This is a genomic window from Actinoplanes sp. NPDC000266 (assembly GCF_042899005.1).
GTDB lineage: Bacteria > Actinomycetota > Actinomycetes > Mycobacteriales > Micromonosporaceae > Actinoplanes.
The window spans coordinates 1-57671 of sequence record NZ_JBIAZI010000008.1; the positions used below are offsets into that span (position 1 = coordinate 1).

The window sequence follows — 57671 nt, forward strand, 5'->3', positions numbered from 1 at the left end:
GGCGGCGGGCGGCGGGCGGCGGGCGGCGGGCGGCGGGCGGCGGGCGGCGGGCGGCGGGCGGCGGGCGGCGGGCGGCGGGCGGCGGGCGGCGGGCGGCGGGCGCGGGTCAGCGCAGGACTTCGCCCTCGACGATTTCGCCCTCGATGGCGGCGGCGGGGGTGCGGGTGGCCGGCGGCTGCTGGTCGTCGATGACGACGATGGGGTCGCCGGGGCGTACGCGGACCTTGCGCGGGCCGAACGCGTCGAAGCCGACGAAACGGCTGGCGTAGCGCTCGACGCCGCGGCGGGCCAGCTGGCGGCCCGGCGGGAGCAGGAGCAGCAGGCCGGCCACGGCCGTGATGAAGCCGGGGATGGCCAGCAGCAGGGCGCCGCCCAGGCCGACCAGGGAGCGGATCACCTCGTCGCCCGGCGGGCGGCCCTCGACGGACGCGGCCTGGAAACGGCGCCAGCCCTTCATGCCCTCACGGCGCAGCAGGGCCATGCCGGTCAGGCTCGCCGCCGCGGCCAGCAGGATCGCCCAGCCGCCGCCGATGGCGTGCGCGACCAGGATGAACACGACGATCTCGGCGATCGCCAGCAGTGACAGGCCCGCGGGAAGCAAAGCCAGGCCTCGACGGCGCATAGGGACCTCCGGTGTCAGGCCTCAAGCATGCCACGCCGATGCCCGGTCACGGCCAGGTCGAACCCTCGCGGCGGCTCTTGCCGAACCGGGCCCGCAGCGACTCCCGGCGGGCCTGCACGCCCCACAGGGTGACCCTGAGCAGCTGTTCCTTGAAGATGTTGCCGCTCATCTTGCTGACGCCGTGTTCGCGCTCGGTGAACGTGATCGGCACCTCGGCCATCCGGAAGCCCGCCTTGTACGTGCGCCAGGCCAGCTCGACCTGGAACGAGTAGCCGGTGGAGGCCACCGTCTCGACGTTGATGGCGTCCAGCACCGGCATCCGGTAGGCACGGTAGCCGCCGGTGGCGTCCTTGAACGGCATGCCCAGCGCCATCTTGATGTAGATGTTGCCGCCGCGGGAGAGCAGCAGCCGGTGCAGCGGCCAGTTGTGCACGCTGCCGCCGGGGATGTAGCGGGTGCCCAGCACCGCGTCGGTCTCGCGCAGCGCGTCGAGCAGCTTCGGCAGCTCCTCGGGCGCGTGTGAGCCGTCGGCGTCCATCTCGACGACCGCGTCGTAGCCTTTGTTCTTGGCCCAGGCGAAACCGGCCTTGTAGGCGGCGCCCAGGCCTTCCTTGCCCGCCCGGTGCAGCACGAAGATGTGGTCGTCGGCGGCGGAGATCTCGTCGGCGATCGCGCCGGTGCCGTCGGGCGAGTTGTCGTCGGCGACGAGGATGTCCACCGACGGGACCGCGCGGCGGGTCCGTTCGGTGATCAGGCGGATGTTGTCCGCCTCGTTGTAGGTCGGGATCACCACGAGGACCCGCCCCACCCCCGGGTAGCCTTCCGCCTCGCTCACCGTGCCTCCGCATCGTCGCTGGTCGTGCGCCGGCGGCGTCGTAGGAGAAGCGCGCCGGCCAAGGCCACGATCGCCAGTGCGACCATGACCATCTCGGGCCAATGGCCCAAACGAGTCGCCAGCGTAGTCGTATCGCCCACGTGCATGTCACGCACCATCACCGCGCCGACGTTGAAACCGCTGGAGTCGTACACCTGACCGGCCGTGCCGGCGAAGGCCGACACCCCGACGGTGGACACCATCAGCGCCTCACGGCCGTGCTCGACGGCCCGCAACCGCACCATGGCCAGCTGCTGGCGGGCCTCGGCCTCGTTGAAGGTCGCGTTGTTGGTCTGCACGGCCAGCACCTGCGCGCCGCCCACCACAGTGTCGCGGACGACGTCGTCGTACGCCACTTCGAAGCAGATGACGTCGCCGATGGTCAGGGCACCCGAACGGATGACACCGGGGTGGTCACCGGCGAGCATGTTCTTGACCAGGTCGACCTTGTCGGAGACGAACCGGGCGACCGAGCGCAGCGGCATGTACTCGGCGAACGGCACCGGGTGCCGTTTGACGTACACCTGGGCCAGGTCGGGGCCGGTGCCCGGGTTCCACAGGATGCCGGCGTTCTTGATGTCGGCCGGCTTGTCGGTGCGCAGGACCGTGCCGACCAGGATCGGGGCGCCGATCGCGTCGGCCGCGTCGGAGATCTGCTGGGCGGCGTCGGCGTTGCGCAGCGGGTCGATGTCGCTGGAGTTCTCCGGCCAGACCACCAGGTCGGGTTTGGCGGCCTTGCCGGCGGCGACGTCGAGGGCGAGCTGTTTGGTGGCCGTCACGTGGTTGTCGAGCACGGCGCGGCGCTGGGCGTTGAAGTCGAGGCCGAGACGGGGCACGTTGCCCTGCACGACGGCGACGGTCTGGGTGGGGCCATCGGCCTTCGCGACGGGCACGAGCAACGGCCCGGCGATCAGGGCGGCCAGGGCCGCGAGATAACCGATTGCGGCGTACGACCATCGGCGGCGCCACAGCAGGGCCACAAGCGCCCCTCCGGCGGCGGCCACGGCGAAGGTCACCAGCGGGGCACCACCCCACGCGGCGAGCCGCAGCGCGGGCGCCTCGTCCTGGCTGAAGGCGAGCCGCCCCCACGGGAAACCGCCGAACGGGGCCCGGTCACGGGCGGCCTCCTGGGCCACCCACAGCAGGCCCAGCACGGGCGGCCACAGGGCCCGCCACTTCTCGAGCAGCGGCGACAGCCAGGCGACGGCGGCACCGGTCAGGCCGACGAAGCAGGCCTCGGCCAGCGACAGCAGCATCCACGGCAGCCAGCCGGCCGCGATGCGGGTCCAGTCGAGCAGCGGCACGAACAGCACCGCCCCGGCCAGGAAACCCATGCCGAAGGCGCCGCCGAGACGGCGGCGGTGGGTGGCGACGGCCAGCAGGGCCACACCGGCGGGCGCGAGCCACCACAGGCCGTACGGGGGGAGCGCGACGAGCAGCGCGAGACCCGCGAGCACGGTGAGCGCGTACGCGTACCGCCGCCGGACGGGGCGTGGCGGGTCGGTGTGCGCCGTGACCAGCGGCGCAGCGGGGGGCTGCAACGTCATCTCCACCCGCGAGAGGCTACCCGCAGCCGATAACGGCACGGACGCGAAGAGGCGCGGCCGTTGGAGCGGCCGCGCCTCACAACTGGTTCCGTCTCCTGGACACGGCCGGTGGGGACAGCCGGAGGTCGTGGACACCTTCGGACCGGCCCGCGCCGGGCTGGCTGCCCGCCGGCGTGCCGTTGTCTACTGGCGCCGCTCACTCCCCCTGCCCCACCGCGGTCGCGACCGGTCCGCCGCCGCCCCGCCGACCCCCACCCCCTGGACCTGGCTGAACGCGCGACCCCTGCGAGGACTGCGGGCCAGTGGGCGGAGGAACGGAGCGAACAGAGTCGCTGCCGTGCTCAGGATTCGACGACGGTACGTCGCTCCCCCGCCCCTCTGTCAACCGCCACCCCCGGGCTCGGGCGTGTCGCGTTCCCCGGCGTGTCATGTCCCGTACCCGATCGAGCTACAGGCTGTTCACCAGGGTCGCCGCGACGTGAGGGTGATCATTCGCGAGCAGCCCGGCCGCGGCCAGAACGTACTGCTCGTCGACGACCGTGCGGGCCCCGGACGGGGCGGCCCATCCCCCGGCCGTGTCGGACAGGACCGCGTCCAGCACATATGCGCCGCCGCCGTGCCGCAGCACACCGCCCGAGCCGACCACGAGGCGTACGTCGCGCAGGTCGCGCCCGCCGGTGCGGGGCTGACCGGGACCGGACGAGTGCCCGCGCGCGTGCCGCCGCAGGGCGATCGTGGCGGCCGCCGCGGCTAACCCACGGTCACCGTCTTTGATTCGTGCCAATTTCTCGGTGGCGGCCGCGGCGATCGTGCCGGGGGCGCCGACGGCGACCCCCAGATCGCCCTCCACGGTCCGGGAACGCCAGAGGGTGCCCGCGACGTCCCGGCGGGGGCCGGACTCGCTCTCCGCGTCCGGCAGCAGGGCCGAATACACGTCCGTGGTGGCGCCGCCGACATCCACGACGAGAACGCCGGCGCCGGTGACGTCGGCGAGCAGCTCGACGCCGGCGAGCACGGCGTCGGGGGTGGCGGCCCGGACCAGAGAAGTGAACCGCTTGCCCTTGGACAGCCGCTTGCCGCCGATCACGTGCTGGAGGAACACGTCGCGGATGGCGGCGCGGGCCGGCCCGGGGTCGAGCACGCCGATCTTCGGGAGCACGTTGGAGGCGACGATCACCGGGCCGTGGAGCAGAGCCGCCGCTTCCGCGCGCACGTCGGCGTTGCCGGCCACGACCACCGGTACCTTGATCCGGGCGTTTCCGAGCCGGCGGGCGTTGTGCAGCAGCACGTCGCCGTCGCCGCCGTCGGTCCCGCCGACGAGCAGGATCACGTCGGGACGCGAGGCCCGCAAGCCGGAAATGTCCGGACCGGACAAGGGCCCGGCCGCCACGTGGACGACCTGCGCGCCCGCCGACAGGCCGACCCGGTGCCCGGCCTCGGCGGTCACGAGCGACTCGTAGCCGACGACCGCGAGCCGCAGGCCGCCCCCGGCCGACGAACACACGTACAACGGCGAACCGAGCCCATCGACCGCCGCGACCGCCTCATCCAGCCCGGCCAGAACGTCGCTCGCGGTCGTTGTCGGCACTTCGGCCCGGCGCACCAGGCGCCCGGAGGACAAAGAGATCAGAGCGGCTTTGGTGTACGTCGACCCGACGTCGACGCACGTGACGGTGTCGCTCAATTCTTCGGCGGCACGACGACCGTCCCGGTGGCCGACACGGCGACGATCGGCGTCGCGAGGACCATCGCGCCCGATCCGCCGGTGCCCCGGCACACGACCCGCGACTCGAACTCGATCTTCCGCGACCGGGTGCCCATCTTCACCACGGTGGCCGTGATCTCCAGGACGTCACCGGCCTGCACGGGCGCCTTGAACTGCACGTCGTCGTACGAGGCGAACAGCCCCTCGTCCCCGTCGAGCTGAATGCACACCTCGGTCGCCACATCGCCGAACAGCCCCAGCGAGTACGCGCCGTCGACCAGGTTCCCGGCGTAGTGGGCGTGCGAGTAGGGCACATACCGCCGGTGCGTCACAGTGATCAATTCTGGCTCCCGATAAGCGCGTGAACGAGATAGGAAGCGACCTCGCGCGGGGTCGTACCCCGCCCGAAGATCCGGTCGACGCCGAGCTCGGCCGCCATCAGCTCGTCGAAGCGCGGCCCGCCCACGATCAGCAGCGGCCGCCGGCCCGCCGGCAGCGCCTCCCGGAACGCCGCCGACATGGCCCGGGTGTTCTGCAGATGCGCGTCGCGCTGGGTGACGACCTGCGACACCAGCACCGCGTCGGCCTTCTGCGCGCGGGCCGTCTCGACCAGATCGGGCACGGACACCTGCGCACCCATGTTGGTCACCGACAGCTCCCGGTAGTACTCCAGGCCCTTCTCCCCCGCGATCCCCTTGAGGTTGAGGATCGCGTCGATGCCGACGGTGTGCGCGTCGGTGCCGATGCAGGCCCCGACCACGTTGAGCCGCCGCCGCATCCGCCGCTTGATGACGGCGTTGACCTCCTTGGCGCTCAGCAGCGGATAGTCCCGCTCGACCACCTGCACCTGCTCGGTGTCGACGAGATGACTGACCCGCCCGTAGACGACGAAGAACGTGAACCCGTCCCCCATCGGCTTGGCGTGCACCAGCAGAGCCGGATCCATCCCCATCTTGTTGGCCAGCTGCACGGCCGCACCCTCGGCCCGCTTGTCATGCGGCACAGGCAGCGTGAACGACAGCTGCACCATCCCGTCCCCGGTCGTGTCCCCGTAGGGCCGAACGATGGTCATTCCTTCTCCAAGAGAACACCGACCAGGCGCCAGACGCTGGTCGAGGGGTTGAGCGCGTGATCGGTTCCGGCGGGTTCGAGCTCCTTCGCGCGGGCGACGGCGTCATCCAGCCCGTCCGCGAAGTCCTCGAACCGCAACCGCGTCTTGTCGTACGCCGGCAGGCTCCGCTTGAGTTTCTTCTCCACCGCGCCACAGTTGGCGCAGTAGCCGGAACACGCCGCGTGGTGCAGCAGCAACCAGAGCTCGAAGCACGGGTTGGACACCGCGACATCGATTCCCGACTTCGCGGCGATCGCGACGGCAGCAGTGACCTTGCCACCCTCACGTTCGTAATGATCCACGTCCGTGACGCACCAGACCTGGCCATAACCCTCGGAGCCGTAGACGTCCCGGGCGTAGGTGACGAGTTGGTCCGGCGCACCCGGCTTCTCGACGACATCCATCGTCACCGCGCTCAGCCGGAACCGGCGGGCGAGCCCCTTGAGATACGCGGTCTCGGTCTTCTCAGCGCCGACCACGACAAGAACCGAGCGCCGTGCGGGCCGGATCGACGAGCGGCGGGCGCCCGAGGGACTACGCCGCGGCATCGGGTCGTCCCTCACGGGCGGCCAGCACCGAGTCGACCGCCGAACCGGTGAAGGTGATCGGGACCGCGCCGTAGCTGCCGGCCAGATAGCGCCGCTCCCAGTTCTCGCCCTTGCGCGGATGGAAGTCGGACAGCGGGTAGAGGCGGGAGGCGTTGTCCTCCTTCTCGACGAACCAGATCTCGTCGCGTTTGAGGATTTCGCCACCCAGGCCCGTTCCGAGCAGAGTGGCGTCGTGCGAGGTGAAGATGAGCTGGGCGCCGCGCGGGTTGACCTCGGCACTGCGGAACAGCTCGATCAGCCGGGCGGTCAGTCTCGGATGCAGACTCGCGTCGATCTCGTCGATGGCCAGGACCGCGCCCGCTTCGAGGGCCGAGAGGGCGGCGATCACCAGGTCGGCCCAGGCCAGCGTTCCGTCGGACTGGTCGTCCATGCCCAGACGGGCCTCGCCGCCCCCGTGGGCGAAACTGACCTCCTGTTGCAGGGTGCCCTCCTGCAAGCGGTCCTTCAACAACCTTGCCGGGTCGCCGTCGGCCAGGAGCCGCGCCATGGCGTCGGCGCGGACGATCTCGGCTCGCGCCGGTACCGCCTCGACACCCGAGATGCCCACATCGGCGACCTTGATAAGCTCGACGAACTCCGGGTAGCGCCGCATCGCGTCGAGGAACCGGTCGGTCATGACGCCGGCTGTGCGGGCCCACGACCGGCGGCTGTCCAGCACGCGCAGACCGTCGCGGAACCACCGGTAGACCGGCAGCACCTCCTCCTGGTTCGCCTGCACGGCGGTGCTGAGCAGCAGGGCGTTCGCACGCAGGAGGCTCTTCAGGGCATCCGCCCGGCCCCGGCGTTCGGGCAGTGTCGAACCGAGCTTGACCGACTGCCCCTCCCGCTCGAAGATCACCCGCTCCCGGCCGCGCGGATAGGCGTGCAGCCACTCCTCGGTGACTGCCTCGTCGGTCACCGAGAAGCCGTACACGAACTGGACGCCGTCGAGGATCAGATCGACCGCGAAACCGGATGGCTGCCGTTCGGCATCGGGGTCGAGCTTGAAGGGTGTGCGCGGCACTCCCGACTCGGGCTCCCATGACCGGTACGAATGGTTGACGGCGTTCTGCATCCAGCGCAGGGAGTCCAGGAGGTTGGACTTGCCGGACGCGTTCGACCCGAACGCGGCCGCCACCGGCACCACCGGACCCGGCCCGGTGTACGTCGGCATCAGCAGCAGTTCCTGCTCAGCCTTCAGGGACCGGTGATTACCCACCTGGAAGCTACGCAGCATGACTGACCTCTGCGACATTCAACTGCGGCATTCTGCAAGTAAATCGCAAGATCCGGGCTCTGTGTGGACTCACTGTGCGCTCTCGAGCGCCTCGGTGACCGGGTTGTAGTAGTCCTCGGCGTGCTTGGCGACGCCGTCCAGGCCCTTGCCCCGGTCGGCGGGGCGCTTCATGATGCCGAACGTGCCGTCGGCGATCGCGTCGAGCAGCGTGTTGCTCTCGATGCGCTTGAGCAGGTCGATGGCCTCGGCCAGGACGCCGTGAGCCCGCTGCTGGATGAAACCGCCCGGAGCCGGCACGAAGTCCTCGTGCAGGTTGCCGGCGCCCTGCAGCACGTAGCGCACGTTCTGCAGCGCGATGTCGCGGTCGGACAGCCACGGCGTCACCACAGCCTCGGTCATCATGCCGACCAGCAGGATGCCCTGGCCGGTCAGGGCGCCGACCAGGTTGAAGAAACCGTCGAGCAGGTTGCCGCGGAACACGTCGCCGGTCATGTGCTTGGTCGGCGGCATCCACTTCAGCGGGGCGTCCGGGAACAGCTCGCGGGCCAGCAGCGCGTGCGCCAGCTCGAGCCGGAACGACTCCGGCAGCTCCGGGTTGATCTCGAAGGCGTGGCCGAGGCCGAGCTGCCAGTCGGCCAGGCCCGCCTCGTGGGCGAAGAACTCGTTGAGCAGCTGCGACACCGTCACCGTGTGGGCCGCCTCGACCGCGTCGGCCGTGGTCAGATAGTTGTCCTCGCCGGTGTTGATGATGATGCCGGCGCGGGCGTGGACCTGACGGCTGAACCGCTGGTCGACGAACGTGCGGATCGGGTTGATGTCGCGGAACAGGATCCCGTACATCGAGTCGTTGAGCATCATGTCGAGACGTTCCAGGCCGGCCAGCGCGGCGATCTCCGGCATGCACAGCCCGGACGCGTAGTTCGTCAGCCGCACGTAGCGGCCCAGCTCCTTCGACGTCTCGTCCAGCGCCGCCCGCATGAGCCGGAAGTTCTCCTGCGTCGCGTACGTGCCGGCGAAACCCTCCCGGGTGGCGCCCTCGGGCACGTAGTCGAGCAGCGACTGCCCGGTCGAGCGGATCACCGCGATCACGTCGGCGCCGGCCCGCGCGGCCGCCTGCGCCTGCGGGATGTCCTCCAGGATGTCCCCGGTGGCCACGATCAGATAGATCCACGGCCGCTGCTTCGGATCCCCGTAGCGTTTGATCAGGCGGTCCCGCTCGGCCCGGCGCCGGTCGACGACCTTCAGGCCGTCGTTGGTCGCCCTTCTGGCCAGCCTGCGGGCCGCGGTGGCTTCCGCCTTCTTCGGTGGTACGTCGAATCGTACGGCCCCGGCCGCCGCCTTCTGGGCCAGCACCGTGACGTCGTCGACGCCGGTGGCGCGCATGGCGTGGAACACGGGCACCGCCACCCCGTGCTCGAGCCCCACGTCCGCGCGCACCGCGTCGACGAGGCGGTTCACCCAGGGGATGCCGTCCGAGTCGGCCCCGCGCACCCCGGCCAGGCGCAGCACCGCCCGCTCCACCGACACCGTCGTGTGTGAGCGCGCGAGGTCGACCACGGGCTGCCCCGCCCGCGCCGCGAGAGCGCGCGCCTCGCGCACCACCCGCGGATCCAGATCAAGCTTCCCCGCCATCCTCTTATCCCTTTTCGTAGATCGTCTCGCCGTGCAGAACAGTCCGCCGGCACACCGGGTCAAGATCGCCGGTCAAGGCCGGCAGGCCTTCCCGTACGCCGTCAGGGGTGTCCCAGACCGCGAACGTGGCCGACGCGCCCGGCGCCAGCACACCCACCCCGTCCACGCCGGCCGCCCGCCAGCCGCCCCGCGACGACGCGGCGAACGCGGCCCGCACACTCATCCGGTACACCGGGTTCTGCGGGGCCACCGCCGCCCGCACCATCGCCCACGGGTCGAGCGCGGTCACCGGCGAGTCGGAACCGAACGCCAGCAGCACCCCGGTCGCGTGCATCGCACCGATCGGGTTCGACGCCATCGCCCTTTCCACGCCCAGCCGCTGCGCGTACATCCGGTCCGGGCCGCCCCACAGCGCGTCGAACACCGGCTGCACCGAGGCGATCACCCCGAACTCCACCATCCGCGCGATCATCGCCTTGTCGATCAGCTCGACGTGCTCGATGCGGTGCCGGCCCTCGCGCAACTCGTCCACCCCGATCCGCTTGGCGGCCAGGGCGAAACCCTCCAGAACGGTCTCGATGGCGGCGTCACCGATCGCGTGGAAACCGCCCTGCACGCCGGCCCGCACACAGTCGAGCAGATGCTCGGCCGCCTGCTCGGCGGTCACGAACGCCTCACCGTGCCCGTGGTCGCCGTCCACGAACGGCTCGCGCACCGACGCCGTCCGCGACCCGAGAGCCCCGTCCGCGTACAGGTCACCGGCCGCGCCGACCGCGCCCAGGTCGCGGGCCTTCTCAGCCGCGCCCAGCTCACCCCAGTAGCCGAACACCTTGGGCAGCCCACGCGCCGAGAGCGCCAGGACCGACTGGAAATCGTCCTCGCTGGACGTGCCGGGCCCGCCGCACTCGTGCACGGCGGCGATGCCCTTCGACGCGGCCATCTCCAGGGCGGCCCGCTGGGCCCGCGTCCGCTGTTGCGGGGTCAACGAGCCGAGCGCCACCGCCCGTACGGCGTGATGGGCCTGCTCCCGCACCCAGCCCGAAGCGTCGAACCCGGGCCCTTTCTCCGCCGCCGCCAGAAGCGACGTGCTCGCCAAGGCGGAATGCACCGAGGCCTGCGACAGGTAGACGCGGCGGCCCCCGGCGGCCCGCTCGAGCTCGTCCGCGGTCGGCGGCGTCTGCTCGGCCCCCCACGTCGACTCGTCCCAGCCGTGACCGTGCACCACGGCGCCGGCCGGGCGGGTCTTCGCGAACGCCCGCACCGCGCCGAGAACCTCGCCGGCGGAACGTGTCGCGCTCAGGTCGAGCCCTTCGAGAGCCAGGCCCGTGTCGGTGGCGTGCAGGTGCGCGTCCACGAAAGCGGGCGTGACCACGGCGTTGCCGAGATCCACGGTCTGGTCGGCGCTGGGCGCGTCGTCGCCGGCGCCCAGCCAGGCGATCTTGCCGTCGCGGACCAGCAAGGCGGTGGCCTTCGGGTCGGCGGGAGAGTAGAGGCGGCCGTTTGAGTAGAGGACCTCAGTCATGGGGCTCAGTCTCCCGCGACACGGGCCTCGAAGAGAGACCGGACCGCCGGGACGCGGCGCAGCAGATCGACCGCGAACGCGGCGTGCCCGGGGACATAACCGTTGCCGATCAGCATCGTCACGTCCGCGGCCAGGCCTTCCGCGCCCAGGGCGGCCGCCGGGAAGCTCGTCGCCATCGAGAAGAAGATCACCGTGCCGCCCTCGGCCGTGGCGAGGATCGCACCGTGCTCGCAGCCCGGGACGTCCACGCAGACGACCGTGACCGTCGCTTCCGCGCCCAGCGCCCGCTTGACGGCGGCCGCCACCTCGACCGGGTTGCGCGCGTCGGCGATCACCGCGGCGTCGGCGATGTCCCGCAGGCTCGCCCGCTCTCGGTCGTCGCGGACGATTCCGACAGTACGGGCTCCGGCGAGCCGGGCCGCGGTGAGCGCGAGAGAACCGCTCTTGCCGGCGCCACCGAGCACCGCCACCGTCGGTGTGCCCGGATATTTACGGATGACGCGGTCGGTCAGCGCGGGAGCGCCGCACACGTCGTACACCGCCAGGGCCAGCTCCGGCGCGAGGTCATCGGGCAGAACGCCGACGATCGAGCGGCCGAACAGGATCGCGGTCCCCTCGGCCGGCACCTGCTCGCTGCGGCCGTCCCAGTTCACGAGCCCGTCGGTGATCATCAGGGGGGTCAGCGTGAGACTCACCAGCGTCGCCACCCGGTCCCCCGGCTTCACGCCCAGCGGCGACTCCGGGCCCACCGCGTCGACCACGCCGATCAGCATGCCGCCCGAACCGGTCACCGGGTTGTGCATCTTCCCGCGCGTCCCGACGATCTGAAGAACCTCGGCCCGCACCTTCGCGCCGTCCCCGCCGTGCTTCTCCGACAACTGCCGGAAGCTCGCGGCGTCGAGATTGAGCCGCTCCACACGCACCCGGACCTCGTCCGCGCCGATCTCCGGCCGGGCGTCCAGGCGCCACGCCGCCTGCGGCAGCACCCCCTCGGGCTCCACCACCCGATCGAGTCCCACAGACCCCATCACACCCACCCATCGTAAAAATCAAGGAACCCGGCACGTATCCATACCGTAAATCCTCCGGCCAGACCTTCACTAGACCGAAAATCATCCAGTACGTTGAACTCGGCCCGAACGATCGATCAGGAGGCACCGTTGGACGTCCAGCCTTATCTCTATGAGCGCCGCCCCCTGATCGAGCCGGACTGGACCCGGTTCCCCGGCTGGCGCGACGTCACCACCGCCCAGTGGGAGTCCGCCCAATGGCAGCGGGTCAACTGCGTCAAGAACATCAAGCAACTGCGCGCCGTCATGGGCGACCTGCTCGACGAGCGCTTCTACACCGACCTCGAAACCGACCAGCAGCGCCTGGCCACCATGTCCATGCTGGTGCCGCCCCAGATGCTCAACACCATGGTGCCCACCGGCGAGGTCACCACGGACGCGTTCTACGCCGACCCGATCCGCCGATACATGATCCCGGTCGCCACCGACCGCCACCTCGACTGGCCGTCACACCCGCACGCCACCCGCGACAGCCTCCACGAGCACGACATGTGGGTCGCCGAGGGCCTCACCCACCGCTACCCGACCAAAGTCCTGGCCGAGCTGCTCTCCACCTGCCCGCAATACTGCGGCCACTGCACCCGCATGGACCTCGTCGGCAACAGCACCCCCACCGTCGACAAACTCCGCCTGACGCTGAAGCCGGTCGACCGCTACCAGGCCCACCTCGACTACCTCAAAGCCCACCCAGGCGTCCGCGACGTGGTCGTCAGCGGCGGCGACGTCGCCAACGTGCCCTGGAAGCAGCTCGAGACGTACCTCATGGGCCTGCTCTCCGTGCCCACCGTCCGCGACATCCGCCTGGCCACCAAAGCCCTGATGGGCCTGCCCCAGCACTGGCTGCAGGACGACGTCGTCGAGGGCCTGCAGCGCGTCGCCATCACCGCCCAGCGCCGCGGCGTCAACCTGGCCGTGCACACCCACGTCAACCACGTGAACTCGCTGACCCCGCTCGTCGCCAAGGCGGCACACACGCTCCTGGAGGTCGGCGTCCGCGACGTGCGCAACCAGGGCGTCCTGATGCGCGGGGTGAACGCCACCACGGCCGACCTGCTCGACCTCTGCTTCGCCCTGCAAGGAGAAGCCGGCATCCTGCCGTACTACTTCTACATGTGCGACATGATCCCCAACGCCGAACACTGGCGCGTCCCCGTCTGGCACGCCCAGCAACTCCAGCACGACATGATGGGCTACCTGCCCGGCTACGCGACACCGCGCATCGTCTGCGACGTCCCGTTCGTCGGCAAGCGCTGGGTGCACATGATCTCCGAGTACGACCGCGAGCACGGCATCTCGTACTGGACGAAGAACTACCGCACGTCCATCGAACAGGACGACGCCGAGGCCCTGTCGAAGCTCTACGCCTACTACGACCCGATCGACACCCTGCCCGAGTCCGGCCAGGACTGGTGGCGCAAACAGCAGGCCAACGAGACGGCATGACAGCAGCGGCCCCGGGGAGTGATCCCCGGGGCCGCTTTCCTTCGGAACCCCACAGCGAACTGTGGTCGTCTCGGCCTAGCTGAAGGCGTCGCGAACGTCCTTGCCGGCATCCTTCACGTGCTCGCCCGCCTTCTTCGCGCGCGCCGCCGTCTCCTGAGCCTGGCCCTCGGCCTCGAGCCGCTCGTTGTCGGTCGCCCGCCCCACGGCCTGCTTGGCCTTGCCGGTCAGCTCCTCGGCCTCGTTCTTGACCTTATCGGTGAAACTCATCGTCCCAACCTCCGTGGATGTGCGGTTCTGCCACCAAAAGTGCCCAGGCCCACCGTTCCCCAAACACACGCCCCGGACCTGGCAAGGCCGGCAAGCAGACGCGGCCCGGCAGCAGCGTCAACGTGGTCCGGCTCTCCACCGGGCTCACCCTTCCTCGCCCGACGCTCCCCGCTCGCGCGGTCGAGCCGGCGAGGCCGGTCCACGATGGCCTTCGCCCGCCGAACGAGGCGCGACTTCGAAGTGGACAGGGATGTCGTTGATTCCTTTTTGGGGTGGGCGTGAGCTGTGCTCCTGTGACGAGGCGCACCGCGCGTAGAGCGTCCTAGGATACTGTGATTGTAAGATCGGGTCGTGACTGATCGCGCGGCTCATGCTCAATCGTTCGGACCGGTTGCCGAGGTGTACGAGAGGGGACGGCCGCAATATCCGGCGGCCGCGCTCGACTGGCTGCTGCCGGCCGGGTCGCCCCGGGTGGTCGATCTGGGTGCGGGTACGGGGAAGCTGACCCGTCAGGTGCGGGAGCGCGGGCTGCCCGTCACGGCCGTCGACCCGTCCGAGGGGATGCTGGAGCAGCTGCGCAAGTCCGTGCCGGGGGTGCCGGCCCTGGTGGGCAGCGGCGAGCGGATCCCGCTGCCCGACGGCGCGGCCGATGTCGTGCTGGTCGCGCAGGCCTGGCACTGGGTCGATCCGGTCAAGGCCGTGCCCGAAGTGGCCCGGGTCCTCTCCCCCGGCGGGCGGCTCGGTCTGCTGTGGAACCTGCGCGACGAGCGGGCCGACTGGGTCCGCCGCCTCGGCGAGATCATCAACAGCCCCGAGAACGACCGCGACGCCACCATCGGGGCGCCCTTCGGGCCGGTCGAGATCGAGCGGTTCGAGTGGACCGAGCTGATCGGCCCCGAACGGCTCATCGACATGGTGGCCTCCCGCAGCTATGTGATCCTGCTGGCCCCGGACGAGCGCGCCGCCCTGCTGACCGAGGTCCGCAAGCTGATCGCCACCCACCCCGACCTGGTCGGGCGCACGGAGTTCCAGCTTCCGTACGTGACCGAGTGCGCCCGCGCCCTCCTGCCCTCGTGAGGCTGCGGCACGGGGTCCGGGCCATCCTGCTCAGCCGCGACGACCGGATCCTGCTGTGCCGGCATCTGCTCGCGGACGGCACCGGCGTGTGGACGATGCCCGGCGGTGGGATCGAAGCGGGCGAGACGAAACTCGAGGCGCTCCGGCGGGAGCTGATCGAGGAGGTCGGCTTCGTGGTCGACGGCGAACCGCCGCACGTGTGGCATCGCGAGGTCATCGGCACGCCCTACTACCCGGGCTACGACGGGGCGGTTCAGGACTATTACCTCGTACGGACGGACGAGTTCACGCCCCGGGGTGAGCTCGCCGCGGCCGAAGGCATCACCGCGATCCGCTGGTGGAGCCTGCCCGAGATCACCGGTCATCCCGGCCCCGACCTGTTCGGGCCGCGCACGCTGGGCGGGCTGCTGGGCGACCTCCTGACGGGTGGGGTGCCGCCGGAGCCGGTGAGGCTGTGACGGCGTACACACCAAAGGTCTTGACTGTCACCAAATGACCGGCCGGCTCGTCCGTCAGGCGTGACTCTTCGAAGCAAGCGCATCGCGGCGGGCGTGCTCGCCTTCCTGGCCGCCGTCCTCGGCGTGTGGGCCGGCGGATTCCCTCTGTCCTTCTACAACGACTTCCCGATCAGCGGCTGGCAGTGGGTGTCGTTGCTCGGGCCGTACAACGAGCATCTGACCCGTGACTTCGGGGCGACCATGCTGGCCCTGCTCGTCTTCACCGTCTGGGCCTGGCGCACCCCGACCGTCGAGAAGCTGCGCGTCACCGGATGGGCGTGGCTGCTGTTCTCCGTCGTGCACATGCTCTGGCACCTGCTGCACCTCGGCGTCTTCACGACCGCGCACAAGATCGGCAACGTGGTGGCGCTGGCGCTCATCCTGCTGCCGGCCGCCCTGCTCGTTCTCCCGGACAAGAACATTAAGGGGCATTCCTGATCCGTACGCCCACAGGCCCGGCAAACATCGAGGCATGTACACACTTCTCGCCCTCCTGATGGTGGCCGCCGGGCCGATCCCGGCGGCCCCCGCCTCCGCAGTGGACTGGCGCGCCTGCGGCACCGAACCGCGCGCCGAGTGCGCCACCCTGACCGTCCCGGTCGACTGGTCACGGCCGCGGGCGGGCACGTTCGGCCTCGCCCTCGGCCGGCTGCCGGCCACCGATCAGGCCCATAAGCTGGGCACGCTCGTCTTCGGGCCGGGCGGGCCGGGCGACTCCGGCGTCCACCGGGTCACCGAGGACGCCGACCGGTTCAGCAAGGAGATCCGCGCGAGGTTCGACATCGTCAGCTTCGACCCGCGCGGGGTGGGCGGCAGCGCGCCGATGACCTGCGATCCGGCGCTGATCGACGCGGCGCCCGACCCGGTGCTGACGTCGCAGGCCGACTTCGACGCGACGGTGCGCTACAACCGGGAGCTGTGGGCCGGCTGCGCGCGGCGGACCGGGCCGGTGTGGGACCACGCGGACACCCTCAGCACGGTCCGGGACCTCGAGGCGCTGCGCCAGGCGCTCGGGGAACGGCAGCTGACCTTCCACGGCAGCTCGTACGGGACGCTGCTCGGGCAGCAGTACGCCTCGGAATACCCCGGACGCGTACGGGCAATGGTCCTGGAAAGCGTGACCGACCACAGCAGCCGCACCACGACGTCGTTCCTCGCCGCGCAGGCGTGGGCCTTCGAGGACGCGTTCGACGACTTCCTCGCGTCCTGCCCGGAGTGTTCCGAGCCGTGGCAACGGCTGTTCGCCGATCCAGCCCGAGGCGGAATGACGCGGTTCGACCTGGTCGCGATAACCCACAAGATGATCAAGGACGGGGGGTACGAGAGGCTGGCCGGCCTGATCAAATCGGGGCAGGGGCAGCACGTGGGCAATCTCGGGGTGGCGATTCCGGCGTTCTGCGCGGACTGGTCACTGCCGGTGCGCTCGTACGCCGATTACCGGCGCGTCCTGAGCACGGTGTCGAAGGTCGCGCCGGACACGCACTTCCCGGCGCAGACGTTCGCGCTGACCATGTGCCTGGGCTGGCCGCACGTGACGAACCCGCAGCACGACCTCACCGTGCGCACGGAACGGCCGATCCTGCTGCTCAACTCCCGGCACGACCCGGCCACCGGCCTCAACTGGGCCCGGAGCGTGGAACGGCAGCTCGGCCGGCACGGCGTGCTGGTCACCTACGAGGGGACGGGCCACGGGTCGTACTCGCTCAGCGACTGTGTGAAGGGCATCGCCGACGACTATCTGATCAACCTGAGGGTGCCGGCGCGCGGGGTCAGCTGTCCACGCTGACGTCGGGCATGCGGGGCGGGCGGTTCTCGTACGGCGTGGAGAGCACCACCGTGGTCCGCGTGGTGACGTTCGCGGCGGTGCGGATCTCCTGGAGCAGGCGCTCCAGGTCGGCGGGGCTGCCCACCCGTACGAGAAGCATGTAGAAGTCCTCCCCCGCCACCGAGTAGCAGGAGTCGATCTCGGGCAGGTGCGCCAGCCGCTCCGGCGCGTCGTCGGGCTGCGACGGGTCGAACGGCCGGATGGCCACGAACGCGGTCAGGGGCAGTTGCAGGGCCTCGTAGGACACCTTGGCCGTATATCCCGAGATCACTCCGCGCTGTTCGAGGCGCCGCACCCGCTGGTGCACCGCCGACACGCTGAGCCCGACCCGCTCGGCCAGATCGGTGTAGGACAGCCGCCCGTCGACGGTCAGGGCGCTCACGATGGCCCGGTCGATCTCTTCCACGGCCGCCACCCTACCGAACGGCCAGGCCGCCCCGGCTCGATCCGAGCCGTCAGCCCGCCATGGTCCCGGCCCAGCGGCGCAGCCCCGAGTCCGGGGCGGTGGCGCTGTAGCGGCGGAACTGGTCCCGGGCCTCCGAGCGGCGGATGCCGGCGATGATCGTGGGCGGGCGGTACCAGGGCAGCTCCGGGCTGACCGGCCACCCGGCGGCGACCGCGGCGCCGCCGTCGGCGGGCGACTCGAGCGCGTAGTAGACGTCGTCGACCTTGAGAGCCATGGCGGCGCCCATCTCGACCACGGCGCCGATCGGCAGCTCACCTCGCGCGAGCCCGTCCTCGGCCACATCCAGCGCGGCCTTGACCAGATCGTCCGGCGTCATGGCCGGGACACTATTGCATCCGGTACCGGCTACGACATGGTCGATTCCGGCACGCTGGGCTCTGTCCCCGATCACGGCGGCGCACCGGATATCGAGGCGGCGCGGCGGGGGACGGGCCGATACGCTGCCGCGGTGAGCTTCGAGGTGGGGCGGGTCATCACGCGGAGCTATGTGCGCGGGTGCTGGCACACGTGGGCCCAGGCCATGCGGGTCGTCGCGGATGACGGCGACGGGCTGCTGCTGTGGCAGCCGGTCGGCGGGGATCTCGCCACCATCGTGGACGCCGACGGGAAGACCGGGCACGACCTCAGCCCGGCCCGGATGCGGGAGCCGCGGCTGACCACGCGGACGTGGCAGCACGCCGACGTGCTCATGCTGATGCGGCCGGGGGTGGCGCACTCGGTGTGGTGGATGTTCGCCGGCGGGGTCTTCGACGGGTGGTACGTCAACCTGGAGGCGCCCTTCACCCGCACCGGCGACGGGGTGCGGACCACCGACTCCGTGCTCGACATCGTGGTCACGGCCGGGCGGGCGTGGGAGTGGAAGGACGAGGACGAGTTCGAGGGGCACGTCGGTGATCCGCTCTACTACGACCGCGCCGGAGCCGACGCGATCCGGGCCGAAGGGGATCGCGTGATCAAGCTGATCGAGGCCGGGGACTTTCCGTTCGACGGCACCCACACCGCGTTCCGGGCCGGGGCCGGCTGGGCCATCCCGCGCCTGACCGGGGAGGTCTCGTGACGGGCTTGGCCGAGGGCAACCGCACGAGCTGGAACCTCATCGCGGGCCGGCGGGACGGGATCGCCGTGGAGCGGCTGCGCGACGGGGCCGTCACGCTCGCCGATTTCGAGGTCGAGCTCGCCGGTGACGTTGCCGGGCGGCGGGTGGTTCAGCTTGCTTGTTCGTACGGGGACGAGGTGCTCTCCTGGAGCAATCTCGGGGCGCACGCCGCCGGGGTGGACATCTCCGACGTGGCGATCGGCCGGGCCCGGGCCCGCGCGGCCGCGGCCGGGATCGCGGCCGAATTCCGGCGGGCCGACATGCTCGATCCGCCGGCCGACCTGGCCGAACTGGATCTGATCCACCTGAGCTGGGGCGCGATCTGCTGGGTTCCCGACCTCGCCGCCTTCGCCCGCATGATCGCGGGCCGCCTGACGAAGGGCGGCGCGGTGCTGCTCTGTGACCACCACCCGGCCTGGGAGGTCCTCGCGGTGCGGGAGCCGGGGCGGCTGGCCGTGGCCGGCGACTACTTCGGGCGCGGGCGCCCCAACCGGGCCCAGGACGACGCCAAGAAGCCGCAGGGGGCGCGCGGGCACGCCGGCGCGCCCGAGTTCTCGATGTTCGTGTGGCCGGTCAGCGACGTCGTCATGGCCCTGATCGGCGCCGGGCTGCGGCTGGACGCTTTCCGGGAAGGCCCCGAGCCGTCGCTCTACGCGGGACTCGGGGAGGCCGCCGGGGCGCTGCCCGCCATCTACGTGATCAAGGCGAGCAAGCCCCTTTCGTGAGGGCGCGGCTGATCACCATGCGCTGGATCTGGTTGGTGCCCTCGACGATCTGCAGCACCTTCGCCTCGCGGAACCAGCGCTCGGCCGGGTGGTCGGCGACGTAGCCGGCGCCGCCCAGCACCTGGACCGCGTCGGTCGTCACGCGCATGGCGGTGTCGGTGGCGAACAGCTTCGCCTTGGCCGCCTCGATCGAGAAGGGACGGCCGGCGTCCTTGAGCCGGGCCGCGTGCAGTAGCAGGGCGCGGGCGGCCGAGATCTGCGTCGCCATGTCGGCCAGCATGAAGCCGATGCCCTGGAACTCGCCGATCGGGCGGCCGAACTGGACGCGCTCCCGCGCGTACGACGTCGCGTAGTCGAGGGCGGCCTGGGCGAGGCCGACGGCGCAGGCCGCGATGCCGAGCCGGCCCGCGTCGAGGGCCTCCATGGCGATGGTGAAGCCGGTGCCCTCGGCGCCGACCAGGCGGTCGGCATCGGCCCGGCAGTCCTCGAGGACGATCTGGGCCGGAGCCGAGGAGCGCAGGCCCATCGTGCGCTCGGGCTTCTGCGGCTGCAGGCCGGGAGTGCCGGCGTCGACGAGCACGCAGGAGATGCCACGGGGGCCGGGGCCGCCGGTACGGCAGAAGACGTTGTAGAAGTCGGCCTGCCCGGCGTGGGTGATCCAGGCCTTGGTGCCGTCCAGGCGCCAGCTCTCGCCGTCACGCGCCGCCTTGGTGGTCAGGTTGGCGGCGTCGGAGCCGCCGGCCGGCTCGGAGAGGCAGTACGCGCCCAGGAGCTCGCCGCCGAGCATGTCGGGCAGCATCTTGCGCTGGCGCTCGCTGCCATGGGCGTACACCGGATAGCAGGAAAGGGTGTGCACGCTGACCGACTCGGCGATGGCCAGCCACTCGCCGGCCAAGATCTCCAGGACCTGGACATAGACCTCGTACGGCTGAGCGGCGCCACCCACCTCCTCGGGATAGGGCAGCCCGAGCAGGCCGGAGCGGCCGAGCGTGCGCAGCACCTCGCGGGGGAACTCGCCGCGGGCCTCGAAACCGGCCGCCTTTCCGGCCAGCTCGCGGGTGGCGAGCTCGCGGGTCAGGTCGAGCAGGTCGTGGGCCTCGGGCGTGGGCAGGAGCCGGTCTACCGTCACATCCGCCAGCTTAACTAACGTTAACTAAGGTTCGCGATACCCTATTGTGGCCTCGTGAAGCCTCTGCTCGCGGTCGACGCTCCCAGCCTCTACTTTCGCGCCTTCCACGGCATTCCGGAGAAAGCCGCGCAGACCAGCGCCGGCGAGCCGGTGAACGCGATCCGCGGGTTCCTCGACATGCTGGCGCAGCTGATCCGCACGAGGCACCCCGATCGGGTGGTCTGCGCGCTCGACGCGAGCTGGCGGCCCGCGTGGCGGGTGGCGCTCGTGCCCTCGTACAAGAAGCACCGGGTCGCCCACGGCGACGTCGAGGAGGTCCCGGCCTCGCTCGAACGGCAGATCCCGGTCCTGCTCGAGACCCTGGCCGCGGTGGGCATCCCCGCCTTCGGCGTCGAGGGGTACGAGGCGGACGACGTGCTGGGCACTCTCGCGGCCACCCAGCCGGCCCCGGTCGAGGTCGTCTCGGGCGACCGCGACCTGTTCCAACTGGTTGACGATTCACGTGAAACGCGGCTTTTGTACTGCGGGCGGGGCGTGGCCAAGCTCGAGGACGCCGACAACGCGCTGGTGGAGAAGAAGTACGGCGTGCCCGCCCGCTGGTACGCCGACTTCGCGGCCATGCGCGGCGACCCGAGCGACGGCCTGCCGGGCGTGCCCGGCGTCGGCGAGAAGACGGCGGCCCGGCTGATCGCCCGCTACGGCGGGGTCGCCGAGATCCTGGCCGCCCTCGACGACCCCGAGGCCGGCTTCGCCCCGGGCCTCAAGACCAAGCTGGCCTCGGCCCGCGACTACCTCGACAAGGCGCTGCCGGTCTGCAAGGTGGCCCTCGACGTGAAGCTGCCGGAGTTCGACGCGCGGATGCCGCGCGCGCCCAAGGACCCGGACGCGCTGCTGGCGCTGGCCGAGCGCTGGAACCTGGCCGGCTCGGCCCGGCGGCTGGTCGACGCCCTAGCCGCCGGCTGACAGCTGCCCGGAGACCGTGAGGCCGGCGTCGGTCGTCAGGTCGTTGTCGGAGAGCACGGTGACGTCCGGGAACCGGCGGTGCAGCGCCTCGCGGACGGCCTCGCGGCACGACTCCCGGGTGAGGACCACCGGCCGCGGTCCGGGCCGCACGCGGTCCAGGGCCCGGCGCAGCTCGGCGGCGCCCTCGGGCGTGCCCGCGGCCTCCTCCAGGCCGGGGTCGATCAGGTGGACCGCGAGGGTGGCGGCGCCGCCCTGCGCCCCGGCGGTGATCTGCCGGGACAGGCCGGCCCGGATCCGCGACATCCACTGCTCGCGGGGCACCTCCTCGGTGATGCAGCGCAGTGTCAGCTCCAGGATCAGCCGCATGTTCAGGATCGACACCCGGTCGCGCAGCAGATCCTGGAGCACGGCGATCAGGTCGTCGACCGCGAGGAACTCGTCCGCGGCCCGGATCAGCGCCGCCCAGGCGTTGCCCAGCGAGTGCATGATCTCGCCGGCCGACCGCGCGGTGAGCAGGCGGTGGGCGTTCGCACGCAGCGCCTCGGCCAGGCACGCCACCAGATAGCCGAGCGGATCCCACGTGGTCAGGCCGGCCGCCTCGAGCATCTCGGCGTGCCCGGCGGCCACGATGGAGGCCGGCCGGCGGGTCTCCGGGTGGATCGTGGCCGTGGCCGCGACGTTCAGCCTCGTCAGCTCGTCCGGGGTCCCGTTGACCAGCACGGTGCCCTCGGGCAGGCCGAGACGGGGCGCGAGCATCACGCCGGCGACGCTGAACATGAATCCCCCGGGGCGTAACTCCCCGGCCCGGAGGAGCTCAAAGGGCGGCGGGGGCAGGCCCAGCTCGGGGAAGAGGGCCTCCCGGGCCGGCGCGAACCGGCCGTCCGGTGTGACCCCGGCGGAGAGCACTCGCAGATAGCGCGGCTCGACCAGGACATACACGCCGTCGAGGAGGGAGGGTTCCGCACCGAACGCGGCGCGGTGCACGTGCCCGAGCCACTCGGCGAGCGCCTCCTCCGGCACGGGCCGCGGGCCGAGCCATCGATCGAGCACGCCGGCCGGGTCGGCGCCCGGCGGCACGGCCGGCTCGCCGAGCACGTATCCGAGCGTCTCCAGCGCCTCGGCGGCGGCCACCGGCACCTCGGCGCCGCCGGCCGTGATCTCGATGAGCGGGCCGGGCCCGGCCGCGGCCGGTGCCAGGCGTACGCCCTCGCCCAGCCGGGCGGCGGCGCCCGGGCCGGCCGCGGCGAACAGCCGGGGCGTGAGGCGGATCAGCACGCCGGTCACGGCCGCTCCCCCTCGGTCCGGGTGACCACGAAGCCGTACCGGGCCCGCAGGACGTCGGACAGAGCCTGACGGGCGGTCTCCCCGAGGGTGATGATCCCGAGCACCGGCCCGTTCCCGTCCAGCGCGGCGTCGATCCAGTGCTCCAGGTCGGCCCGCTCCTGGTAGTGGTCCTCGACCGGGCCCGGCCAGGACACCGACTCCAGGACCTCCTCCAGCTCGGCCGGCAGCCGGTGCCAGCGCCCGTCGAGGTGGCGGCCCGGCAACGACCCGGCCAGCGCCTCCCGCACCGTCCGGCGCATGTCGGGGAGCGGGGCCGTGAGATCGGCCGCGGCCAGGATCGCGGGCCCGTCGCTGATCGGGAGACCGTCGTCCAGCATGGCCTGCAGCAGCCAGGTCAGCCGCAGCCGGTCCCGGGTGTCCAGTGTGCCGCCGCCGGCGTCCCAGGACGGGAGCAGGAGCTCGGTGACCTCCTCGGGGCCGACGAAGCCGCTGAGGCGCGCCCGCAGCACCAGCTCCAGCCGGTGGATCAGCATCTGCTGCACGTCGAGGGAGTCGCCGGGGAGGATCGTCCACACGCCGGGCTCGCCGGTCAGCGGATGCACCGGCGAGTGGGTCTCGCCCGGACCGGGCGGTTCGAAGCCGGCCGGCACGGCGTCGAAGCGCTCGTCCGGGTCGGCGTACCCGGAGAAGGCCCGCAGCTCGTCGATGAGGACGGCGACCTCGCCCGGCACGAAACCGGTGTTGCCGCGCAGCCGGACGCCGGGCACGGTCACCCCGGTGCTCACCCGGATCCGCTCACGCATGGCCGGGATGAGGGTGTGCAGGAAGACGCCGCCGTCCTGCTGCGAGTCGACGTACGGCACCAGGTTGTCGGCCACCTCCAGGACGATCGGGGTGACCACCGGGATCAGCTCGGTCTCGCCGTCGGGCACGAAGGTCAGCCCGATCAGCTGCTCCAGCCGGGTGTCCAGGTCGCGGCGCAGCGCGTCCGCCTCGAGCCGGACGGCGGCGTCACCGGCCGCGGCCTCGGTCAGGGCGTCGTCGAGCAGCCAGAAGTCGGCCACCGTGCCGATCCGGCTGGCCAGCCCCTCGCGCAACGGCCGGTGCCCGTCGGCGACGGCCAGGGCCTCGCGCAGTACCCGGGCGGCGCCGGAGGCGTCCTCGCCGAGCTGCCGGACGGCGAGCCGGGCCCGGGCGTCCTGCCGCGACCGGATCACCCGGGCCGCGAACGTCTGCTCCTCGGCGATGTCGGAGGGCGCCTGCCCGATCTCGGCCAGCGCGTGCTGCCGGCGCAGGTCCACGATGGACCGGGCCTCGGCCCGCCGGCGCCGCGGCGGCCCGGACCGCAGCACCACGAAGTCGGCCTCGCGCGACGGCGGCCGGTCGCCGCGCGGCCGCGGCGGGCCGGCGGTGAAGACGTGGTCGAGCACGGCGCCGCCGGCCGCGCCCGCCACCGACACGGCGACGTCGCTGGTGCCGACCAGGATCTCCAGGCGGTCGAGGACGGCGGCGGCGACGGCGGTGGAGCCCTCCGGATCGCGCGGATAGTCGAGGGCGCCGCAGAGCTGGTCGATCGACTCGGTGATCTGGCTGACCCGGGCCCGGCGTCGCATCCGCAGCAGGGCGACACCGGCCCAGAGGGGGGCGGCGCCGGTCGGCACCGGCAGGTCGGCCGCGGCGAGCCCGGCCACCCCCGGGGTGCTGCGGGCCCGCAGCTGCTGAGGGCCGAGCACCGCCAGCCGCAGCCCGGCCCCGGGACCGCCGGCCAGGACCGCGCAGAGCAGATCGAGGTCGCGGCGCTCGGCCGGGTCGGCCGCCCGCGCGAACAGCTCGGTGATCTCCAGCTGGGACGGCTCGGGCCCAGGCTCCGGGGGCCACGACGCCGGGTCGGGGACGGCACCGGTCACTCCGAACAGCTCCGCCCACCGCGCGAGCAACTCGTCAGCGCTCACCGGGCGCCTCCCCCAGGGCCGCCAGCTGCTCGCGCACCTCGGCCCCGGTCGCCTCGAGGTCGTCGGCGAGGGCGGCGAAGACCTCGCGCAGCACCGGATGGGGCTCGGCCCGTTCGGCCGGGCCCAGCACCCCGGGCAGCAGAGCCAGCAGCGCCTCCCCGGCGTTCACGGCGCGGCGGAACGACGGCGCCGCCGCCTCGTGCCGCAGGCGGGCGCAGCGCTCGGCGAGCGCCCGCTCCTCGGCGAGGAAGGAGCGCAGCGCGCCGTCGGCCCGCCGCGCCTCCGCCTCGCCGGCCGACGGGGTCAGCCGGGCCCGCCACAGGTCGCGCAGCTGGATGGGGCGCAGCCCGTCGCCGCGGTCGGCGCCGTCGCGCACCGGGAACTCCTCCGGCTCGATCTCGACCGGCGCCTGGCGCCCGGCGTCCACCCAGGACGTCAGCTGCTCGCGCAGCCGGCCGAGGGCGGCCAGCCGCAATCCGACGGTGCTGCCCGGCCCGGACAGGTCGTCCAGCCCGGCCGGCTCGTCGGTCTCCCGCTCGATCCGGGCCCCCAGATCGCCCCAGAGCGCGCTCGCCTCGCCGGGCCAGGCCGATCCGCCGGGCACGCCGGCCAGCCCGCCGAGCCGCGACCGGACCCGGTCGTGCAGCGGCCCGGTGGCCCCCTGGGCCATCCGGTTGCCGTAGATCGCCGCGTCCGGGCCGAGCGCGCCGGACGCGGCATCGGTCAGCAGGCGGTCCACCGCCCGGTCGGCGAACTCCTCGCCCTCGGCCGCGCCGAGCCAGGCCCCGCACTGCAGGACCACCGCCGCCTCGGCGTGCGAGAGCCGGCGGCCGTCCTCGAGGGCCCGCTCGTCGCGCAGCAGGGCCCGGGCCTGACCGAGCTGCCCGTAATGGAACAGCTCCCGCGCGATCTGCAGCCGCTCCGAGGTGTCGCGGGCCTCGGCCGACGCCCGCGTCAGGCACCGCAGGCCCTCCTCGTGACTCAGCGCGGTCATCGGCGAGCCCCGGCGGACCACCGCGACGGCGACCAGCTCGGACACCCCCTCGGCCTGCTTGGCCAGGCGCTGCAGCAGCTGCTCGGCCTCGTCCAGCTGGTCGTCGCGGCGCAGCAGGCCGTACGCCAGGACGGCGTTGCGGAAACCCAGCTCGCTGAGCTCGAGCACCCGGGCCCGCACGGCCTCGGCGACGCGGGCCAGCTCCGTCTCGGGACCGTCCGGCCCGTCCGCGCCGGCCGGGGCGCCGATGTCCTGCAGGGCCTCGGCCAGCTCGAACAGCGGCCCGAACTCGTCGTCCGACTCGCGGGCGGCGATCGCCGCCAGCCGGACGGCGGCGCGGGGCAGGCCCTGCCGGCGCAGGTGCCGCATGAGCTGGAAGACCGCCCGCGGGACGTATTCGCCGCGCAGCGCCTCGATCCAGGCGTCCAGGGCGGACGGGATCTCCCCCACGGCGGACAGGGCGTTGCCCCGCGGGTACGGCTCCCATCCGGACAGGCCGGCCGGGATGAGTGCGAGGTCGCCGGTCTCGCTCGCGATCCACACCCGGATGTCGGTGGTGTCGTCGTCCGGCCCGGCCTGGTCCAGCGCGGCCCGGCCGGCGGTGACCGCCTCGGGCGTCATCCGCAGGACGATGTGCGGATCGCCGCCGGTGAGCCAGGTGAAGGCGTAGAACCGCAGCCGGCTGATCAGGAAGCGGGCCCGTTCCGGGGCGGTGTCCAGGGCCCGGCGCAGGTGCGTGTCGGCCTCGGCGTACCGGCGCCGGCGGAAGTCGAGCTTGCCCAGCTCGACCTCGACGACCCAGTTGCGCACCGGCTGCCACTGGAAGGCGTCGACGAGCGCGAGGAACCGGGCCAGCTCGGTCTCGTCCAGCTCGCCGCCCAGCTCGCCGGCCCACCGCAGCGCCGCCTCGTCGAGGACGGCGCCGGGCTTCGGGGCCGGCCCGCCGCCGATCGCGGCGACCATCTCGGCCCGGTACGCGTGCGCCGGCCACGGCGAGCGGCGGTAGAGCTCCTCGGCCCGCGGCCACTGGCCGAGCCGTTCGGCGACCGTGCCCAGCAGGTCGATCGAGAGCGGGTGGGCGGCGCCGGGATCGCGGGACAGGACCAGCTCGCGGGCCTCGTCCACCGCGCCCAGGTCGGCCAGGGCCATGGCGTGGAAGTGGGTCAGGGGCAGGAACGGCGGCCGGCCCGGGTCGGTGGCCCGCAGCATCGCGGCCGCGCGGACCGGCGAGCGGGGCAGCACGACGAGCGCGTGCTCGGGTGGGAGGGGGCCGTCCCGCTCCAGGATCTCCGCGCCCCGGCGGCGATAGCCGTCGAAGGCGAGGAAGACGCCCCACGCCCGGTCCGTCGCGCCGGGCCGCAGCCCCTTGTAGATCCGCTGAGCCTCCTGCTCGATCTCGGTCGCGCCGCTGACCCGGCCGAGCCACCACGTGTACGCGGCCACGCACACAGCCTCGGCCGTGACCTCGGGCGCCCGGGCCAGCTCGCGGGCGCTGGCCAGCCACCGCCCGGCGTCGGCCGTGGCCAGGAAGTCGCCGTACGGGCCGGTCACCGCCCGCCCCCGGCGCGCGGCAGGGCGAGGTTGACCAGGCCGCCCGCCACCGGGAACAGGGCACCGAGGTCGAGTTCGGTGTAGCCGAGCACGGGCAGCCGCGTGTCGAACTGCCACAGCAGGCGGGCCAGCGCGTAGCGCAGGGCCGGATCGGTGACCAGCACGACCGGCCGGGCGCTCTCGTTCTCGGCCTTCTCGCGGGCCCGCACCACCTCGTTGTTGAGGGCGGTGGCCTCACCGCGGCTGACCGCGAGCGCGGTGTCGCGTTCCTGGGGCACGACCCGGTCGGCCAGGGTCTGCTCCAGCTGCTCCTCCAGCAGCAGCGTCGTCACCTGCCCGGCGTCGTCGGCCACCTGGGCGCAGATCTCCGTGCTGAGCAGCTCGCGCACCTTCTGGGTGAGACGCCGGCCGGGCTGCTTGTCGGCGAGCCAGACGAGATGCTCGATCACCGCCGACAGCCGGGCCGCGTCCAGCGGCACCTCCTCCTCGACCAGGTCGACCAGCACCTGGGCCAGCGCGGACGGGTTGACCGGGCGGACCCGGGCCGAACCGGTCGCGGCGGCCGCGTCGAGGCGTACCCGGTTGAGCATGTCGTCGGTCAGCAGCATCCCGAACGAGCGGCGGCAGCACTCCTCGAGCCAGTCGACCACCGCCTCGTCGAAGGCGCGCACCCGGTACGGATATCCGGCCCGGGCCACGTCCTCGGGGGCCAGCCAGAGCACCCCGCCGCGGCCGGTGAGGTCGGACGAGTCGAGCGCGGTGTGCCCGCCGCGGGAGGTGAACTGGCGCCAGCGGCGCTGGTCGACGCAGACCTGGCCGGGGCGGAACAGGTTGGTCGCCATCCGGAAGCGCGGTGAGCGCAGCTCCATCTCGCCCGGCCGGCACTCGCCGGCGATCAGCCGCAGGCGCGGCACCCGGATGCCGAGCCGCGCCCGCAGGCCCCGCGTCCAGTCGGCGAGCCGGTCCTCGCCGGTCTGCGCCCGCAGGTCGCCGGCCACGACCAGGGCCAGGACGGCGCCGGCCGGGAGGGCGGCCCGCTCGACGACCCGCCGCCCGGCGAGCCGGGTCTCGGGCGCGGCGTCGCGCAGCCAGCCCTCGGCCAGCTCCGGGCGGCGCAGGTCGGGGGCGCCGCGGCGGACCTGCTGGTCGGTGTCGCCGGACAGCGTCTCGGCGGCCCGGTCGAGGAGCCGGGTGAGCACGCCCCGCTCGCTGCCGCAGGCCGTGAGCACGAAGTCGACGGCCCGGCCGGGCAGCCGGCCGGTGTCGCCCTGCGCGCGCACCAGCGCCTCCCGCAGGACCGCCTCGACCAGCCCGCCGCGGTACTCGGCCGCGTACAGCGGCTCCGCCGCGAGCGCGGCCACCTGCTGGCGGATCGTGGCCGCGCCGGCGTCCTGCCCGTCGAGCACCAGCCCGGTCAGCACGGACCGGGCCTTCGGGGTGACCGTCTCGACCAGATAGGCCAGGACGGCGGGCCGGGTCTCCGAGCTGGCCCGGTCCATCCACTGCACGCACAGCTCGACCCGGCGGCCGACGTCCTTGAACAGCTCGCGGAACGTCTGCCGGCCCAGGTCCTCGTGCACCAGCGCGGAGAGCACGAAGCACTCCATGGCGGCGTGGCAGAGCCGCTCGCGGGAGTCGTTGTCGGCCTCGCGCAGGAACAGCAGATGGAAGTAGGGCGCCGTCTTCGGGTCCCAGCGGGTGGTGCGCTCGAGGACCTGCTCACGGCTTTCCATCAGGACGCGGACATCCTCGGCCGGGAGCAGCTGGTGCGTCTGGTCCCATTCACGGGCGTACGCGGCGAGCCGGTCCAGCGCCCGCCAGGCCGGCGGCGTGCCGGTGCGCCGGCGGCGGATCTCCGGGTCGGCCCCGATCCGGGCCATGACGTTGCGCAGCAGGTGGTCGCGCAGGTTGGCGTGGAAGAACTCGACGAACCGGGCCGGGTGGCCCGCGTACGGCCGCACGTGCAGGGTCCGCCCGACGAAGCCGAACAGCCACAGCCGCTCCAGCACGCCGTCCGGGCCGAGCTCGTCGGCGCGGCGGGTCAGCTGCGCGTCGACCATCCGCAGCCGCCACCACACCTCCTCGATCCGGACGATCTCGGTGCGGGCGTGCGCCATCGCCAGCAGCACGTGCCAGTCGAGGTCGTCGCGGGCGGCGGCCCGCAGGTCGAGCGCGAACAGGTTCTCCCAGGGGCGCAGCTCGTCGAGCTCGGCCGGGCCGATCTCGCCGTGCGGCCGGGCCGAGAGCAGCTGGATCAGCGACAGCATGGTGTTGAGCGGATGGCCGTCGGCGAGCAGGGCGAGCCGCTCGGCCGCGTCCCGGTCGAGCGTCAGGCCGGAGGAGACCAGCTGCTCGTCGCGGCACCAGGTGACGACCCGGTCGACGAAGTCGATCCGCTCGTCGCGGTCCTTGATGCTCTGGAGCACGTTGAACTCGAGGCCGCAGGCCCCGGCGGTGCGCGAGGAGCCGAGGAAGTCGGGCAGATATTGCTTGCGGGAGGCCACGAAGACCCGTACGCCCTCACCGGTGCCGACCGTGCGCAGCAGCTGGATCAGGTCGCGGGAGATGGTCGCGAGCCGGGCCGGCTGGGGCCGGTCGCCGGACTCGAAGGTGCGCTCGAGCTGGTCGATGAAGACGGCGATCTCGTCGAAGCCCGGATCGGCGGCGCGCAGCACGGTCACCGCGCCGGCCAGGAACGCGCCCAGCTTCACCGCGGCCGGGATGGCGGCCAGCTCGGCCGCGGCGGCCGTCCCGAACCGGGCGGCCACGGCCGACACGGTCTCCTCACGGACCCGGTCCTCGATGTTGTCCCAGGACGAGCTGGGGGCGTCGACGCGGTACCAGACGGCGATGCGGTGCGGTTGCAGGGCGATCTGGTCGTGCACGTAGCGCAGGAAGCAGCTCTTGCCGGTGCCGCCGGCGCCGGACAGGTAGAGGTGGAACCGCTCGGCCGGGGTGGTGCGGGCGGCCAGCTCGTCGCCCGCGTACTCGTCGGGGATGCCCTCACGCCGGTTGAAGTACCAGCCCTCGGAGGCGACCGAGCGCAGGTCCATGAGGTGCGGATAGGCGGCCCGCTCGACCTCGTCGTAGCCGGCCGGGAACAGCGGCAGGCCGACCCACGACCACGAGCTCCACAGCAGAGCCCGCCGGCCGCCGCGGGCGTCGCGCGCCTCGAACGCCCGCCGCACGAGGTCGTTGCGCACGGCGGCGACCACGCAGGGCAGGGCCCGGCGGCCCGCCTGCTCGCGCAGGGCGCCGGTGAGCGCCGCGGTGTCGCCGGCGGCCAGGTCGTCCGGGGCCAGGCTGACGAACGGCACCCGGTCGAGCAGGGCACCGACGGCGGCCGGGGCCGCGCCGAAGGCGACGACGGCCCGGGTCACGCCGTCCATGCCGGCCGGTGCCAGGTCGCCGGTCAGCAGGATCTCGGGCCGGGCCGCGGCGTCCTCACCGACCGACGGCGGCCCCTGGTGGGGGCGGCCGGGCAGGCCGCGGTCGCGGCCGGCGCCGGCCGGCATGAAGTAGTGCCCGCCCGCGGCCACGGTGACGAACTGCTCCCCGGTGTGGGCGACGAGGATCGCGGGGTGCAGCTCGGCCAGCAGCGGCCCGTGGCCGCACCAGGCGACCGGCTGGTCCGGCCCGGCCTCGGCGACCCGCTCGAGCACGGTCCGGAGCCGGGGCTCGGCCGTGGTCATCTCGGCCCATACCTCGGCGCCGGCCCGGACCAGGTCGTCGAGCGACGGGTCGGCGCCGGGGCCGCTGACCGCCGCCACCGCCCGCCGGATCGCGGCCAGCCGGCCGGCGGCCAGGGTGACGGTGAGGTGCCGTTCGGTCCGGAGCAGGTCGGCGTCGGCCAGCGGCTGGTCGGCCGACTCGACGGCCACGATCACCGGGAAGCGGGGGCGGGCGGCCTCCGCGGCGGCCGGCGGCGCGGGAGCCGGCGCCGGCGCCGGCGCGGTCAGAAGCTCGCCGGCCAGTCCGGGGTTCTGCTGCGCCGCCATCCGGACCAGGTGGTCGAGCCGTCCGCTCTGCGCCGCCGCCTCGAGCAGGCTGGAGACCGCCAGCTCGACCGAGCGCAGCACCATGCCGTGCGTCGGCAGCCCGGCCAGCTTGGCCAGCAGCACCAGCCGGTCGACGCCGTCGGCGCCGCCGTACGCGTCCTGCACCAGGTGGAAGAGCCGCTGGTTGCGCGGATCGTTCCAGTCGAAAGGCATCACACCCCCGTCCGGGACAGCGCCTCGGCCACCCGCTCGATGCGCCGGCCCTGGTTGCGGTGCTCCGTGACACCGCCGCCGGTGGCGGTGACGTAGCGGTGGTGCAGCGCGACCAGCCGCCAGCTCTCGTCGAAGACCGGCGAGCCGGACGATCCGGCCTCGGTGTCGGTCCAGTACTGCACGACGTCCTCGTCGACGTGGCGTACCTCGTTGTGGATCATGCCGATCTGCTTGGGGCCGCCGTGCGGGTGCTGGATGACGTACACCCGGTCGCCGGCCTTCACCGGAGGGCCCGACCCGGTCAGCGGGATCACCGGGGTGCCCGGTGGCGGGTCCATCTCGATCACGGCCCAGTCGTGGTCGCGGCCGCCGCGCACCGAGCCGGGCTCGCCCGGCACGACCTGATGTTCGAGGTCGGCCCCGCCGAAGGTGCGCTCGTAACCGAACCAGGCCTCGACCGCGTCCGGCGGGGCGTCGCCGTGGGCGCGGTCGAACAGCACGTGGTGGTTGGTCAGCACGAGCCGCCCGGCGATCCGGAAGCCGGTGCCGACCGTGCGCCTGCCGGCGGCCGAGGTGACCAGCAGCCGGCACACCGCGGCCGCCAGATCGGCGCCGTGCCGCAGGAAGGCCACGTCGAGCAGTGTGGGCTCGGCCAGGATCCGGCGCTCGTCGCCGGGCGCCCCTTTCCAGTCGAGCGGCCCGGCCGCGGGCACCACCGGCGGGGCCGGGCCGGTCAGCTCGCGGACCCGCTCGGCCACGGCGGCGTCGCCGCCGTCGGCGATCACCCGCAGCAGCGGGCGCAGCCGGTCCTGGTTGCGGCTCTTGACGAGGATGTCGGCCCAGACGACCTCCATCGGCGCGTTCCAGTTGACGGCCGACAGCTTGACCCCGGCCTGCCGCAGCAGCACCTCGGCCTGGGTGTCGCGGTAATAGGTGTCGGCGAGCAGCGCCCAGAGGTCGCGCGCCTCGGGGCGCGACAGGTCGAAGGGAAGTGTGTCGAGGAAGTGGTCCACGATGAACACCGCCGGGGCCGAGAGGTCAGAACTACCTCATACTCGGCTCCGCGGGCTGCCGCTGTCGAGAGCCGGACAGCACGTCGAACAGCGCGGCGGCGAGCGCGACGGCCACGAAGGCGACGGTCAGCCACAGCGCGCCGCGGAACGCCGAGCCCCAGTCGCCGCGCGAGTCCGCGAGCCGGGCGAAGAACAGCGCGCCGACGGCGGCGATGCCCATCGCGGTGCCGATCCGCTGACCGGTCTGCAGCACCGCGCCGGCGCTGCCGGCCCGGGCCACCGGGACCTCCGAGAGCGACAGGTTCTGGTTGGGGCTGATCACCAGGCCGCTGCCGAGGCCGGCGATCAGCAGCGGCAGGGCGGCCGCCGCGCCCCCGCCGCGGCCCTCGACCAGGGTCAGCGCCAGGTCGGTGGCGGCGAGCCCGGCCACCACCATGACCAGGCCGAGCACGACCAGGTGGCGGCCGTAGCGGTTGACGAAGCGGCCGCTGACCGCCGCGCCCACGGCCGAGCCGAGCGCGAACGGGGTCACGGCCAGACCGGCCAGCAGCGCGCTGTAGCCGAGGCCGCTCTGCAGATAGAGCGTGTAGATGAAGAAGATCGTGGTGAAGCCGGCGAAATAGAGCAGGCCGATGAGGGCGCCGAGCCCGTACGACCGGACCTTGAAAAGACTCAGCTCGACCAGCGCCGTGCTGTGCCGGCCGAACCGCCGCTCCCAGACGACGAACAGCGCCAGGATCACCGCGCCGGCCACGGCCAGCAGCCACTTCGCGTTGCCCTGCCACTCGCGCTCCTGCACCAGCGGCAACAGGATCAGCACCACGCCCAGGCCGAGCAGGCCGACGCCGACCGGGTCCAGGCTCTCGCTGGTGCGGCCGCTCTTCTTCGCGGGGATCCACAGGCGGCCCAGGACGACGGCGACGATGCCGATCGGGATGTTCAGGTAGAAGATCCAGCGCCAGCCCTCGGACTCGCCGATGCCGGCGATCAGCAGGCCGCCCAGCAGCGGGCCGACCGCGGTGGAGATGCCGACCGTCGCCCCGAACAGGCCGAACGGGCGGGCCCGCTCCTTCGGCTCGAACATCTCCTGGATCAGGCCGGTGATCTGCGGGTTCATCACGCCGGCGGCGGCGCCCTGCACCAGCCGGGCCACGATCAGCCAGAGCGCGCCGGTGGCCAGGCCGGCCGCCGCGCTGGCCAGGGTGAACAGCACCAGGCCGGCGATGAAGACGTTGCGGCGGCCCCGGGCGTCGCCGAACCGGCCGGCCGGCACCAGCAGCAGGCCGAAGGTCAGCGCGTAGCCGGACAGGACCCACTGCAGCTCACCCGGGGTGAGCTGGAGCTCGTCGCGGATCGAGGGGAGGGCGACGTTGACGATGCTGACGTCGAGCAGGGTCATGAAGCCGGCCACGAGCGCCACGGTCAGGGCGCGCCAGCGCTGGGGATCCGATGTCACTGGTTCACCTTTCCCGTCTGGAAAGGGCCATAACCGTGGATCTAGTGTGTCCCCCATGACGTCGTTCGCGGTGATCGGGTCCGGGTGGCGGGCCGAGATGTTCTGGCGGCTGGCGGCCGCGCTGCCCGACGTCGAGTGCGTCGGCGCGGTCGTGCGCACCCCGCGTGACCTGCCGGTTCCCACGTTCGGGTCGCTGGAGGAGATCCGGCCCGACTTCGTGGTCACGGCGGTGCCGTGGGAGGCCAACCCGGACGTGATCCTCCAGGCCGTGCAGCGGGGCCTGCCGGTGCTGGCCGAGACCCCGCCGGCGCCGGACGCGGCCAAGCTGTTCGCCCTGTGGCAGCTCACCGGCGACACCGGCCTGGTGCAGGTGGCCGAGCAATATCTGCTGGTGCCCGCGCACGCGGCCCGGCTCGAGGCGGTCCGCGCCGGCCTGATCGGCCAGCCGACCCAGGTGCAGGTCTCCTCGACACACATGTACCACGCGGTGTCGCTGATCCGGGGCTATCTCGGCCAGGGCCGTGGACCGGTCACGGTGCGGGCCTCACGCACCACGGCGCCCCTGGTCGATCCGCTGACCCGCGACGGCTGGACCGACGCGGCCGAGCCCCGCCCGGCCACCACCACGATCGCCACCCTCGACTTCGGCGACGGGCGGTCCGGGCTGTACGACTTCACGGACAATCAGTGGCACAACCAGCTGCGCTTCCGGCGGATCCTGGTCCGGGGCACCCACGGCGAGCTGCGCGACGACGAGATCGTCCGGCTGGCCGGGCCGCGCACGATCGTGCGCACTCCCCTGGTCCGCCGGCAGACCGGCTACGACCTGGATCTCGACGACTTCGACACCGACACGATCACTTTCGGCGACCGTGTCCTGTTCCGCAACCCGTTCCCCGGCCGCCGCTACAACGACGAGGAGATCGCCATCGCCACCCTGCTGCGGCGGATGGCCTCCTGGGTGCGCGGGGAGGGCCCGCCGCCCTATCCGCTGGCCGACGGCGCCCACGACCACCTGATCGCGCTGGCGATCGAGGAGGCGGCGGGCAGTGGTGAGACGGTGACCGTTGACGCCCCTCCGTGGATTTAAGCTAAAGCATCGCCACTCGATCCCGATGGGATCCGGGACGGCGCAAGCCAGCCGTCCCGCGGAGCCGATCGGAGGGCGGATGACGACGCGAGCCGCTCGCGTGGGCTTCTGCGCGTGGATCGTCGCGCTGACCGCCCTCTATTACGCCTTCCCCGGCGGTCACCTCTACACCTGGGCCCTCATCGGTTACTCCAGCGCCGCCATGGTGCTGCTGGGCGCCCGGCTCAACCGGCCCGGGCACCGCCTGCCGTGGTATCTGATCTCGGCCGCGCTCGCCTTCTTCACCACCGGCGACACCTGGTACAACCTGATCGTCGCGCTCGGGCACACGCCGCGCTTCCCCGGTCTGGCCGACCTGTTCTACCTGCTGGTCTATCCCCTGCTGACGGCCGGTTTCCTGCTGTTCGTCCGCTATCGCGGCACCGGCAGCAACCGGGCCGCGCTGCTCGACTCGCTGGTGCCCACGGTCGGGCTCGGCCTGCTCTCGTGGGTCTACTGGATCGCGCCGTTCACCCGCTCGCACGACCTGTCGCTGCTGGAGAAGCTGGTCTCGATCGGCTATCCGCTCGGCGACGTGCTGGCGCTGGCCATGACGCTGCGCATGCTGACCGGCCCGGGCCGGCGGCCCCGGGCGCTCACCGCGATCGGCGTGGCCATCGTCGGCCTGCTGGTCTCCGACATCTTCTACGGCCAGTCCCAGCTCAACGCCGACTGGACGCTGGGCGGGCCGGTCGACTTCGGCTGGGTCGTGTTCTACGCCGTCATGGGCTACACGGCGCTGATGCCGTCGATGCGCGAGCTCACCCAGGAGCAGCCGGCGCAGGCCAGCAGCGACATGGGCACCCGGCGCATCGTGTGGATGGCCGCCGCCGCGCTGATCGCGCCGGTGGTGCTCTACATCGAGTGGATGCACGGCCGCGAGATCGAGGCGGCCCGGCAGGGCGTCGTCGACGCTCCGGTGATCGCCGCCGCCGCGGCCCTGATGTTCCTGCTCGTGCTGGCCCGGGTCAACGGGCTGGCGAGCGCCCAGCGGCAGGCCCGGTCCCGCGAGCGCGCGCTGCGCCAGGCCGGCACGATGCTGTTCTCGGCCGCCACCGAGCAGGACGCGGCCCGGGCCGTCCGCGACGCCGTGGCCACCCTCATGCCGCGGGACTTGCCCTACCGGCTCAGCCTCACCGGGGACGCCGGCGACGTCGAGCACGTGCCCGGCCTGCGCCTCATCACCGCCGGCTCTCTTCCGGCCGGGGTGCCTTCGCACGGTTTCGACCATTTCCTGTACGCCACCATGCCGCTCCCGGGCACCGGACGGCTCGGCGCCGGGCTGCTCGGCGGCGACGGCGCGGTGCTGCGCGAGCTGCTGCCCTCGTTCGAGGCGTACCTCGCCCAGATCGAGGTCGTCATGCAGCGCATCGGCCTGACCGGCGAGGTCAACCGGCGCGAGAGCGAGGCGTACTTCCGCACGCTCATCCAGAACGCCACCGATGTCATCCTCATCGTCGGCGAGGACGACCTGATCCGCTACGCGAGCCCGTCCGCGGCCACCGTGCTCGGCCACCCCGACCTCGAGGGCACCCCGCTGGCGGCGCTGATCGCGGTCAGCCACCACGAGGCGATGCGCGAGATCCTCGGCGGCCTGCGCGACGGGCAGGGCGAGCTCGACGCCCCCGACCTGGCCGTGCTGCGGGCCGACGGCTCGCTGCTGCAGGTCGAGTGCACCGGCCGCGACCTGCGCGACGACCCGACCGTGCGCGGCGTGGTGCTGACCGTCCGCGACGTCACCGAGCGCCGGCGCCTCGAGAAGGACCTGTCCCACCTGGCCTTCCACGACGGCCTGACCGGACTGGCCAACCGGGTGCTGTTCCGCAACCGGCTCGACGAGGCCTTCGCCGCCGCGTCCGAGTCCGGCCTGACCCTGGGCGTCCTGTTCCTCGACCTCGACGACTTCAAGGAGGTCAACGACACCCTCGGGCACGCCGTCGGCGACGAGCTGCTGGTCACCGTGGGCCGGCGCATCGACGAGATCATCGGCACGTCGGGCACGGCGGCCCGGATGGGCGGCGACGAGTTCGCCGTCCTGGTCGCCGACGACCCCGAGGCCGTCGCCGCCCGCCTCGTCGAGGCCCTGGCCGTGCCGGTCGAGGTCGGCGACGGCCTCGGCGGCAGCCACATCGTCAGCGGCGCGGCCAGCGTCGGCGTGGCCACCAACGGCGACGCCGATTCACCGACCGAGCTGCTGCGCCACGCCGACCTCGCCCTCTACCAGGCCAAGGGCGCCGACAAGGGCACCTGGCAGCGCTACCGGCCGGAGCTGCACACCGAGATGGTGCAGCGCCTGGAGACCCGGGCCGCCCTGCACGAGGCGATCGACGACAACCAGCTGCGCGTCATGTACCAGCCCATCGTCGACCTGCGCACCGGCGAGATCGTCGCGGTGGAGTCGCTGGTCCGCTGGCAGCACCCGGCGCGGGGGCTGCTCGGCCCGTACCACTTCATCGAGATCGCCGAGGAGAGCGGCGCCATCGTGCCGATCGGCGGCTGGGTGCTGCGCGAGGCCCTCGCGCAGCTGGCGGCCTGGAAGGCGGCCGACCCGCAGACGACACTGCGCTACGTCAGCGTGAACGTGTCGGCCCGCCAGTTCCGCACGCCCGGCTTCGTCGACCAGGTCCACCAGGCGATCACCGAGGCCGGCGCCCGCCCCGAGTGGCTGCTGCTGGAGATCACCGAGAGCCTGCTGCTGCGCGACGCCGACCAGGTCGCGGCCGACCTGCGCACGCTGCGGGCCCTGGGCGTGCGGATCGCGATCGACGACTTCGGCACCGGATATTCGTCGCTGAGCTACCTGCGGCAGATGCCGGTCGACGTGCTCAAGGTCGACAAGTCGTTCATCGACGACATCCTCGGCAGTGACCAGCAGCGGGCCCTGGTCGACGCGATCGTCACGCTCGCGCGGAACCTGGACCTGGCCGTCGTGGCCGAGGGCATCGAGGACGCCGGGCAGCGGGCCGCGCTGATCGGCATGGACTGCCCGTACGGCCAGGGCTACCACTTCTCCAAGCCGGTGTGGCCGGACGAGATCCCGGCCCTGGCCCACGACGCGAAAGCTTTGGTTTCGTCCCCGGCGCGAGGGTAATTCGGGTTATTCGCTGGCGGTCATGGGCGACGGCGGTGCAGGGTCGAGGCGTGCTGGAGAATCCCGTGTGGGCCGCCCTCTCCGGGCCGCAGGCCTGCTTCGCCGAGGCGTCCGGGGACGCCGTCCGCTATCAGCCCGAGTTCTCGCCCTTCGCCGCGCTGTCCGACCCGGACGACCCGGCGGCCTGGCGTGACCTGGCCACCCTCACCGACCGGGCGCTGCTCACCGGCCCGTCGGTCACCCCGCCCACGGGCTGGGAGACGACCGGCGTGACCACCGGCGCGCAGATGGCCGGGCACGGCATGACCGGCGTGCCCGACGAGGAGGCGGTGGTGCTGACCGAGACCGACGTGCCCGAGATCCTCGACCTGATCGAGCGCGCCCAGCCCGGCCCGTTCGGCAAGCGCACCGTCGAGCTGGGCCGCTATCTGGGCATCCGGCACGAGGGCAAGCTGATCGCCATGGCCGGCGAGCGCTTCCAGCTGCCCGGCTGGACCGAGGTCAGCGCCGTCTGCACCGACCCCGACTTCCGGGGCCGCGGCCTGGGCGCCCGGCTCACCATGGCCGTCGCGGCCGCCATCCTGGAGCGCGGCGACCTGCCGTTCCTGCACGTCAGCGCGGAGAACGTGGGAGCCATCCGCCTCTACGAGCGGCTCGGCTTCCAGGTCGACCACGAGGTGGTGTTCGCCGCCGTCCAGCGCTCACTCGCCTAGGGCGCCGTCCGGGTCGGGCGTGGCGCCGCCATTGTCGGCGAAGCGGTCCTTGAGGTCACCGATCCGCTGGAGCACGTCGGCCAGCTCGCCCCGCACCCGCGCGAGCCGGTTCTGCTCATCGTGCGGCAGCCCGCCGCCGTGGTCGTGGCTGACCAGCGTCGACTCGGCCTCCTCGAGCTCCTCCCGGCGGGTGTGCAGGCGGTTCAGCTCACTGGCGTACTCGGTCTGCGTGATCTTCTCTGGTTGCATGGCCGTCGTTTCCCCAGAAACGACGGCCCCGACACGCGACCCGCGCCACACCTAAGCCTTGCGGTCGGCCCGCTTGTTGGCCTTCTGGATGGCTTCGACGAGCTCCGGCTTGGTCATCCGTGAGCGGCCGGTGATCTCGAGCCTCCTGGCCACCTGCATCAGATGGTCCTTGCTGGCGTTGGCGTCGACCCCGCCGGCCGTCTCGGCCCTGGTGCCGCGCCCGCCGGCGGCCTTGGCGTCGCTCGGGCCCTTCTTCTCCTTGGGCTCCCAATGGTCGCCGACCTTCTCGAACGAATGCTTGACAGCGGAGAAGGCCGTACGGTGGGCCCGCTCGCCCTCGCCGTACTGCTCGACGGCCGAGTCGTGCGTCGCGGCGTACGTGTCCTGTGCTTTCTTCGGCGAGCGCTTCAACGTCGCCGGCATGTCCTCGCGTGCTGGCATGTTCCCGCAGTTCCCGGCACACGAGGTCGCAAACCGTCCTACGCTGAAACGTGTCGGACGGTGAGTTCTGGACGTACACCGGGCTGCTGGGGTTGAGCGGCCTGGTGCTGCTGGCCCTGTGCGTGACCGGTCTGGGTCAGTCCGGCTTCCTGCGCGGGGTGGACGCGCTGCTCGGGCTCGGCTTCCTGGGCTACGCCGGTTATCTGGCGCTGGCCCGGCCGGACGACCCGTTCACGTTCTACTACATCTTCGCGCTGCCGGCGCTGGCCGTGATCTACGCGATGGTGTGCCTGCGCCGGGTCATCAAGCTGCGGCGCCTCGCGGCGAGGTTCGTCCCTGACCCGTACGCGGGCGAAACCGGCGACGCGCACACGGAGAGGGCGCCGTTCCCGACGCCGCCGAGCCCGCTGTCGTCGCCCGCCCCGGAGGCTCCCGCCGCACCGCCGCCGTCGTCACCGCCGGCGCGCCGGGGCCCGATGCCGTCCGGCCTGCCGAACCGGCCCCCGTCGGAGTCGGAGCGCCCAACCCGCCCCTCCGGCCTGCCGGAGCCGACGCTGTCACCCACGCCGCCACCCTCGCCTTCACCGTCGCTTTTATCCACGCCGCCGCCTTCACCGTCGCTCGCGCCGCCGCCTTCACCAACGCCCGCGTCATCGCCCATGCCGCCGCCGGAACCTTCTCGGCTCGCGCGGTTGCCTGAGGCCGAGCCGCCGCGCCGAGGGCTCCCGTCCGGACAGCCCTCAGCCGGACCGCCCTCAGCCGGACCGCCCTCAGCCGGACCGCCCTCAGCCGGACCGCCCTCAGCCGGACCGCCCCCAGCCGGACCGCCCCAAGCCGGACCGCGCCGGCTGGAGCTGCCGTCCGGGACCTCCGTAGAGCCCTCTTCCGAACCTTCGCGACTGCCCAACCATGCCGGATATTCCGGGTTTGCCGGGTCAGTCGGCCCGACAGGGCCAGCCGGGTCTGCCTCGGCGGCCGGGCCGGCCTCAGCGGCCGGGCCGGCCTGGGCGGCTGGGCCTGCCGGGCCCGCTTGGGCGGGCGGGCCCGCAGGGCGTTCTTCCGGCCGGCCGGAGATCGCGCCGCCCGACTACGCCGGGCGTCACTCGGTGTCCTCGGAGACGCCACCGCCTCCGGACCAGCGGAACGCCGCCGGGACACCGCCGCACCCGGACCAGCGGAACCCCGCCGGGACACCGCCTCAATCCGGTGACCGGAACCCCACGGATCGGTTCCCCCAGTCGCCCGGGTACGCGCCGCGGACGTACGAGAACCGGCCTGAAGGCGGGCGGCACCGGGCGGCCGAGCCGGACGACTCGAATTTCGCCTGAGCCGCGGCCGGTGGCAGATTGGTCGCCATGGACTACCGCCGGACCTTCCGCGCCGCCGCCGTCACCTTCGTCGACCTGGTCTCCCGTGTGCCGGCCGAGCGCTGGGACTCCCCCGGCCTCGGCGAGTGGACCCTGCGCGAACTGGTCGCGCACACCGCCGGCTCGGCGCTGCGCCAGGTTCCCGGCGTGCTGGGCGCCCGCGCCGAGACGGCCGTCGTCACCTCGCCCGAGGCGTACTGGACGTTCGCCCGGTCGGTGCCGGCCGACGTCTACGCCGAGGCGGTCGCCGCCTCCACCACACTCGCCCGGCAGGCCGCCGCCGAACTCGGCGACGCCCCGGCCGGGCTGATCGGCGAGCTGGCCGGGCGGGCCACCCAGGCGCTGGCCGCCGCCGGTGACGACGACGTGGTGTCGACCGCGGTGGGTGGCATGCGCGTCCGCGACTGGCTTCCCACCCGTACGTTCGAACTGGTGGTCCACGGTTTTGACGTCGCCGCCGCGGCCGGTCTGGAGGCGGCCTTCCCGCCGGACGCGGTCGCCGAGGCCACCGCGCTCGCGGCCCGGGTCGCGGCTGCGCTGGGTGACGGTCCCGCGGTACTCTTCGCCCTCACCGGCCGCGCGCCCCTGCCGAAAGGTTTCTCCGTCCTCTGATGTCCACTTTCGCGCTCGCCGGCCGCCGGGTCGTCCTGTTCTCCGCCGTGTACGCGGCCCTCGTGGTGATCGTCCAGGCCGTCAGCCTGACCGTCGTCACCAGCGGCGCCACCGATCCGACCTCGGTCGCCACGACCGCGTCGGTGCTGCTCGTGGGCAGCGTGGGCGGGCTGATCGGCGTGGTCTGCGTGCTGGTCCTGCTCATCTCGGTCACGGTCTGGGTGATCGCGGCCCACCGGCTGGCCCCTTCAGGTCCGGGCCTGGCCGGCTACGGGGGCCTGGCGCTGGCCACGGTGCTGATCGTCCTGGCTTACGTGCTGCCCGCGCGCATGCCGACCGTGACGACGATGGCGGTCACCGAGACGGCTCTGCGCCTGGGCGCCGTGGCCGTCCTGATCGGGGGCGTGCTCTCGGTGCGGGTCCGGATGCGCCGCCTCACCGGCGAGGTCACCCTGGGCGCGCGGCAGCCGCTGGTCACCGCCGACGACTGGGACGCCTCCAAATGGGACCCGACGGTCATGCGCGAGATCGACCGCCGGCGCCGGTCCTAGCCCTTCTCGAAAAAACCGCGGAGCCGGTCGGCGTACGGCCACCGCCGCTCCGCCTCGACGAAATCCGGGTACGGCGAGGAGCCGTACAACTCGTCGCCGAAGTAACGCGGGAACACGTGCGCGTGATAGTGCCAGGCATCCTGATTGCCGGCCGGCTCGTTGTGCTGCCGCACCGAGGTGCCGTCGCAGGCGTAGACGTGCCGGAGCGCGATCGCGCACTCCCTGACCAGATCATGCACGGCATGCCCGTACTCGCTCGGAAGCTCGTAGAGGTTTTCGTGGTGGGCGTTCGGAACCACCAGCAGATGCCCGTGGTTGCCCGGCCACCACCGCGGCGACACGAACGCCGTCGCCTTCTCGGTGCGGCGCACGATGTCGCGCTGCGTGTTCACCCGGCGCTCGTCCTCGCCGCCACCCACCAGCCGGCAGAACGGGCACACGTAGCCGTCGGGCTCGTGCCGCGCCATGAAGCTCTCCACCGGCTCACCTCCACCATGGACATTATCGGTCATGCTGATCCGATGGGGCTGAGCTGGCTGAGCGAGCCGACCGTGAACGCGTTGCGGGCCGGCTTGCGCGCGGTGGCGCCGGAGCTGGCCGCCGGCGCGATCGTGCCGCGCGGCCTCGAACCGGACGACGACCCGCAGTGGCGTGCGGCCAGCGCGGTCGTGGACGAGCGGTTCGTGGTGAAGTTCGCCTGGGCGGAGCCGCCCGCGAGGCGGATCGTCAGGGAGGCGCGGCTGATCGGCGCGCTGCGGGAGACCGCGCCGTGGATGCCGTTGCCCGTGGTGACCGTGGCGTCCAGCGATCCGGCGATGCTGGTGACGCGCCGGGACGCCGCGGTGCCGTTCTTCGGCGTACGTCACCTGATCCCGCCCTCCGCCCTGACGGCCGTCGCGGCTGATCTCGCCGCGTTCCTGGCCGGCCTGCACGCGCCGGAGGTGCTGAAGGCGATCGCCGGGACGACGCCCGAGCCGGCGCCGCCGGCTTCGACCGGCCGGCTGAGGGACCGATTCGGGCCACTGGCCGGAGCGCGGGAGCGGGTGTCGCGGTGGTGCGACTGGGCCGACCGGGTGCTCGCGGAGCCGGGGCGGACCGCCCTCGTGCACGGCGACTTCCACGGGGACAACCACCTCTGGGACGCGGCGCGGCTGCGCCGCGTGGTGGATTGGGAGACCGCCGGACCGGGCGAACCCGAGTTCGACTTGCGGTGCCTGCCCGGCGACTGCGGCCCCGCCCTGTTCACCGCGACCGTCGCCGAGTACGAGCGGATCTCCGGCACGACCCTGAACGTGGACCGCATCATGGCGTGGCACTTGCGCACGGTCCTCGGTGACGCGCTGTGGCGTACCGAAGCGGGAGTCCCCTTGCCGGACCACCGAACACCGGCCCAGTGGGTCGAAGACCTGGAGGCCCGGTTCGCAGCCCTCGGCGCACCTGGCTAAGTCGGCTATCGGCGCTTTTCTTGAACGACGGCGTGCGACTGCACGATGCTGACGACTCGGTGGTTCGTCACCCACAGTCGTTGGGAGTGGGTCATGGTCGACCCGTTGAGTCTGGCGGCTCTTACCGCTGCCGTGCTGACGCAGGGAATCGGGTTCGTCTACAGCCAGGCGGGCGAACTGCTGCGCCGCCGCCGCGAAAGGCGAAAGCAGGCTGATTCCGGCCGGGACCAGGCGATGGACATGCCGCAACCGGCTGAAGGCCACGAGGCACTTGACGGTGATCTCGGGACCGGACCGGTGAGCCAGGAAGCGCTCGACCGCGACGCCGACCAGCTGGCGGCGTTGCGGGGACTGTTGCAACCCTACGCGGACGGCGACCGGCCCGCGGACGTGACCGATCGGCAGCTGCTGGAACAGCTGGACGCGGCGCGGCTTCTGCTGGAACGGATCTACCAGCGGCACATCACGTTCAAAGGCGAGCGGCGGCCGCCTACCGGCACCGCGCTGGTGGCGGACGCCGGCGACGTGGCACGGTACGCGAGGCAGGTTATCGCCAGCGGGGAGCGCGCGGTGGCGATCGGTGGCGATGTGGTCGGCGGGTCGATCACGACCGGCGACAGCGCTACCTCGGCCGGTGTCCAGGGGGCGCGGGACAACCTGAGGGATGACCCCGGTGGACGGCACCGGCCGTAGTGGAGCGGTGATCGCACCGGGACCTCGAGCCATAGCCGTCGGCGGCGATGTCACGGGGAGCGTCTTCGTCACCGGGAACGGCGTTGTGGTCAACCCCTATCCCGCACTCGGCGACTACTACCTCGATTTCCGGGACGAACTGGCCGGTGCCCGGGATTTCGTCGGGCGCGGGCCGGTCTTCGAGCGCATCTCCGAGTTCGTTCGTTCCCGGCCGGCGGGTTACCTGCGGATCATCGCCGACGCCGGCCTCGGCAAGACGGCCTTGGCGGCCGAGGCTGCTCGCCGATTCGCGGCACCCGCCTTCTTCGCCCGAGCGACGGGTGGCGTGATCCGGCCCGACCAACTGCTCAACCATTTGAGTGTCGTTCTCATCGCCCGCTTCGACCTGCCACACGATCATCTGCCGGCCCGGGCCGGGGAAGATTCCGCGTTCTTCGGCCTGCTGCTCAACGAAGTGTCCGAGAAGGTGACCGAACCGGTCTGGATCGTCGTCGACGGGCTGGACGAGGCCGAGGACCCGGTGGCCGGGCGCAACACCCTCCTGTTGCCGAGGCGGCTACCGCCACACGTCTACGTCCTGCTGACCCAGCGCCACGGCGACTATCCGCTCGTCACCGAGCCCTCGACCCCGGTGGTCGACTACCCGATCGCCTGGAGCGCGCTGACGCACCAGGACGACATCGAGGAGTACCTCCGGCGGCAGCTCGGCCGGCCCGAGATCGCACGGGCCTGCCAGAGCGCCCGGCCACCGGTGGACCCGGCGGCCTTCGTGACGCTGCTCAAGCGGGCCAGCCAGGGAAACTTCACCTATCTCACCTTCCTGCTCGCGGACATCTCCCTGGGCGCGGCCGATGCGGCTCCCCTCGACCTCGACGCCGTTCCGCATGGTCTCGAGGGCTATTACGCCCAGATGTGGCGCCGGATGAGGTCGATAGCCGAGGCCCGGGGAGGTGACAGCTGGACGGCGCTGTGCCGTCCGGTGGCGGGCCTGCTCGCGGCCGCCCAGGAGCCGGTGTCGACGGCATGGCTGGCCGATCTCAGCGGCAACGACGCGGACGACGTCCGCGACCAGGTGATCACGCCGTGGCGTCGTTACCTCATCGGGGAACGCGACCAGGAGGACGAGAGATGGCGGATCATCCATCGCTCCTTCGGGGATTTCCTCTCTCACAAGGTGGATGTACGGGGCCGGCACGCCGCCATCGCGGATCACTATTTCGAGTGGCCGGACCGGTGGGGCGCGCACGACGGCTATGCGACCCGCCATCTCAGCAGCCACCTGCGGCTGGCCGGCGACATCGACCGGCTGACCATCCTGGTCACCGACCGCGGCTGGTTCGAACACCAGCTCACCGCCGATCCCAGCGCCGCGGGCTATCTGGACGACCTTTCCCAGGCGTGGGCGACGGCGTCGAGCGCGAACGCGGAGGCGCTCGAACGCGGCGGTGAGGCGCTCAGCCTCGACCTCGAGCCGTACTGTGCGCTGGCTTCCGCCAGCCTGCACAGCCTGTCCCGCAGCATCGGGTCGGCCCTGCTGAGCTCTCTCTTCGAGGCGGGCGTGCTCCGCCCGGAACAGGCGATCGCCCTGACTCATCAGAACCCGCATCCCGAGGCCAGGAGCAGAGACATCGAGGCCTTGGCTTCCCTTCTGCCGGACAACGCCCTGTCGCGGGTCCTGGCCACCGCGCGATCCATCGACGAGAGCGGGCCGCGGGTGGCCGCCCTCGTCGCGGTCGCCGGCCGCCTGACCAAGGGCGACCGCGACGACGTGCTCTCCGAGGCGCTGATCGCGGCACGGTCGATGGACGACACCTACTCCAAAGTCGACGCGCTCGTCGCCGTCGGCTCCGAACTGCCCCCGGACGACCGGAGGCTCCTTCATGACGCCGCCGTCTCCGTGGCGCGACAGCTCGAACCCGACGATCGCACGACGCAACTGGCCTGGATAGCGGCCGACATGGACGAGCCGGGCCGGTCCCGGCTGATCGAGGAAAGCCTCGCGTCGGCGCAGTCCATAGCCGACACTCAGGAGAGAGCCGACACGCTGATCAATCTGCTCGTCTACATGGAGTGGCGGGAGGGCGAGCGACGAAAGATCGCTGACGAGGGTGTGGCGGCCGTCCGCGCCCTCGCCGAACCGGGCGACCGGGTGCGGGCCATGACATCGCTGCTGCCGTACGTGCCCGCGGACGACGCCCCGGCACTCGCGGAGGAGGTGCTCGACGACGGGCGGTGCCTGACCGACCCGTACGACAAGGCCGATGTGCTCGGTGGACTGCTCGCCTATCTGCCCGGAACGCTGGTGCGGAGCGTGCGGGACGAGGCGCGCACGGCGGCGCACGACATCGACGGCGAAGACGCCAAGGCCAGGCAGCTGGTCCATCTGGCCGGCCAGGCTCCTGACTCCGCTCGTGGATCGCTGCCGGACGAAGCGCTCGGCATGGCCCGGACCGCTTCCACCGATCAGGTTCGAGCGTCATTGCTCACCCTCCTCGCCGCGCAGCTCCCCGAGGCGCAGGGGCGGCCGGTGTTGTACGAGGCCCTGGCCGTCGCCCGGCACATGGACGACGACCGCGCGAGAGCGCGGGCGCTCGTCGATGTCGCCGTCACCCTGCCCGGCGATCGGGCGAGCCCGATCCTCCGCGAGGCTTTCCGCATCCCCGCGGCGATGCAGGCGCTGGGAGCGGTCGAGGCGGACGAGGTCGAGTGGATCGACATGGTCGTGACCGTGGCGGAAAGGCTCGGCCCGGGCGACAAGCGGAACGCGCTGCTCGCGGAGGCGTTGAGCACCGCGCAAGGCATCGATCCTGCGTACGACCGGGCCCACGCCCTGGTTTCCTTGGCCCTGAGGCTCGGAGAGGATGAGAACCGGGTCATCCTGGAGGCGTTCGCGTCGGTTCCCTCGATCCCGGGCTTCCGGGAGCGGGCCGAGATCCTCACGGCCGTCATCCCGTCGCTGGACGCCGCGCGCCGGGGCGAGGCGCTCCGTGATGCGCTGGCCGCGATCCGCGACAGCGATTGGTCGACGTTCTCCGGCACCGTGAACATCACGGACGACCTCGTGGTCGAGATCGGCCGCATGGCGTGGAGCGCCGGCGGGAAGGCGGCCGCCCTGCTCAACCTCGCCCTGGCCGTGGAGGGCCCGCAGCGCGCCGACTTGATCGACGAGGCGTTCGACGCTCTGTACGACATGTCGTTCGGACAGCAGGTGAACGCCCTCGCGTCGATCGCCCCGCATCTCGCCGGTGAGCAGGTTCGACCGGTCCTGGACGAGATCGGGTCGATGACCACCGATCCGTTACGTGAGCAGGCCATATCGGCGCTCGTCCGGGCATTGGCCGCACTCGTCTCCCCCGGAGAGGCCCGCCGCAGAGCCGACGCGATCTACGGAGGCGCCATACCGGAGGAGCTGTCGGCCACCTTGGCGGTCGATCCGCATGACGCTCCTCCCGAGCCGCTCTTGAACTCCGGCTCCACGCGGACCCATTCGTTCAAGTCATGGGATATATCGGACTTGTACCGCCTGGGCGGCCTTGCCACCATCACGATCGACGCGGATGGCCTCGATCAGCAGCAAGTCCGGCTGATCTGGGACGCCATCTACGTCAGACTCCTGGAGGAGCTGTGCGGGAGACTGACGGCGCCAGAGCTGATCAAGGTGTTGACGGCGGTGGCAGGTCACCGGTCCGGCCGCGACGACATGTGGCAGACCGCGGTGACCGCACTGCTCGTCCGCCTGGTCGCGCTCGGTTTCCCGGCGGAGGCACTCGCTCGAGCGCGAGCGCGATGGGGAGCCCGGATGCCCACCGCGGCGGCCGTGTCCCTCGCCGAGGTGATGCCGGACGAGCAGAAGGGCACCCTCCTCCGGGAGGCCTTGCTCTCCGCGCGGGGGCGCGAGAACGAGATCGCGGTGATCCGGGCCCTCGCGTCGGCGACGCCGCAGTTCGCCCCAGCGGAGCGGGAGCAGATCGCCCAGATGGTCACGGGCTTCGTCAGCGGTTCCGAGGCCGAGCCGTCGGTGTCGGCCCTGGCTCTCCTGGCTCCGCACCTCGGCCTGCTTCCGGGCCGGCAGCGCCTGGCGCTGTGGCAAAAGGCGCTACGTCTCGCGTCGACCGGCATCCGCCGGGACCTGCTCGCCGGCCTTCCCCCACTGCTGATCCTGGTCGAGGACATGGTCGACGAGACCTTCTGGCCCCGGCTGGCCGACACGCTGCGCGCGATCCGGCGCTGGTGGCCCTGAGGCGCCTGGTACTCCCCGGGTGGGGTGAGCAGGGCGCTCACCCCACCCGAGCCTTCTTAATAGCGGCAGCGAAGAACCACCATCGTGTGGCCCGACACCTCGTACTGGCCGCCGGCCTTTGTCGTTTTGCGGCGGGCCGCCAGCAATGGGTCGGCGGTGTTCACGACGACTTCCCACGTCCGGCCGAACTGGCGGTCGGGGAGGGTGAAGGCGACCCGTTCGCCCAGTGGATTGAACAGGATCAGGAACGAGTCGTCGGTGATGACCTCGCCCAGGGCGTCCCTTTCCGGAATGCCGTGGCCGTTGAGGTAGACCGTCATGGTCATGCCGCTGCGGGTGTTCCAGTCGGCCTCGGTCATCGGCTGGCCGTCCCGGCGCAGCCAGGCGATGTCGGGAATCTTGTCGTCCGTCACCGGGTCGCCGGTGAAGAAGCGGCGGCGGCGGAAGATGGGGTGCTTGGCCCGCAATTCCAGGAGGCGGCTCGTGAAACCGGTCAGTATGTCCTGGTTGCGCGCGTCCACCCAGTCGACCCAGGCGATTTCGTTGTCCTGGCAGTAGACGTTGTTGTTGCCGCCCTGGGTCCGGCCCAGTTCGTCGCCGTGGGCGATCATCGGAACGCCCTGGCTGAGGAGCAGGGTGGCCAGGAAGTTGCGTTTCTGGCGTTCGCGCAGGGCCACGATGTCGGCGTCGTCGGTGGGGCCTTCGACGCCGCAGTTCCAGGAGCGGTTGTGGCTTTCGCCGTCGCGGTTGTCCTCACCGTTCTGGTCGTTGTGCTTGTCGTTGTACGACACCAGGTCGTTCAGGGTGAAACCGTCGTGCGCGGTCACGAAGTTGATGGACGCGATCGGGCGGCGGCCGTCGATCTCGTACAGGTCGGAGCTGCCGGTGAAACGGGACGCGAACTCACCCAGGCTGGACGGCTCGCCACGCCAGAAATCGCGCACCGAGTCGCGGTAACGGCCGTTCCATTCGGTCCACAACGGCGGGAATCCGCCGACCTGATAGCCGCCGTCGCCGACGTCCCAGGGCTCGGCGATGAGCTTGACCTGCGACACCACCGGATCCTGGTTGACCAGGTCGAAGAAGGCGGCCAGCCGGTCGACGGCGTGGAACTCGCGGGCCAGGGCGGCCGCCAGGTCGAAGCGGAAACCGTCGACGTGCATCTCGGTCACCCAGTAGCGCAGCGAGTCCATGATGAGCCGCAGCGATTCGTGGTGCCGCACGTTGAGGCTGTTACCGGTGCCGGTCGTGTCGTAGTAGTACTGCTTCTGCTCGTCGACCAGCCGGTAGTACGCGGGATTGTCGATGCCCCGGAACGACAGCGTCGGGCCGAGGTGGTTGCCCTCGGCGGTGTGGTTGTAGACGACGTCCAGGATGACCTCGATGCCGGCCTGGTGCAGCGCCTTCACCATCGACTTGAATTCCTGCACCTGTCCGCCGTGCCCGTCGAACGAGGCGTATCCGTTGTGCGGGGCGAAGAAGCCGATCGTGTTGTAGCCCCAATAGTTGGTGAGGCCGCGGTCGATGAGCGTGCTGTCGTGCACGAACTGGTGCACCGGCATCAGCTCGACCGCCGTGACGCCCAGCTTCTTGAGGTACTTGATCATCGCGGGATGGGCGAGCCCGGAATAGGTGCCGCGGACGTCCTCCGGAATGTCCGGGTGCCGCTGCGTCATGCCCTTGACGTGAGCCTCGTAGATCACGGTCTGGTGGAACGGGATCCGCAGCGGCCGGTCGTTGCCCCAGTCGAAGAACGGGTTGATGACGACGGACTTCTGCGAATAGGGCGCCGAGTCCTGGTCGTTCACCGAGTCCGGGTCGCCGAAGTTGTACGAGAACAGCGCCTGGTTCCAGTCGTTGCGCCCGTCGATCGCCTTGGCGTACGGGTCGAGAAGCAGTTTGTTCGGATTGCACCGCAGCCCGTTCGCCGGATCGTACGGTCCGTGCACGCGATATCCGTACCGCTGCCCCGGAACCACCCGGGGCAGATAGCCGTGCCAGACCAGCGCTTCCCGCTCCGGCAGGTCGATCCGCGTCTCGACGCCGTCGTCGTCGAAGAGACAGAGCTCGACCCGCTCGGCCACCTCCGAGAACAGCGCGAAATTGGTGCCCCCGCCGTCGTACGTCGCGCCCAGCGGGTAAGGGTTCCCGGGCCAGATTTTCATGCCGCTGTGCTTCCCCGTTGAGCGCCTGCTGAACCGGGGGTCTCACGCTGCGCACCAAGTGCTCCACATCACACCGCTTCGCAGGCCGATACCGGCCGATTTGTCACCGCGACGACGTCGACTCGCCCGAGGGCTTCGCGGCCTGGCCGGCAACATCGCGCCGGCCCGCACCATCGAGCGCGACGGCGGGGTCCTCGAGAGCATCCGCGACACCGGTCACGGCCTGGTCCGGCGCTACTGGATCACGCTGTTGCCGGAGCGACACCAGCGCCGCCAGTCCCGCGCCCGCGGCGTTGAGCAGCACATCATCCACCGAGGACACCCGGTCCAGCTGAAGGACGTACTGCAGGGTCTCGACCACGATCGAGCACGCGGCCCCCAGGGCGAGGACCCGCGGCACCGACCTCAGCACCGCGAACCGCAGCGGACCGAAGAACCCGAGAGCCGCGAACACCAGCAGGTTGCCCACGATCTGAACGGTCGCGGACACCGGCCCGTCGGCCACCACGGCGATCAGATCGCGCAGCGGCACCAGGTTCACCCGCGCCCGGTTGACGTCGTCCCCGTCGTTGGGCAGCAGGATCATCCAGACCCACGGCGCCGTCCCGTAGACGATGCCGACCTCGGCCAGCGACCGCCGCCACGCCCCGCGCCGCCTCGCCAGCGCCCACGTCACGAGCGCCGCCAACGGAAACGCGATCACGGTCAGCAGGACCACTCCCGTGATCGTCCCGAACCAGCCGTGCCAGCCCTCGATCATGCCGCGCATGCTAGCCAACGGTTGCCCGCCGAGGCCGTCAGGGTTAGCCTGACATCGTCAGGGCGGTCCTGACGCAAGGAGGCTCCCATGACAGACCTCGACCTGCGCTGCTCCTTCTGCGGAAAACCCGAGGCGGAGGTGTCCCAGCTCATCGCCGGCCCCGGCCCGATGATCTGCGACGAATGCGTCCACCTCTGCAACGACGTCCTGGCCGGCAAGCGCCCCGAGGGCGTACGCCTCTGGGACGACCAGACCGACGAGGAGCTGCTGGCCACCATGGTCCGCGTCGCCTCGCTACGCCATCACGTCGACCGCGCCGTCGGCCGCATCGCCCGCCTGCTGCGCGCCCGGGGCACCACATGGACGACGATCGGCAACGCCCTGGGCATCACGAAACAGTCGGCCTGGGAGCGTTTCTCCGGCGAGGATTAATTCGATGTCGTAGCGGGGTGGTGGGTACCGACCGCAACTCACGTCGAGGGCCCGGGCGGGGCGAGCAGGGCGCTGCGCGCCCAGAGCGCTCACCCCACCCGGGCGGCCTGCGTAAGTGGTTGCGCTCTTCAACTGCGATCGCGTCGGCCGATCGGGCGGGCCGCGGCGATGATCGGCTATTTCCATGTGCGACGGGCCATGCGCCACGCCTAGGAAAGAGCCATGGCCAACGAGGTAACCGTCCCCCTGCTGCCCTGCGCGTCGATCGACGACATCGTCGCCTTCTACGGTGTTCTGGGCTTCGACACGACGTACACCCAGCGCAAACCGAACCCCTGCGTAGGACTGCGACGCGACGACCTGAACCTGCAGTTCTTCGAGATCGCCGGCTTCGACCCGGAGCAGTCGTACGGCTCCTGCCTCGTCATCACCTCGGACATCGCGGAACTGCACCGGGCTTTCGCCGCCGGCATGCGGGCCGCGTACGGCAAGATCCTGGTGTCCGGAATACCGCGGATGACCCGGCCCAGGGCTCGGAAGAACGCCGACGGCCTGGGCGGATTCAGCGTGATCGACCCGGGCGGCAACTGGATCCGAGTTTTCCAGAACCCCGCCACGACACCCGCCGCGCTTTCGTCCGCGCCCGCGCCTTCGTCCGCGCCGCCGTCTGCGCCCTCGTCCACGTCCGCGCCCTTGTCCACGTCCGCGCCCTTGTCCTCGCCTGCCGGGAGACTCGCCAAGGCACTGGCGAACGCCGTCGTGCTGGCCGATTCCAAGGGTGACGCCGCCAGGCGGCCCGCATCCTCGACAGCGCGCTGGCCCGCCCGCGGGACGACGACGACCCCGTCGCACATGTGGAGGTTCTGGTGTACCGGGCGGAACTGGCGATGGTGCTCGACGACCGGGAAACCGCGACGGAGATGCTGGCCCGCGTCGAGCACATCGCACTGAACGCCGACGAGACCGAGAGGGCGGCACCGGCCTTCGAGAACGCTGCCGACCTCGCATCAGCGCTGCGATGAGCTCGGCTGATCGCAGCGCTGACGCGGACTGCCCAGGTCCGATCCCGGCCGATGCGATCCGCACGAGCGACAAGGGCGGGCGGCTGACTTTCCGTCGGCCGCTGACTTCCGGCGGGTCGCGCCTTGGGCAGGGCGGCCCGTCGGCGACGGCTTAGCTACACGCTGCGGCGTTTGACGGCGTCCGGCCAGCCCGGAAGGTCGGTGGCGGCGCGCTCGGGCGGGCCCACGTAGTCGGCGGACGGGCGGATGATTTTGGCCAGGCGTTTCTGTTCGAGGATGTGGGCGCTCCAGCCGGCCGTGCGGGCGCAGGTGAAGACGGCGGCCAGCAGGTCGGCGGGGACCTCGGCGAAGTCGAGGACGATGGCGGCCCAGAACTCGACGTTGGTGGCCAGGACGCGGTCGGGTTTGCGCTCGCGCAGCTCGGCCAAGGCGGCCCGCTCCAGGTCGAGCGCCACCTCGTAGCGGGGCGCGCCCAACTCACGGGCGGTGTCGCGCAGGATCGTCGCCCGCGGGTCCTCGGCCCGGTAGATGGCGTGGCCGAAACCCATCAAACGGTTGCCACTGTCAAGCACCTGTTTGACATAGCGCCGGGCGTCCTCGCCGCGCTCGACGGCCTCGACCATGCCGAGCGCTCGGGCGGGGGCGCCGCCGTGCAGTGGGCCGGACAGCGCGGCGACGGCCGCTGAGAGGCAGGCGCCCACGTCGGCGCCGGTGCTGGCCACGACCCGGGCGGTGAAGGTGGAGGCGTTCATGCCGTGCTCGGCGGCGCAGACCCAGTAGCGGTCGATCGCGGCGACGTGCCGCGGATCCGGCTCACCCCGCCACCGGATCATGAACTGCTCGGTGACGTCCCGCCCGGCGTCGACCAGCCGCTGCGGCACGGCCGGGCGGTCACCGCGTGCCGAGACCGCCACCCGGTCGAGCATCGCGGCCGTCGCGAAGGCGAGGTCGGCCCGCGCCTGAGCATGGTCGACGTCGATGAGCGGCCGCAGCCCGAGCGCCGCGGCGGCCGCTTGCACGTCGACGCGCGCGTCGCCGGTGCGTACGGGCACCGCGAAAGAAGCCGCCGCCGGCCCGGACGCCACTGGCCCGGACGCCACTGACCCGGACGCCGCCGACCCGGGCGCCGACCCGGACGCCACCGACGCGGAGGCGATCGCAGCGGGCGACGGCGTCAGCGGGTGGGCGAAATCGCCGTCGGTGAGCAGGCCCCAGACGTCGCCGAAACCGACGACTCCGGCCAGCGAGCGCACGTCGACGCCGCGGTAGCGCAGCGCTCCGCCGTCCCGGTCGGGCTCGGCGATCTCGGTGTCGAAGGCTACGACACCGGCCAGTCCTGGATTGACAGTCAGCATGTCCTCACGATGCGGCCCGTACATGTTGACGTCAATGTTGATTTAGTCAATATGAGAGCATGTGCACATGGACACGCTGACCACCGACCAGGTCGCCGAGCGCTTGGGCGTCAAGCCCGCGACCATCTACGCGTACGTCAGCCGCGGCCTGCTGCACAGCGTCCGCAACGGCGACGGCAAGGTCAGCCTGTTCGCCCGGTCGGAGGTGGAGGCGTTCGAGGCCAAGCGCAAGGGCCGGGGCACCCCGAACATCCAGACCGGCCTGACCCTGATCAGCGACGGCGCCCTGTTCTACCGCGGCCACGACGCCATCGCCCTCGCCACCACGGCCAGCTTCGAGTCGGTGGCCAACCTCCTCTGGACCGGCACCTTGGTACACAGCGACCTGACGCCGCCACCCGAGCTGCTCGAACTGGCAGTAGCCGTGACCGCTCCCCTGCCGCCCGCCGCCCGCCACACCGACCGCCTCCGGGTGATCGTCGCCGCGGCGGCCGCCGCCGACCCCCTGCGCTTCGACATCACGCCCGCCGCGGTCGTCACCACCGGCCGGTCCCTGCTCGCGACCATGGTCACCGCACTACCCGCCCCACCACGCCTCGTCGCCCCTTCCCGGCTGGCCGCCAACCTCTGGGCACGCCTCGCCGATGAGCCCGGCACAGCGGCCGACCACGACATCCTCAACGCCGCGCTGGTGCTGCTGGCCGACCACGACATCGCCGCGTCGACCCTGGCGGCCCGGGTGGCGGCGTCGACGCGCGCCCACCCGTACGCGGTGGTCGGCGCCGGTCTGGCCGCCCTCGACGGCCCGCTGCACGGCGCCGCCAGCGGCCTGGCCCACGAGTTGCTCACCGACGCCCTGTCACGGCGGGACCCGGTCGAGGCCGTCGCGACCCGGCTGCGCACGGGCGAGACCATCCCCGGCTTCGGTCATCGCCTCTACCCCAACGGCGATCCCCGCGCGAAGATCCTGCTCGGCTTGCTGGGCAACGGCCCGGCCACGGCCTGCGCGCACGAAATCGCCGACGCGATGCGCACCCGCTCCGGCATCCACCCCAACATCGACCTGGCCCTGGCCGCCTTCACCCTGGACCACGGCATGCCCCCGGACGCGGGCGAAACAATCTTCGCGATTGCCAGGACGGCTGGGTGGTTGGCTCACGCGCTTGAGGAGTACGGCGACAGACCATCCCGCTTCCGCCCATCCGGCCGCTACGCCGGCCGCACCCCGGCATAAAGACCACCAGCCCGCGCAGCCACTTCCCCGGATCGCAACAGCCGAGCCCGCCCCGCCGCGTCCGCCAGGTCACGACGGCCAAGGAGGCCGATGACGCCACCCAAGCGCACGGGGCGGCAATGGTGCAGACCGGACTCGGTACGCCCACCCGAGGCCGGCGGATGGCGGCGGGCGCCGGTGGGTTGCCGGCGGCAGCGGCGGGCAGCAGGAGGCAGGTGGCGATGGGCGGCGGCACGGGGCGGCGGCACGGGGCGGCGGCACGGGGCGGCGGCACGGGGCGGCGGCACGGGGCGGCGGCACGGGGCGGCGGCACGGGGCGGCGGCGGGCAGGTGGCGGCGGCGGGCGGGTGGCAGGTGGCGGCGGGCAGCGGCGCGCGGCGGCGGGCGGCACCAATCTCGATGTGCGGGGCAGCTACGGGCGGGTTTCTGACTTCGGGACCATCTGGCCGATCATGCGGACTGAACTGTCGATGGTGTCGAAGCCTCGCGGGAGCATGACTGACTCATACGCCGCTACGGCTTCGGGGAGGGGCTTTCCGGAAAGGAGCTCCTTCGCCAGCAGGGCGGCGTCCTGCAGGGCGGTGTTGGCCCCTACCCCGCCGGCCGGGGGCATGGTGTGGATGGCGTCGCCGAGCAGTGTCACCGGGCCGGATGACCACGGGGTGACGCGCGTGCCGGCGCGGATGGCGATCGGGAAGAACGACGTGGGGTCGGCGGCGGCGAACAACTGCCGGACCGCCGGATGCCATGTGGCGCTCGCCTTCACGCAGATCTGCCGCAGGGCTTCGGAAGGCACATCCAGGTCACCGAGTACGGACGTGGGCGCGACCAAGGTCGTCATCAGGTAGTCCGGTACGCCGGTGGGGGTCCGGAACCGCACGGGGGCGAACCCGGCGCCGTAGCCGTTCGCGCCGGCCACCCAGGAGAAACCGCGGCCGAAGTCCGGCGGCAGGGTGGCGCCGGACAGCGGCATCCGGCCGTAGAGGCAGCGCACGCCCAGGTCACGCAGCGCGGCCGACGGGGCCAGCTGCCGTCGCACGGCCGACCCGACGCCGTCCGCGCCGACCAGCAGATCGCCCTCGTCGATGAGCGAGCCGCCGTCGCCCATGGACGAGCCGGACGAAATGGAGCTGGACGGTGAGGCGGTGGAAATTCCTACGCGGACCCGGCCCGAAGGCGTCAGCTCGTAACCGGTCACCGTGTGGCCGAAAGACACCTCCACGCCGGTCAGCAACGCCTGGCGGAACGTGTCCCGGTCGACGTTGGTGATCTCGTCGCCTCCGATGTTCGGGAAGACCTGCGAGGACAGCTCGACCAGATCCTGCGTGTAGAAGGCGACCCGATCCCCCGCCTCCCCGCTGGTGCGGTGGGCCAGGTCGAGCACCTCTGTGGGCAGGCACGCCCGTAAAGCCTCGTTGCCGTTCCGGTCGATGTGGATGCGGTAACCCTGGCCGCGGGTTTGCCGCGAGGGATCACGCTCGTAGACGGCGACCTCGTGGCCGCCCCGGCTCAGTGCTTGCGCGAGCGCCAGGCCGCCGATGCCCGCGCCCGAGATGAGTATTCGCATAGCGGCACCGTACCAACCGCTCGCATGAAATTGTCAAGCGTTTGGTTGATTAGCTCATGCGTAGAATCAACGACCGTGCCAGGTCCCCGCAGGTCACCCAAGCCCCAGGAGCGTCAGCGCGATCCCGAGCGCACGCGCAAGAAGATCCTCGACGCGGCCGCTCAGGAGTTCGCGGCGCACGGCTATGCCGGGGCTCGCATCCGGGCCATCGCCGAGCGCGCCGGTGTCAACCAGCAGCTGCTGTCGTATTACTTCGACGGCAAACAGGGGCTGTTCCGGGCCATGACCGAGCAATGGGGACAGCGCCAGGCCGAGATCTCCGAGCCGGGGACGCCGCTGCCCGAGCAGCTCCGGCGGTACGCGCTGGAGAACCTCACCAACCCGGACGGCGTCCGGATGCTCGCGTGGAGCGGCCTTCAGTACGACGGCGACGACCCCGGCCGTGAGCAACGCACCGCCATGCTCCGGCGCGGTGTCGAGCAGATCGCGGCCCAGCTCGGCGACGACGACCCGGACGTCGACCCGGCCTGCCTGCTCGTCATGCTGATGGCCGCGGCCATGGCGCCGACCACGATGCCCCAGGTGATCGAAGGACTGTGTCAGTCGGACGCCAAGGACCCCGAGTTCCTTCAGCACTACGCCGAGCAGATGTCCCTCGTCGTGCGGAACCTCGGTCTGGAACAGTAGGCGGCATGCCTGACGATCTTCAGCTTCTCGAGGCCCTGCACACCACGCCGGCCCGCCGCTAC

Annotated in this window: 49 protein-coding genes and 1 pseudogene (1 of these 50 running past the window's edge); 21 read left to right on the top strand and 29 right to left on the bottom strand. The window is 72.1% G+C overall.

Features of this window, described 5'->3' with window-relative positions:
• Positions 1–106: 106 nt before the first annotated feature.
• From ACFY36_RS30395 to kdd, 11 genes are all read right to left on the bottom strand, one after another.
• Positions 107–622 (bottom strand): FxsA family protein, encoded by a 516-nt coding sequence (locus ACFY36_RS30395; protein ID WP_499749333.1) that lies wholly within the window; start codon positions 620–622, stop codon positions 107–109.
• Between the two features lie 46 nt (positions 623–668).
• Positions 669–1457, bottom strand: a complete 789-nt coding sequence (locus ACFY36_RS30400; RefSeq protein ID WP_498700528.1) for a polyprenol monophosphomannose synthase — start codon at positions 1455–1457, stop codon at positions 669–671.
• A complete protein-coding gene (gene lnt, locus ACFY36_RS30405) occupies positions 1454–3043 on the bottom strand; it encodes an apolipoprotein N-acyltransferase (protein WP_499749334.1) in 1590 nt (529 codons plus the stop codon). The genes ACFY36_RS30400 and lnt overlap by 4 nt, the downstream gene beginning before the upstream one ends.
• A gap of 448 nt (positions 3044–3491) precedes the next feature.
• A complete protein-coding gene (locus ACFY36_RS30410) occupies positions 3492–4727 on the bottom strand; it encodes a glutamate mutase L (protein WP_499749335.1) in 1236 nt (411 codons plus the stop codon).
• Positions 4724–5089: a 3-aminobutyryl-CoA ammonia lyase gene (gene kal, locus ACFY36_RS30415; RefSeq protein WP_499749336.1), complete on the bottom strand. Its 366-nt coding sequence runs from the start codon at positions 5087–5089 to the stop codon at positions 4724–4726. The genes ACFY36_RS30410 and kal overlap by 4 nt, the downstream gene beginning before the upstream one ends.
• Positions 5086–5820: a lysine 5,6-aminomutase subunit beta gene (kamE, locus tag ACFY36_RS30420; RefSeq protein ID WP_499749337.1), complete on the bottom strand. Its 735-nt coding sequence runs from the start codon at positions 5818–5820 to the stop codon at positions 5086–5088. The genes kal and kamE overlap by 4 nt, the downstream gene beginning before the upstream one ends.
• Positions 5817–6407 (bottom strand): RloB family protein, encoded by a 591-nt coding sequence (locus ACFY36_RS30425; RefSeq protein WP_499749338.1) that lies wholly within the window; start codon positions 6405–6407, stop codon positions 5817–5819. The genes kamE and ACFY36_RS30425 overlap by 4 nt, the downstream gene beginning before the upstream one ends.
• Positions 6394–7683: an AAA family ATPase gene (locus ACFY36_RS30430; RefSeq protein ID WP_499749339.1), complete on the bottom strand. Its 1290-nt coding sequence runs from the start codon at positions 7681–7683 to the stop codon at positions 6394–6396. The genes ACFY36_RS30425 and ACFY36_RS30430 overlap by 14 nt, the downstream gene beginning before the upstream one ends.
• A 69-nt stretch (positions 7684–7752) precedes the next feature.
• Positions 7753–9315 (bottom strand): lysine 5,6-aminomutase subunit alpha, encoded by a 1563-nt coding sequence (gene kamD, locus ACFY36_RS30435; protein WP_499749340.1) that lies wholly within the window; start codon positions 9313–9315, stop codon positions 7753–7755.
• 4 nt (positions 9316–9319) lie between these two features.
• On the bottom strand, positions 9320–10837 hold the full coding sequence (locus ACFY36_RS30440; protein ID WP_499749341.1) for an amidohydrolase: 1518 nt from the start codon (positions 10835–10837) through the stop codon (positions 9320–9322).
• A 5-nt stretch (positions 10838–10842) separates the two neighbouring features.
• Complete coding sequence (gene kdd / locus ACFY36_RS30445; protein ID WP_499749342.1) at positions 10843–11865, bottom strand: L-erythro-3,5-diaminohexanoate dehydrogenase; 1023 nt, start codon at positions 11863–11865, stop codon at positions 10843–10845.
• A 96-nt stretch (positions 11866–11961) separates the two neighbouring features.
• Here kdd and ACFY36_RS30450 point away from each other — a divergent pair, with 96 nt between their 5' ends.
• Positions 11962–13350: a KamA family radical SAM protein gene (locus ACFY36_RS30450; RefSeq protein WP_499749343.1), complete on the top strand. Its 1389-nt coding sequence runs from the start codon at positions 11962–11964 to the stop codon at positions 13348–13350.
• 75 nt (positions 13351–13425) lie between these two features.
• Here ACFY36_RS30450 and ACFY36_RS30455 read toward each other — a convergent pair whose 3' ends face one another.
• Positions 13426–13617 carry a CsbD family protein gene (locus ACFY36_RS30455; protein WP_499749344.1) on the bottom strand — a complete coding sequence of 64 codons (192 nt, stop codon included), beginning with the start codon at positions 13615–13617 and terminating at the stop codon, positions 13426–13428.
• A 351-nt stretch (positions 13618–13968) separates the two neighbouring features.
• Here ACFY36_RS30455 and ACFY36_RS30460 point away from each other — a divergent pair, with 351 nt between their 5' ends.
• From ACFY36_RS30460 to ACFY36_RS30475, 4 genes are read left to right on the top strand one after another with little or no spacing between them, the layout of a single operon-like run.
• Complete coding sequence (locus tag ACFY36_RS30460; RefSeq protein ID WP_499749345.1) at positions 13969–14694, top strand: class I SAM-dependent methyltransferase; 726 nt, start codon at positions 13969–13971, stop codon at positions 14692–14694.
• A complete protein-coding gene (locus ACFY36_RS30465; RefSeq protein WP_499749346.1) occupies positions 14691–15152 on the top strand; it encodes an NUDIX domain-containing protein in 462 nt (153 codons plus the stop codon). The genes ACFY36_RS30460 and ACFY36_RS30465 overlap by 4 nt, the downstream gene beginning before the upstream one ends.
• A gap of 60 nt (positions 15153–15212) precedes the next feature.
• Positions 15213–15629, top strand: coding sequence for a hypothetical protein (locus ACFY36_RS30470; RefSeq protein WP_499749347.1), 417 nt, complete (start codon positions 15213–15215; stop codon positions 15627–15629).
• A 34-nt stretch (positions 15630–15663) separates the two neighbouring features.
• A complete protein-coding gene (locus ACFY36_RS30475) occupies positions 15664–16977 on the top strand; it encodes an alpha/beta hydrolase (RefSeq protein WP_499749348.1) in 1314 nt (437 codons plus the stop codon).
• Here ACFY36_RS30475 and ACFY36_RS30480 read toward each other — a convergent pair.
• Together ACFY36_RS30480 and ACFY36_RS30485 are read right to left on the bottom strand one after the other, a co-directional pair.
• The gene (locus ACFY36_RS30480; RefSeq protein WP_499749349.1) at positions 16961–17422 is read right to left on the bottom strand and encodes an Lrp/AsnC family transcriptional regulator; all 462 of its coding nucleotides are present in this window, start codon (positions 17420–17422) and stop codon (positions 16961–16963) included. The two genes, ACFY36_RS30475 and ACFY36_RS30480, sit on opposite strands and share 17 nt — an antisense overlap.
• Before the next feature lie 49 nt (positions 17423–17471).
• Positions 17472–17798 carry a hypothetical protein gene (locus tag ACFY36_RS30485; protein WP_499749350.1) on the bottom strand — a complete coding sequence of 109 codons (327 nt, stop codon included), beginning with the start codon at positions 17796–17798 and terminating at the stop codon, positions 17472–17474.
• Between the two features lie 132 nt (positions 17799–17930).
• Here ACFY36_RS30485 and ACFY36_RS30490 point away from each other — a divergent pair, with 132 nt between their 5' ends.
• Together ACFY36_RS30490 and ACFY36_RS30495 are read left to right on the top strand one after the other, a co-directional pair.
• Positions 17931–18539: a ribonuclease FAU-1 family protein gene (locus ACFY36_RS30490; RefSeq protein ID WP_499749351.1), complete on the top strand. Its 609-nt coding sequence runs from the start codon at positions 17931–17933 to the stop codon at positions 18537–18539.
• A complete protein-coding gene (locus ACFY36_RS30495) occupies positions 18536–19303 on the top strand; it encodes a class I SAM-dependent methyltransferase (protein ID WP_499749352.1) in 768 nt (255 codons plus the stop codon). The genes ACFY36_RS30490 and ACFY36_RS30495 overlap by 4 nt, the downstream gene beginning before the upstream one ends.
• Here ACFY36_RS30495 and ACFY36_RS30500 read toward each other — a convergent pair.
• Positions 19278–20432, bottom strand: coding sequence for an acyl-CoA dehydrogenase family protein (locus ACFY36_RS30500; protein ID WP_499749353.1), 1155 nt, complete (start codon positions 20430–20432; stop codon positions 19278–19280). The genes ACFY36_RS30495 and ACFY36_RS30500 overlap by 26 nt on opposite strands.
• 54 nt (positions 20433–20486) lie before the next feature.
• On the opposite strand from ACFY36_RS30500, the gene ACFY36_RS30505 reads away from it, so the two are divergent.
• Entirely contained in the window at positions 20487–21395 is a 909-nt protein-coding gene (locus ACFY36_RS30505) for a 5'-3' exonuclease (RefSeq protein ID WP_499749354.1), read from the top strand.
• On the opposite strand, the gene ACFY36_RS30510 is transcribed toward ACFY36_RS30505, so the two are convergent.
• From ACFY36_RS30510 to ACFY36_RS30535, 6 genes are read right to left on the bottom strand one after another with little or no spacing between them, the layout of a single operon-like run.
• A complete protein-coding gene (locus ACFY36_RS30510) occupies positions 21381–22679 on the bottom strand; it encodes an FHIPEP family type III secretion protein (RefSeq protein ID WP_499749355.1) in 1299 nt (432 codons plus the stop codon). The two genes, ACFY36_RS30505 and ACFY36_RS30510, sit on opposite strands and share 15 nt — an antisense overlap.
• Positions 22676–24631: an FHIPEP family type III secretion protein gene (locus ACFY36_RS30515; RefSeq protein ID WP_499749356.1), complete on the bottom strand. Its 1956-nt coding sequence runs from the start codon at positions 24629–24631 to the stop codon at positions 22676–22678. The genes ACFY36_RS30510 and ACFY36_RS30515 overlap by 4 nt, the downstream gene beginning before the upstream one ends.
• On the bottom strand, positions 24621–27176 hold the full coding sequence (locus ACFY36_RS30520; protein WP_499749357.1) for a hypothetical protein: 2556 nt from the start codon (positions 27174–27176) through the stop codon (positions 24621–24623). Before ACFY36_RS30520 ends, ACFY36_RS30515 begins: the two co-directional genes overlap by 11 nt.
• Positions 27173–31387: an FHIPEP family type III secretion protein gene (locus ACFY36_RS30525; RefSeq protein WP_499749358.1), complete on the bottom strand. Its 4215-nt coding sequence runs from the start codon at positions 31385–31387 to the stop codon at positions 27173–27175. Before ACFY36_RS30525 ends, ACFY36_RS30520 begins: the two co-directional genes overlap by 4 nt.
• Positions 31387–32400, bottom strand: coding sequence for a trypsin-like peptidase domain-containing protein (locus ACFY36_RS30530; protein WP_499749359.1), 1014 nt, complete (start codon positions 32398–32400; stop codon positions 31387–31389). The genes ACFY36_RS30525 and ACFY36_RS30530 overlap by 1 nt, the downstream gene beginning before the upstream one ends.
• A gap of 31 nt (positions 32401–32431) precedes the next feature.
• Complete coding sequence (locus ACFY36_RS30535) at positions 32432–33913, bottom strand: MFS transporter (protein WP_499749360.1); 1482 nt, start codon at positions 33911–33913, stop codon at positions 32432–32434.
• Between ACFY36_RS30535 and ACFY36_RS30540 the strand changes: the two genes are divergently transcribed.
• The 3 genes from ACFY36_RS30540 to ACFY36_RS30550 all read left to right on the top strand — a co-directional run bounded on the left by ACFY36_RS30540 (position 33912) and on the right by ACFY36_RS30550 (position 38789).
• Entirely contained in the window at positions 33912–34946 is a 1035-nt protein-coding gene (locus ACFY36_RS30540; protein WP_499749361.1) for a Gfo/Idh/MocA family protein, read from the top strand. The two genes, ACFY36_RS30535 and ACFY36_RS30540, sit on opposite strands and share 2 nt — an antisense overlap.
• Before the next feature lie 79 nt (positions 34947–35025).
• A complete protein-coding gene (locus ACFY36_RS30545) occupies positions 35026–38076 on the top strand; it encodes a putative bifunctional diguanylate cyclase/phosphodiesterase (protein WP_499749362.1) in 3051 nt (1016 codons plus the stop codon).
• Positions 38077–38126: 50 nt separating this feature from the next.
• The gene (locus ACFY36_RS30550; protein WP_499749363.1) at positions 38127–38789 is read left to right on the top strand and encodes a GNAT family N-acetyltransferase; all 663 of its coding nucleotides are present in this window, start codon (positions 38127–38129) and stop codon (positions 38787–38789) included.
• On the opposite strand, the gene ACFY36_RS30555 is transcribed toward ACFY36_RS30550, so the two are convergent.
• The 3 genes from ACFY36_RS30555 to ACFY36_RS30565 form a co-directional block, all read right to left on the bottom strand.
• On the bottom strand, positions 38778–39038 hold the full coding sequence (locus ACFY36_RS30555) for a hypothetical protein (protein ID WP_499749364.1): 261 nt from the start codon (positions 39036–39038) through the stop codon (positions 38778–38780). The genes ACFY36_RS30550 and ACFY36_RS30555 overlap by 12 nt on opposite strands.
• 51 nt (positions 39039–39089) lie before the next feature.
• Positions 39090–39479 carry a ChaB family protein gene (locus ACFY36_RS30560; protein ID WP_499749365.1) on the bottom strand — a complete coding sequence of 130 codons (390 nt, stop codon included), beginning with the start codon at positions 39477–39479 and terminating at the stop codon, positions 39090–39092.
• A gap of 274 nt (positions 39480–39753) precedes the next feature.
• Positions 39754–40140 (bottom strand): hypothetical protein, encoded by a 387-nt coding sequence (locus ACFY36_RS30565; RefSeq protein ID WP_499749366.1) that lies wholly within the window; start codon positions 40138–40140, stop codon positions 39754–39756.
• 694 nt (positions 40141–40834) lie between these two features.
• On the opposite strand from ACFY36_RS30565, the gene ACFY36_RS30570 reads away from it, so the two are divergent.
• Both ACFY36_RS30570 and ACFY36_RS30575 read left to right on the top strand, forming a co-directional pair.
• Positions 40835–41458: a maleylpyruvate isomerase N-terminal domain-containing protein gene (locus ACFY36_RS30570; RefSeq protein WP_499749367.1), complete on the top strand. Its 624-nt coding sequence runs from the start codon at positions 40835–40837 to the stop codon at positions 41456–41458.
• The gene (locus tag ACFY36_RS30575; RefSeq protein ID WP_499749368.1) at positions 41458–42009 is read left to right on the top strand and encodes a hypothetical protein; all 552 of its coding nucleotides are present in this window, start codon (positions 41458–41460) and stop codon (positions 42007–42009) included. The genes ACFY36_RS30570 and ACFY36_RS30575 overlap by 1 nt, the downstream gene beginning before the upstream one ends.
• Here the strand turns inward: ACFY36_RS30575 and ACFY36_RS30580 are convergent.
• Positions 42006–42488, bottom strand: coding sequence for an HIT family protein (locus tag ACFY36_RS30580; RefSeq protein WP_499749369.1), 483 nt, complete (start codon positions 42486–42488; stop codon positions 42006–42008). The two genes, ACFY36_RS30575 and ACFY36_RS30580, sit on opposite strands and share 4 nt — an antisense overlap.
• A 42-nt stretch (positions 42489–42530) precedes the next feature.
• Between ACFY36_RS30580 and ACFY36_RS30585 the strand changes: the two genes are divergently transcribed.
• The 3 genes from ACFY36_RS30585 to ACFY36_RS30595 all read left to right on the top strand — a co-directional run bounded on the left by ACFY36_RS30585 (position 42531) and on the right by ACFY36_RS30595 (position 48387).
• A complete protein-coding gene (locus ACFY36_RS30585; protein WP_499749370.1) occupies positions 42531–43454 on the top strand; it encodes a phosphotransferase family protein in 924 nt (307 codons plus the stop codon).
• A 93-nt stretch (positions 43455–43547) separates the two neighbouring features.
• The gene (locus tag ACFY36_RS30590) at positions 43548–44147 is read left to right on the top strand and encodes a hypothetical protein (RefSeq protein ID WP_499749371.1); all 600 of its coding nucleotides are present in this window, start codon (positions 43548–43550) and stop codon (positions 44145–44147) included.
• Positions 44119–48387: a hypothetical protein gene (locus ACFY36_RS30595; protein ID WP_499749372.1), complete on the top strand. Its 4269-nt coding sequence runs from the start codon at positions 44119–44121 to the stop codon at positions 48385–48387. The genes ACFY36_RS30590 and ACFY36_RS30595 overlap by 29 nt, the downstream gene beginning before the upstream one ends.
• Positions 48388–48443: 56 nt before the next feature.
• On the opposite strand, the gene glgX is transcribed toward ACFY36_RS30595, so the two are convergent.
• Positions 48444–50552, bottom strand: coding sequence for a glycogen debranching protein GlgX (glgX, locus tag ACFY36_RS30600; RefSeq protein WP_499749373.1), 2109 nt, complete (start codon positions 50550–50552; stop codon positions 48444–48446).
• Positions 50553–50655: 103 nt separating this feature from the next.
• Positions 50656–51312: a VanZ family protein gene (locus tag ACFY36_RS30605; protein WP_499749374.1), complete on the bottom strand. Its 657-nt coding sequence runs from the start codon at positions 51310–51312 to the stop codon at positions 50656–50658.
• Positions 51313–51399: 87 nt separating this feature from the next.
• Here ACFY36_RS30605 and ACFY36_RS30610 point away from each other — a divergent pair, with 87 nt between their 5' ends.
• Together ACFY36_RS30610 and ACFY36_RS30615 are read left to right on the top strand one after the other, a co-directional pair.
• Entirely contained in the window at positions 51400–51744 is a 345-nt protein-coding gene (locus ACFY36_RS30610) for a ClpX C4-type zinc finger protein (protein WP_499749375.1), read from the top strand.
• A gap of 222 nt (positions 51745–51966) precedes the next feature.
• Positions 51967–52766, top strand: a pseudogene (locus ACFY36_RS30615) (DUF8817 family protein).
• Between the two features lie 155 nt (positions 52767–52921).
• Here the strand turns inward: ACFY36_RS30615 and ACFY36_RS30620 are convergent.
• The gene (locus ACFY36_RS30620) at positions 52922–54121 is read right to left on the bottom strand and encodes a citrate synthase 2 (protein WP_499749376.1); all 1200 of its coding nucleotides are present in this window, start codon (positions 54119–54121) and stop codon (positions 52922–52924) included.
• 67 nt (positions 54122–54188) lie between these two features.
• On the opposite strand from ACFY36_RS30620, the gene ACFY36_RS30625 reads away from it, so the two are divergent.
• Positions 54189–55355, top strand: a complete 1167-nt coding sequence (locus ACFY36_RS30625) for a citrate synthase family protein (RefSeq protein ID WP_499749377.1) — start codon at positions 54189–54191, stop codon at positions 55353–55355.
• Positions 55356–55767: 412 nt separating this feature from the next.
• Here ACFY36_RS30625 and ACFY36_RS30630 read toward each other — a convergent pair whose 3' ends face one another.
• The gene (locus ACFY36_RS30630) at positions 55768–56922 is read right to left on the bottom strand and encodes an FAD-dependent oxidoreductase (RefSeq protein ID WP_499749378.1); all 1155 of its coding nucleotides are present in this window, start codon (positions 56920–56922) and stop codon (positions 55768–55770) included.
• A gap of 75 nt (positions 56923–56997) precedes the next feature.
• On the opposite strand from ACFY36_RS30630, the gene ACFY36_RS30635 reads away from it, so the two are divergent.
• Together ACFY36_RS30635 and ACFY36_RS30640 are read left to right on the top strand one after the other, a co-directional pair.
• Positions 56998–57609 (top strand): TetR/AcrR family transcriptional regulator, encoded by a 612-nt coding sequence (locus tag ACFY36_RS30635; RefSeq protein WP_499749379.1) that lies wholly within the window; start codon positions 56998–57000, stop codon positions 57607–57609.
• A gap of 5 nt (positions 57610–57614) precedes the next feature.
• Positions 57615–57671, top strand: partial view of a nitroreductase family protein gene (locus ACFY36_RS30640; RefSeq protein ID WP_499749380.1) — the start only. The gene runs 576 nt beyond the window's last position; the window shows 57 of its 633 coding nt (coding positions 1–57); the start codon lies at positions 57615–57617; its stop codon lies off the right edge, out of view.

Bases quoted from the DNA above. Each gene is read 5' to 3' on its own strand.
- ACFY36_RS30625 (WP_499749377.1), top strand. From the start codon at position 54,189: ATGGACACGCTGACCACCGACCAGGTCGCCGAGCGCTTGGGCGTCAAG.
- ACFY36_RS30605 (WP_499749374.1), bottom strand. From the start codon at position 51,312: ATGATCGAGGGCTGGCACGGCTGGTTCGGGACGATCACGGGAGTGGTC.
- ACFY36_RS30555 (WP_499749364.1), bottom strand. From the start codon at position 39,038: ATGCAACCAGAGAAGATCACGCAGACCGAGTACGCCAGTGAGCTGAAC.
- kamD (WP_499749340.1), bottom strand. From the start codon at position 9,315: ATGGCGGGGAAGCTTGATCTGGATCCGCGGGTGGTGCGCGAGGCGCGC.
- ACFY36_RS30425 (WP_499749338.1), bottom strand. From the start codon at position 6,407: ATGCCGCGGCGTAGTCCCTCGGGCGCCCGCCGCTCGTCGATCCGGCCC.
- ACFY36_RS30560 (WP_499749365.1), bottom strand. From the start codon at position 39,479: ATGCCAGCACGCGAGGACATGCCGGCGACGTTGAAGCGCTCGCCGAAG.
- ACFY36_RS30535 (WP_499749360.1), bottom strand. From the start codon at position 33,913: ATGGGGGACACACTAGATCCACGGTTATGGCCCTTTCCAGACGGGAAA.
- glgX (WP_499749373.1), bottom strand. From the start codon at position 50,552: ATGAAAATCTGGCCCGGGAACCCTTACCCGCTGGGCGCGACGTACGAC.
- ACFY36_RS30570 (WP_499749367.1), top strand. From the start codon at position 40,835: ATGGACTACCGCCGGACCTTCCGCGCCGCCGCCGTCACCTTCGTCGAC.
- ACFY36_RS30540 (WP_499749361.1), top strand. From the start codon at position 33,912: ATGACGTCGTTCGCGGTGATCGGGTCCGGGTGGCGGGCCGAGATGTTC.
- kamE (WP_499749337.1), bottom strand. From the start codon at position 5,820: ATGACCATCGTTCGGCCCTACGGGGACACGACCGGGGACGGGATGGTG.
- ACFY36_RS30590 (WP_499749371.1), top strand. From the start codon at position 43,548: ATGGTCGACCCGTTGAGTCTGGCGGCTCTTACCGCTGCCGTGCTGACG.
- ACFY36_RS30430 (WP_499749339.1), bottom strand. From the start codon at position 7,683: ATGCTGCGTAGCTTCCAGGTGGGTAATCACCGGTCCCTGAAGGCTGAG.
- ACFY36_RS30610 (WP_499749375.1), top strand. From the start codon at position 51,400: ATGACAGACCTCGACCTGCGCTGCTCCTTCTGCGGAAAACCCGAGGCG.
- ACFY36_RS30575 (WP_499749368.1), top strand. From the start codon at position 41,458: ATGTCCACTTTCGCGCTCGCCGGCCGCCGGGTCGTCCTGTTCTCCGCC.
- ACFY36_RS30595 (WP_499749372.1), top strand. From the start codon at position 44,119: ATGACCCCGGTGGACGGCACCGGCCGTAGTGGAGCGGTGATCGCACCG.
- ACFY36_RS30475 (WP_499749348.1), top strand. From the start codon at position 15,664: ATGTACACACTTCTCGCCCTCCTGATGGTGGCCGCCGGGCCGATCCCG.
- ACFY36_RS30565 (WP_499749366.1), bottom strand. From the start codon at position 40,140: ATGGGCGATGACGCGGGCGTTGGTGAAGGCGGCGGCGCGAGCGACGGT.
- ACFY36_RS30620 (WP_499749376.1), bottom strand. From the start codon at position 54,121: ATGCTGACTGTCAATCCAGGACTGGCCGGTGTCGTAGCCTTCGACACC.
- ACFY36_RS30395 (WP_499749333.1), bottom strand. From the start codon at position 622: ATGCGCCGTCGAGGCCTGGCTTTGCTTCCCGCGGGCCTGTCACTGCTG.
- ACFY36_RS30440 (WP_499749341.1), bottom strand. From the start codon at position 10,837: ATGACTGAGGTCCTCTACTCAAACGGCCGCCTCTACTCTCCCGCCGAC.
- lnt (WP_499749334.1), bottom strand. From the start codon at position 3,043: ATGACGTTGCAGCCCCCCGCTGCGCCGCTGGTCACGGCGCACACCGAC.
- ACFY36_RS30545 (WP_499749362.1), top strand. From the start codon at position 35,026: ATGACGACGCGAGCCGCTCGCGTGGGCTTCTGCGCGTGGATCGTCGCG.
- ACFY36_RS30525 (WP_499749358.1), bottom strand. From the start codon at position 31,387: ATGCCTTTCGACTGGAACGATCCGCGCAACCAGCGGCTCTTCCACCTG.
- ACFY36_RS30630 (WP_499749378.1), bottom strand. From the start codon at position 56,922: ATGCGAATACTCATCTCGGGCGCGGGCATCGGCGGCCTGGCGCTCGCG.
- kdd (WP_499749342.1), bottom strand. From the start codon at position 11,865: ATGGGGTCTGTGGGACTCGATCGGGTGGTGGAGCCCGAGGGGGTGCTG.
- ACFY36_RS30455 (WP_499749344.1), bottom strand. From the start codon at position 13,617: ATGAGTTTCACCGATAAGGTCAAGAACGAGGCCGAGGAGCTGACCGGC.
- ACFY36_RS30485 (WP_499749350.1), bottom strand. From the start codon at position 17,798: ATGACGCCGGACGATCTGGTCAAGGCCGCGCTGGATGTGGCCGAGGAC.
- ACFY36_RS30585 (WP_499749370.1), top strand. From the start codon at position 42,531: ATGGGGCTGAGCTGGCTGAGCGAGCCGACCGTGAACGCGTTGCGGGCC.